Source organism: Longitalea arenae (assembly GCF_016924755.1).
Taxonomy (GTDB): domain Bacteria; phylum Bacteroidota; class Bacteroidia; order Chitinophagales; family Chitinophagaceae; genus Niastella; species Niastella arenae.
Window position 1 is genome coordinate 1 of the sequence record NZ_JAFFJX010000013.1, and the last position, 57,401, is coordinate 57,401.

62 protein-coding genes, 1 tRNA gene and 1 pseudogene (1 of these 64 running past the window's edge) are annotated in these 57,401 nt (G+C 43.9%); 17 read left to right on the forward strand and 47 right to left on the reverse strand.

What is annotated here, in order from left to right; genetic code table 11:
- Positions 1-1,889 (reverse strand): InlB B-repeat-containing protein (locus JT717_RS21320; RefSeq protein WP_240348335.1); only part of this gene is annotated, 1,889 nt, incomplete at its 3' end.
- Positions 1,890-1,968: 79 nt separating this feature from the next.
- Positions 1,969-4,413, reverse strand: coding sequence for a right-handed parallel beta-helix repeat-containing protein (locus JT717_RS21325; protein WP_205513071.1), 2,445 nt, complete (start codon positions 4,411-4,413; stop codon positions 1,969-1,971).
- A gap of 923 nt (positions 4,414-5,336) precedes the next feature.
- Between JT717_RS21325 and JT717_RS21330 the strand changes: the two genes are divergently transcribed.
- On the forward strand, positions 5,337-5,846 hold the full coding sequence (locus JT717_RS21330; protein WP_205513072.1) for a YMGG-like glycine zipper-containing protein: 510 nt from the start codon (positions 5,337-5,339) through the stop codon (positions 5,844-5,846).
- A gap of 212 nt (positions 5,847-6,058) precedes the next feature.
- Here the strand turns inward: JT717_RS21330 and JT717_RS21335 are convergent, their stop codons facing one another.
- From JT717_RS21335 to JT717_RS21350, 4 genes are all read right to left on the reverse strand, one after another.
- Positions 6,059-6,451, reverse strand: a complete 393-nt coding sequence (locus JT717_RS21335) for a response regulator (RefSeq protein WP_205513073.1) — start codon at positions 6,449-6,451, stop codon at positions 6,059-6,061.
- 401 nt (positions 6,452-6,852) lie between these two features.
- Positions 6,853-8,010, reverse strand: coding sequence for a DNA polymerase IV (gene dinB, locus JT717_RS21340; RefSeq protein ID WP_205513074.1), 1,158 nt, complete (start codon positions 8,008-8,010; stop codon positions 6,853-6,855).
- A 9-nt stretch (positions 8,011-8,019) separates the two neighbouring features.
- Positions 8,020-10,971, reverse strand: a complete 2,952-nt coding sequence (locus JT717_RS21345) for a DNA polymerase III subunit alpha (protein ID WP_205513075.1) — start codon at positions 10,969-10,971, stop codon at positions 8,020-8,022.
- Positions 10,972-11,301: 330 nt separating this feature from the next.
- Entirely contained in the window at positions 11,302-11,727 is a 426-nt protein-coding gene (locus JT717_RS21350; RefSeq protein WP_205513076.1) for an SRPBCC family protein, read from the reverse strand.
- A 210-nt stretch (positions 11,728-11,937) separates the two neighbouring features.
- Between JT717_RS21350 and JT717_RS21355 the strand changes: the two genes are divergently transcribed.
- Positions 11,938-13,752, forward strand: a complete 1,815-nt coding sequence (locus tag JT717_RS21355) for a bifunctional metallophosphatase/5'-nucleotidase (protein WP_205513077.1) — start codon at positions 11,938-11,940, stop codon at positions 13,750-13,752.
- 65 nt (positions 13,753-13,817) lie between these two features.
- Here the strand turns inward: JT717_RS21355 and JT717_RS21360 are convergent, their stop codons facing one another.
- Entirely contained in the window at positions 13,818-14,597 is a 780-nt protein-coding gene (locus JT717_RS21360; RefSeq protein WP_205513078.1) for a PI-PLC domain-containing protein, read from the reverse strand.
- 516 nt (positions 14,598-15,113) lie between these two features.
- On the opposite strand from JT717_RS21360, the gene JT717_RS21365 reads away from it, so the two are divergent.
- Positions 15,114-15,794, forward strand: a complete 681-nt coding sequence (locus JT717_RS21365) for a 3-keto-disaccharide hydrolase (RefSeq protein WP_205513079.1) — start codon at positions 15,114-15,116, stop codon at positions 15,792-15,794.
- Between the two features lie 422 nt (positions 15,795-16,216).
- On the opposite strand, the gene JT717_RS21370 is transcribed toward JT717_RS21365, so the two are convergent.
- The gene (locus JT717_RS21370; protein WP_205513080.1) at positions 16,217-17,389 is read right to left on the reverse strand and encodes a hypothetical protein; all 1,173 of its coding nucleotides are present in this window, start codon (positions 17,387-17,389) and stop codon (positions 16,217-16,219) included.
- A gap of 88 nt (positions 17,390-17,477) precedes the next feature.
- Positions 17,478-18,269 carry an alpha/beta hydrolase gene (locus JT717_RS21375; protein WP_240348336.1) on the reverse strand — a complete coding sequence of 264 codons (792 nt, stop codon included), beginning with the start codon at positions 18,267-18,269 and terminating at the stop codon, positions 17,478-17,480.
- A gap of 243 nt (positions 18,270-18,512) precedes the next feature.
- Here JT717_RS21375 and JT717_RS21380 point away from each other — a divergent pair, with 243 nt between their 5' ends.
- From JT717_RS21380 to JT717_RS21400, 5 genes are all read left to right on the forward strand, one after another.
- A complete protein-coding gene (locus tag JT717_RS21380) occupies positions 18,513-19,499 on the forward strand; it encodes a DUF2157 domain-containing protein (protein ID WP_205513082.1) in 987 nt (328 codons plus the stop codon).
- Complete coding sequence (locus JT717_RS21385; protein WP_205513083.1) at positions 19,486-20,655, forward strand: hypothetical protein; 1,170 nt, start codon at positions 19,486-19,488, stop codon at positions 20,653-20,655. Before JT717_RS21380 ends, JT717_RS21385 begins: the two co-directional genes overlap by 14 nt.
- A 64-nt stretch (positions 20,656-20,719) precedes the next feature.
- A complete protein-coding gene (locus tag JT717_RS21390) occupies positions 20,720-21,292 on the forward strand; it encodes a Crp/Fnr family transcriptional regulator (protein WP_205513084.1) in 573 nt (190 codons plus the stop codon).
- A gap of 141 nt (positions 21,293-21,433) precedes the next feature.
- Complete coding sequence (locus JT717_RS21395) at positions 21,434-21,841, forward strand: VOC family protein (protein ID WP_205513085.1); 408 nt, start codon at positions 21,434-21,436, stop codon at positions 21,839-21,841.
- An 80-nt stretch (positions 21,842-21,921) separates the two neighbouring features.
- Positions 21,922-22,284, forward strand: a complete 363-nt coding sequence (locus JT717_RS21400) for a DUF1801 domain-containing protein (protein ID WP_205513086.1) — start codon at positions 21,922-21,924, stop codon at positions 22,282-22,284.
- Positions 22,285-22,469: 185 nt separating this feature from the next.
- Here JT717_RS21400 and JT717_RS21405 read toward each other — a convergent pair whose 3' ends face one another.
- Both JT717_RS21405 and JT717_RS21410 read right to left on the reverse strand, forming a co-directional pair.
- Positions 22,470-22,805 carry a HepT-like ribonuclease domain-containing protein gene (locus tag JT717_RS21405; protein WP_205513087.1) on the reverse strand — a complete coding sequence of 112 codons (336 nt, stop codon included), beginning with the start codon at positions 22,803-22,805 and terminating at the stop codon, positions 22,470-22,472.
- Entirely contained in the window at positions 22,798-23,091 is a 294-nt protein-coding gene (locus JT717_RS21410) for a nucleotidyltransferase family protein (RefSeq protein ID WP_205513088.1), read from the reverse strand. Before JT717_RS21410 ends, JT717_RS21405 begins: the two co-directional genes overlap by 8 nt.
- Positions 23,092-23,559: 468 nt before the next feature.
- Here JT717_RS21410 and JT717_RS21415 point away from each other — a divergent pair, with 468 nt between their 5' ends.
- The 4 genes from JT717_RS21415 to JT717_RS21430 all read left to right on the forward strand — a co-directional run bounded on the left by JT717_RS21415 (position 23,560) and on the right by JT717_RS21430 (position 25,041).
- The gene (locus JT717_RS21415) at positions 23,560-23,823 is read left to right on the forward strand and encodes a TOTE conflict system archaeo-eukaryotic primase domain-containing protein (protein ID WP_205513089.1); all 264 of its coding nucleotides are present in this window, start codon (positions 23,560-23,562) and stop codon (positions 23,821-23,823) included.
- A gap of 204 nt (positions 23,824-24,027) precedes the next feature.
- Entirely contained in the window at positions 24,028-24,297 is a 270-nt protein-coding gene (gene tnpA / locus JT717_RS28975; RefSeq protein WP_439650915.1) for an IS66 family insertion sequence element accessory protein TnpA, read from the forward strand.
- Between the two features lie 3 nt (positions 24,298-24,300).
- Positions 24,301-24,660 (forward strand): IS66 family insertion sequence element accessory protein TnpB, encoded by a 360-nt coding sequence (gene tnpB, locus JT717_RS21425; protein WP_369411727.1) that lies wholly within the window; start codon positions 24,301-24,303, stop codon positions 24,658-24,660.
- 168 nt (positions 24,661-24,828) lie between these two features.
- The gene (locus JT717_RS21430; RefSeq protein WP_205513092.1) at positions 24,829-25,041 is read left to right on the forward strand and encodes a hypothetical protein; all 213 of its coding nucleotides are present in this window, start codon (positions 24,829-24,831) and stop codon (positions 25,039-25,041) included.
- An 18-nt stretch (positions 25,042-25,059) separates the two neighbouring features.
- Here the strand turns inward: JT717_RS21430 and JT717_RS21435 are convergent, their stop codons facing one another.
- The 4 genes and pseudogenes from JT717_RS21435 to JT717_RS21450 form a co-directional block, all read right to left on the reverse strand.
- Positions 25,060-25,872 (reverse strand): hypothetical protein, encoded by an 813-nt coding sequence (locus tag JT717_RS21435; protein WP_205513093.1) that lies wholly within the window; start codon positions 25,870-25,872, stop codon positions 25,060-25,062.
- Positions 25,873-26,185: 313 nt separating this feature from the next.
- A pseudogene (locus JT717_RS21440) lies at positions 26,186-26,940 on the reverse strand (hypothetical protein).
- Between the two features lie 87 nt (positions 26,941-27,027).
- Complete coding sequence (locus JT717_RS21445; protein WP_205513095.1) at positions 27,028-27,300, reverse strand: hypothetical protein; 273 nt, start codon at positions 27,298-27,300, stop codon at positions 27,028-27,030.
- A gap of 339 nt (positions 27,301-27,639) precedes the next feature.
- Positions 27,640-27,714 (reverse strand) — tRNA-Val (locus JT717_RS21450).
- 131 nt (positions 27,715-27,845) lie between these two features.
- Between JT717_RS21450 and JT717_RS21455 the strand changes: the two genes are divergently transcribed.
- A complete protein-coding gene (locus JT717_RS21455) occupies positions 27,846-28,703 on the forward strand; it encodes a dienelactone hydrolase family protein (protein ID WP_205513096.1) in 858 nt (285 codons plus the stop codon).
- Positions 28,704-28,840: 137 nt separating this feature from the next.
- On the opposite strand, the gene JT717_RS21460 is transcribed toward JT717_RS21455, so the two are convergent.
- Positions 28,841-30,073, reverse strand: a complete 1,233-nt coding sequence (locus JT717_RS21460) for a proline dehydrogenase family protein (protein WP_205513097.1) — start codon at positions 30,071-30,073, stop codon at positions 28,841-28,843.
- Positions 30,074-30,280: 207 nt separating this feature from the next.
- On the opposite strand from JT717_RS21460, the gene JT717_RS21465 reads away from it, so the two are divergent.
- Together JT717_RS21465 and JT717_RS21470 are read left to right on the forward strand one after the other, a co-directional pair.
- Entirely contained in the window at positions 30,281-31,381 is a 1,101-nt protein-coding gene (locus JT717_RS21465; protein WP_205513098.1) for a mandelate racemase/muconate lactonizing enzyme family protein, read from the forward strand.
- A 61-nt stretch (positions 31,382-31,442) separates the two neighbouring features.
- Positions 31,443-31,961 carry an acyl-CoA thioesterase gene (locus tag JT717_RS21470; protein WP_205513099.1) on the forward strand — a complete coding sequence of 173 codons (519 nt, stop codon included), beginning with the start codon at positions 31,443-31,445 and terminating at the stop codon, positions 31,959-31,961.
- 231 nt (positions 31,962-32,192) lie between these two features.
- Here the strand turns inward: JT717_RS21470 and JT717_RS21475 are convergent, their stop codons facing one another.
- Positions 32,193-32,954, reverse strand: coding sequence for a lysophospholipid acyltransferase family protein (locus JT717_RS21475; protein ID WP_205513100.1), 762 nt, complete (start codon positions 32,952-32,954; stop codon positions 32,193-32,195).
- 73 nt (positions 32,955-33,027) lie between these two features.
- Between JT717_RS21475 and hxpB the strand changes: the two genes are divergently transcribed.
- Entirely contained in the window at positions 33,028-33,684 is a 657-nt protein-coding gene (gene hxpB / locus JT717_RS21480) for a hexitol phosphatase HxpB (protein ID WP_205513101.1), read from the forward strand.
- Positions 33,685-34,612: 928 nt separating this feature from the next.
- Here hxpB and rpsA read toward each other — a convergent pair.
- On the reverse strand, positions 34,613-36,532 hold the full coding sequence (gene rpsA, locus JT717_RS21485) for a 30S ribosomal protein S1 (RefSeq protein ID WP_205513102.1): 1,920 nt from the start codon (positions 36,530-36,532) through the stop codon (positions 34,613-34,615).
- A gap of 402 nt (positions 36,533-36,934) precedes the next feature.
- On the opposite strand from rpsA, the gene JT717_RS21490 reads away from it, so the two are divergent.
- Positions 36,935-37,396, forward strand: a complete 462-nt coding sequence (locus tag JT717_RS21490; RefSeq protein ID WP_205513103.1) for a DinB family protein — start codon at positions 36,935-36,937, stop codon at positions 37,394-37,396.
- A gap of 119 nt (positions 37,397-37,515) precedes the next feature.
- Here the strand turns inward: JT717_RS21490 and JT717_RS21495 are convergent, their stop codons facing one another.
- The 29 genes from JT717_RS21495 to JT717_RS21635 all read right to left on the reverse strand — a co-directional run.
- On the reverse strand, positions 37,516-38,808 hold the full coding sequence (locus JT717_RS21495) for a BaiN/RdsA family NAD(P)/FAD-dependent oxidoreductase (protein WP_205513104.1): 1,293 nt from the start codon (positions 38,806-38,808) through the stop codon (positions 37,516-37,518).
- A 9-nt stretch (positions 38,809-38,817) separates the two neighbouring features.
- On the reverse strand, positions 38,818-39,627 hold the full coding sequence (map, locus tag JT717_RS21500) for a type I methionyl aminopeptidase (protein ID WP_205513105.1): 810 nt from the start codon (positions 39,625-39,627) through the stop codon (positions 38,818-38,820).
- A gap of 75 nt (positions 39,628-39,702) precedes the next feature.
- On the reverse strand, positions 39,703-41,034 hold the full coding sequence (gene secY, locus JT717_RS21505) for a preprotein translocase subunit SecY (RefSeq protein ID WP_205513106.1): 1,332 nt from the start codon (positions 41,032-41,034) through the stop codon (positions 39,703-39,705).
- A 77-nt stretch (positions 41,035-41,111) separates the two neighbouring features.
- Positions 41,112-41,561, reverse strand: a complete 450-nt coding sequence (gene rplO, locus JT717_RS21510) for a 50S ribosomal protein L15 (RefSeq protein ID WP_205513107.1) — start codon at positions 41,559-41,561, stop codon at positions 41,112-41,114.
- 168 nt (positions 41,562-41,729) lie between these two features.
- Entirely contained in the window at positions 41,730-41,915 is a 186-nt protein-coding gene (gene rpmD / locus JT717_RS21515) for a 50S ribosomal protein L30 (protein ID WP_205513108.1), read from the reverse strand.
- A gap of 102 nt (positions 41,916-42,017) precedes the next feature.
- Positions 42,018-42,536, reverse strand: a complete 519-nt coding sequence (rpsE, locus tag JT717_RS21520) for a 30S ribosomal protein S5 (RefSeq protein WP_136576585.1) — start codon at positions 42,534-42,536, stop codon at positions 42,018-42,020.
- Positions 42,537-42,579: 43 nt separating this feature from the next.
- Positions 42,580-42,933 carry a 50S ribosomal protein L18 gene (gene rplR / locus JT717_RS21525; RefSeq protein WP_240348338.1) on the reverse strand — a complete coding sequence of 118 codons (354 nt, stop codon included), beginning with the start codon at positions 42,931-42,933 and terminating at the stop codon, positions 42,580-42,582.
- 123 nt (positions 42,934-43,056) lie between these two features.
- Positions 43,057-43,611 (reverse strand): 50S ribosomal protein L6, encoded by a 555-nt coding sequence (gene rplF / locus JT717_RS21530; protein ID WP_205513109.1) that lies wholly within the window; start codon positions 43,609-43,611, stop codon positions 43,057-43,059.
- Positions 43,612-43,740: 129 nt separating this feature from the next.
- Complete coding sequence (gene rpsH / locus JT717_RS21535) at positions 43,741-44,139, reverse strand: 30S ribosomal protein S8 (RefSeq protein WP_205513110.1); 399 nt, start codon at positions 44,137-44,139, stop codon at positions 43,741-43,743.
- Between the two features lie 107 nt (positions 44,140-44,246).
- Positions 44,247-44,516, reverse strand: a complete 270-nt coding sequence (rpsN, locus tag JT717_RS21540) for a 30S ribosomal protein S14 (protein ID WP_205513111.1) — start codon at positions 44,514-44,516, stop codon at positions 44,247-44,249.
- 109 nt (positions 44,517-44,625) lie between these two features.
- A complete protein-coding gene (rplE, locus tag JT717_RS21545) occupies positions 44,626-45,195 on the reverse strand; it encodes a 50S ribosomal protein L5 (RefSeq protein ID WP_205513112.1) in 570 nt (189 codons plus the stop codon).
- Between the two features lie 68 nt (positions 45,196-45,263).
- A complete protein-coding gene (rplX, locus tag JT717_RS21550) occupies positions 45,264-45,602 on the reverse strand; it encodes a 50S ribosomal protein L24 (protein WP_136576580.1) in 339 nt (112 codons plus the stop codon).
- Positions 45,603-45,709: 107 nt separating this feature from the next.
- Complete coding sequence (rplN, locus tag JT717_RS21555; protein ID WP_014220841.1) at positions 45,710-46,078, reverse strand: 50S ribosomal protein L14; 369 nt, start codon at positions 46,076-46,078, stop codon at positions 45,710-45,712.
- Between the two features lie 120 nt (positions 46,079-46,198).
- Entirely contained in the window at positions 46,199-46,456 is a 258-nt protein-coding gene (gene rpsQ, locus JT717_RS21560) for a 30S ribosomal protein S17 (RefSeq protein WP_081146062.1), read from the reverse strand.
- Between the two features lie 83 nt (positions 46,457-46,539).
- Positions 46,540-46,749, reverse strand: coding sequence for a 50S ribosomal protein L29 (rpmC, locus tag JT717_RS21565; RefSeq protein WP_205513113.1), 210 nt, complete (start codon positions 46,747-46,749; stop codon positions 46,540-46,542).
- A 62-nt stretch (positions 46,750-46,811) separates the two neighbouring features.
- Positions 46,812-47,231 (reverse strand): 50S ribosomal protein L16, encoded by a 420-nt coding sequence (gene rplP / locus JT717_RS21570; protein ID WP_205513114.1) that lies wholly within the window; start codon positions 47,229-47,231, stop codon positions 46,812-46,814.
- Between the two features lie 49 nt (positions 47,232-47,280).
- Positions 47,281-48,096 carry a 30S ribosomal protein S3 gene (rpsC, locus tag JT717_RS21575; protein ID WP_205513115.1) on the reverse strand — a complete coding sequence of 272 codons (816 nt, stop codon included), beginning with the start codon at positions 48,094-48,096 and terminating at the stop codon, positions 47,281-47,283.
- Positions 48,097-48,121: 25 nt separating this feature from the next.
- Complete coding sequence (gene rplV / locus JT717_RS21580) at positions 48,122-48,463, reverse strand: 50S ribosomal protein L22 (RefSeq protein ID WP_081146066.1); 342 nt, start codon at positions 48,461-48,463, stop codon at positions 48,122-48,124.
- Positions 48,464-48,520: 57 nt separating this feature from the next.
- Entirely contained in the window at positions 48,521-48,793 is a 273-nt protein-coding gene (gene rpsS, locus JT717_RS21585; RefSeq protein WP_205513116.1) for a 30S ribosomal protein S19, read from the reverse strand.
- Between the two features lie 56 nt (positions 48,794-48,849).
- Positions 48,850-49,689: a 50S ribosomal protein L2 gene (gene rplB, locus JT717_RS21590; protein ID WP_205513117.1), complete on the reverse strand. Its 840-nt coding sequence runs from the start codon at positions 49,687-49,689 to the stop codon at positions 48,850-48,852.
- A gap of 78 nt (positions 49,690-49,767) precedes the next feature.
- Complete coding sequence (rplW, locus tag JT717_RS21595; RefSeq protein ID WP_205513118.1) at positions 49,768-50,067, reverse strand: 50S ribosomal protein L23; 300 nt, start codon at positions 50,065-50,067, stop codon at positions 49,768-49,770.
- A gap of 56 nt (positions 50,068-50,123) precedes the next feature.
- Positions 50,124-50,756: a 50S ribosomal protein L4 gene (gene rplD, locus JT717_RS21600; RefSeq protein WP_205513119.1), complete on the reverse strand. Its 633-nt coding sequence runs from the start codon at positions 50,754-50,756 to the stop codon at positions 50,124-50,126.
- A 60-nt stretch (positions 50,757-50,816) separates the two neighbouring features.
- A complete protein-coding gene (rplC, locus tag JT717_RS21605; RefSeq protein ID WP_205513120.1) occupies positions 50,817-51,434 on the reverse strand; it encodes a 50S ribosomal protein L3 in 618 nt (205 codons plus the stop codon).
- A 413-nt stretch (positions 51,435-51,847) separates the two neighbouring features.
- Positions 51,848-52,153 carry a 30S ribosomal protein S10 gene (gene rpsJ, locus JT717_RS21610; protein WP_014220852.1) on the reverse strand — a complete coding sequence of 102 codons (306 nt, stop codon included), beginning with the start codon at positions 52,151-52,153 and terminating at the stop codon, positions 51,848-51,850.
- Positions 52,154-52,400: 247 nt separating this feature from the next.
- Positions 52,401-53,210 carry a hypothetical protein gene (locus JT717_RS21615; RefSeq protein WP_205513121.1) on the reverse strand — a complete coding sequence of 270 codons (810 nt, stop codon included), beginning with the start codon at positions 53,208-53,210 and terminating at the stop codon, positions 52,401-52,403.
- Positions 53,211-53,323: 113 nt separating this feature from the next.
- On the reverse strand, positions 53,324-54,721 hold the full coding sequence (locus tag JT717_RS21620; protein WP_205513122.1) for a sulfatase-like hydrolase/transferase: 1,398 nt from the start codon (positions 54,719-54,721) through the stop codon (positions 53,324-53,326).
- Positions 54,722-54,733: 12 nt separating this feature from the next.
- Positions 54,734-55,174, reverse strand: a complete 441-nt coding sequence (locus JT717_RS21625; RefSeq protein WP_205513123.1) for a phosphatidylglycerophosphatase A family protein — start codon at positions 55,172-55,174, stop codon at positions 54,734-54,736.
- Positions 55,147-55,734, reverse strand: a complete 588-nt coding sequence (locus tag JT717_RS21630) for a CDP-alcohol phosphatidyltransferase family protein (RefSeq protein WP_205513124.1) — start codon at positions 55,732-55,734, stop codon at positions 55,147-55,149. The genes JT717_RS21625 and JT717_RS21630 overlap by 28 nt, the downstream gene beginning before the upstream one ends.
- 19 nt (positions 55,735-55,753) lie before the next feature.
- Positions 55,754-57,401, reverse strand: the 3' portion of a protein-coding gene (locus tag JT717_RS21635; protein WP_240348340.1) for a S9 family peptidase. It continues 554 nt past the right edge of the window; only the last 1,648 of its 2,202 coding nucleotides appear in the window; its start codon lies off the right edge, out of view; its stop codon occupies positions 55,754-55,756.

Sequence of the window (57,401 nt, forward strand, 5' to 3'; positions counted from 1 at the left end):
CTGCAGGATGCTTCCGTTGGATTATTACCGCTGATCTCTATCCAGTCGATCATTGCAAATTCAGAAGACACGGTGGTTTCCAGCCGGATCTTGTTGGCGCCGGCCACCAATGTCACGGGTACCCACGCAGTGGTGGTCCAGGTGCTCCAGCTGGCCGTTTTCGGGAAGGCAACGCTGGCATGCGCCTGCACACCATTTACCAGTACCCTGGCCGTGGTAGCGCTTTGTGTACCGGCATTCGAATAGCGCCAGCGGATATTATAGGTGCCTGCTGAAGCCGCATGTACCGCCCAGGTGATGCCTTGTCCGCTCGAATTGCTTAAGTTCACATAATATCCGCCATCAGCACCGCTATAGGAATTCTGCCTGGAACCATTGGCGCTGCAATACCCAATGCCGGTGCCTGATTTATCATCGATGCGCAAGGTGGTTCCACCAGTACTGGTCGTAAAGCTCGCCGTAACACTGGTATTGGCATTCATGGTAACGGTAGTACTTGCATTGGTGCCACTGGCCCCGCCGCTCCAGCCGGTGAAGCTATAACCGGAGGCAGGTATAGCTGTTAACGTGACCACTGTACCGGCTGCATAGGAAGCAGCATCCGGACTGCGGGTGATGGTACCGCCGGCCGATGGACTAACCGTAGTGGTTAAGGTATAAGTAGTACCTGTGCTGTTGGTAAAGTTGGCAGTGACCGTTGTATTGGCATTCATGGTAACCGTTGTAGTTGCATTAGTGCCACTGGCGCCACCACTCCAGCCAGTGAAAGTATAACCAGCAGCAGGTGTGGCTGTTAAGGTGACCACTGTACCGGCTGCATAAGAGCTGGCATTCGGACTGCGGGAAATGGATCCGCCGGCAGAAGGATTGGCTGTAGTGGTCAGTGTAAACTGTGACGGCGTACCGCAACCGCATTGTGTGGGCGATGGCAATGTGGCCCCTGCACCGCAGCTGGCATTACTTACCAATGCCTTCACATTGGCAGCAGGCGCCATACTCAATGAATAAGGTGGCGAAAACGAAGTACCGCTGCCGGCCGTATTACCGGTTGTATTGTTGAATACATTGTTACGGGCCGTTACAGCGGTAAAATCATTTTCATACAGATCGATGGGTTGATTTACCCCATCAAAATAATTACCTTCTACCAGGATATCGGCTTCCACACCGGCGCGTACACAATAATCGGCCTGTGGGCTGTCGAATAAATTGTTTACCACATGCACCTGGCCAAAACGAACCCGGGGCATACGCTCCACATTACCGGTCGTAAACCAGTTATACATCATCGTCACTTTCAACCGGCCGCGGTCAGAGGTCTTGCTGTCTGAATTACCAATAAGGCTGCAAAACTGGTGATTGCTCGAAGCAGAAGTGTAATGGAATTTTGTCCAGGTAATGGAAACATAGCTGGCGCCATTGGTGATATCGAGATTGCCATCCTGGCCATCATATACATCACAGTGGTCGATCCACACGTTGGTCGTGGAAGCACCATCGATATTGATACAATCGATGCCATTTACATCTTCGGCGCCAGGGCCCTGCACGATCATATTTCTGATAATGACATTGCTGCCCCGGATATCGAAGCCGCCAAATAATTTGGCGCCGGGCAAACCGATGATGGTGGTATTGGAAGAAACGCGTACACGGGTGCCTTCTCCTGACCCCATTGTTCCGCTCACATAAATGACCCTCGGGCCGGAACCATTCGCTGCCGTAGTTAAACTGCTGAGGTTATTTACGGTAACAGGGGTGGCATTACCGCCACCGGTGGTACCGCCGTTCTGGGTGCACCAGCCCACAGGTGCACATAGATCCTGTGCATATGACAACGAAAAAAACGTCATCATTACACATAGCAGTGTAAAGATCTTGCTTTTCATACATCGTTTTTTGGTTATTTATAAATTGGTTGAATAAAGAAAGGGCTATCCACCGGAGCGGATAGCCCAATCATATCATTTAGCGCGTCAGGATATTTTGCAGCAATTGCTGTTTGCCATCATAGTTGATGGAAATAAAATAAACCCCTTTTTGTAATCCTCTATAGTCAACGGGTATAGCATGGGTACCGGCTTGGAACAAACGATTCGCCAGTGTAGACATGAGCCGGCCATCTGAACCGTAGAGATGTACGGTCACTTTCTGCTGGCTGGTTATTGAAAAGCGCAGGGTAGATGATCCTGTTGATGGATTGGGTACTACCACCGGCGCAATAGCAGGCAGCTCATTACCTGTTATCAGGGGCTCGGCAGCCACCCTGGCGCCCGTAGCAGCGCTGCAGGATGCTTCCGTTGGATTATTACCGCTGATCTCTATCCAGTCGATCATTGCAAATTCAGAAGACACGGTGGTTTCCAGCCGGATCTTGTTGGCGCCGGCCACCAATGTCACGGGTACCCACGCAGTGGTGGTCCAGGTGCTCCAGCTGGCCGTTTTCGGGAAGGCAACGCTGGCATGCGCCTGCACACCATTTACCAGTACCCTGGCCGTGGTAGCGCTTTGTGTACCGGCATTCGAATAGCGCCAGCGGATATTATAGGTGCCTGCTGAAGCCGCATGTACCGCCCAGGTGATGCCTTGTCCGCTCGAATTGCTTAAGTTCACATAATATCCGCCATCAGCACCGCTATAGGAATTCTGCCTGGAACCATTGGCGCTGCAATACCCAATGCCGGTGCCTGATTTATCATCGATGCGCAAGGTGGTTCCACCAGTACTGGTCGTAAAGCTCGCCGTAACACTGGTATTGGCATTCATGGTAACGGTAGTACTTGCATTGGTGCCACTGGCCCCGCCGCTCCAGCCGGTGAAGCTATAACCGGAGGCAGGTATAGCTGTTAACGTGACCACTGTACCGGCTGCATAGGAAGCAGCATCCGGACTGCGGGTGATGGTACCGCCGGCCGATGGACTAACCGTAGTGGTTAAAGTATAAGTAGTACCTGTGCTGTTGGTAAAGTTGGCAGTGACCGTTGTATTGGCATTCATGGTAACCGTTGTAGTTGCATTAGTGCCACTGGCGCCGCCGCTCCAGCCAGTGAAGGTATAACCTGAAGCGGGTGTGGCTGTTAAAGTAACCACCGTACCGGCTGCATAAGAACTGGCATCCGGACTGCGGGAAACACTGCCACCACCGGAAGGTGATACATTGGTAGTAAGAGAATAATTTGTAGACGTACTGCCGGATTCAATGGCGCCCAGATCCGGGGCGCTGCCATTATATGAAATACCGGTTGAAGTGACGCCGGCATTGATCAGGTCGCTGCCGGCGGCGAGGTTTAAAAATCCATTGGAAGTCGGACTGGCATTCGGGCCGGGTGTAAGGGAAACAAAATCGGCGGCTGTTACGGTAAATGAACCGGAAGCACCCTGGAAGGCATTGGGAGCTGTCGCCGTGCCGACGATCCGGTCGTTGGAACCGCTCAGGTACGACAAATTATTCTTAAACACACTGGTGCCGCCATCGAAATTGAAATTGCGTTCTGCATTGTCATACGACGTATTATTGGTCATTTCAATGGTGCCCAGGTTCCGGTTATACGTAAAACCATGTTTGCCGTTATTAAAGGCGATACACCTTCTTACAATGTGGTTTACGGAAACATCTTCGCCACCCAGCTTAAACCCGTTCTTATCACCATTGCCCGAAGTGGAGCCATCGGTGAGTACACCATTTGAGTGAGCGATGCAGTTCTCGAGGGTAACCGGTCCGATAGGACCTGTATCAGATTTTGTGTAAAGATCCCAGCCATCATCGATATTATGGTGGGCAACGCAGTTCCTGAATACATTCCCGTTTCCACTGGTAAGTTTCGCTGCAAAGCCATCCGCATCCTCACTGTCGGGGTCCTTGTTATCATAGGCTTCACAGTTCAACACCAGGTTGTTACTGGGCCATTGACTGATGGAGTTATAAGAGGTATTATACCGGCTTAATTGCAAACCGGAATCAGCATTACGTCTGAAGATGCAGCTTTCGATCGTGTTATTATCACCTGAAAGCAACAAGCCATTGTCTCCGGCGCTTTCAATGATCAAACCTTTGAAATGCCAGTAACTTCCATCCAGTACGATCCCCCTGTTTGAAGTAGCTACTGCCATGCCGGCAAAACTGATAATGGGCACTTCACTGCCATAAGCAAAGAGCTTTTTGGTAGCAGAAGCAGTACCACTGTTTGATTCTGCAATTACAACTGTAGCCGTTAAATTATAAGTACCACCCCTCATATAAATGGTACCACCGGCAGTAACAGTGGCCAGCGCGTTGGCCAGGGTAGTAGGCGCTGAAATGGAAGTTCCCGGATTGGAAGCGCTTCCACCGGGCGAAACGTACAAGACCTGCTGGGCATAAGCACCCAAACAAAAAGCAAATAAGGCAAGCAATGAGAAGAACATTTTTTTCATAAAACAAGCTTTAGATAAATAATAAAAGATGCGGAACGCGGAAACAGGAACGCTCAACGCACAACGTGCAACGCAAAACGCGGAACTAACAAGCGCCAAGACTTGTTCAGATCATTTGATCCGAATAATTGATCTTATACGTTTACACCGGTGCTTTTCCCTTTAAACCATAGCCTTAAGAGTTAGGCGTTAAACGTTCGGCGTTACGCATTAAGCGTCAGGCATAGCAGCCCCGCATAGTTCCTGTCAAAAACTACGTAAAGAATGGCTACACTATCTCTAGTGAAAATAACAGCAGCTATATAGCGGATGACATGCCCATTTGGGGAAGTGGTTCTGATAAAATAATAAGCAGGCAATCGCTATTAGCAATAACGGCATCAGGTAAACGGGCCGGATATACTTTCTGGGTAATGGTGGAAAACCGGGGAATGGGTATGAAAATAACTATAGGAAAGTTAAAAAAAGAAAGGAGTTATAGCAAGTGCATGGAAAGGTTTTTTTTACGCAAACGTTCCCGGAAACGTGATCCTTACAATTAACTATCGTACTACTACAACCGCAGCTATAAATCGTAACGGATATGAACATGTCATTATAATTAACAAGCAGCATGCTGCTTTGCACCTTCGCTCCAGGTGCTGGCCCTGTAAAGCCTGCTGTTAGGGATTGCCGTTTGTGGCCCTGCATGACAAAGGTTTAAAACGCCAGCCGGCTTTTTGCATTATTTAACAAGCTGTAAACGATGCGCCTTTATAATTTTTTTATGTTAATGCGAAGTATTGTCTATCGAATTGACTATGAACTATTACAGCTATCGTAATGAAATGCTTTAACAATTGCCGTTTTTAATGGCACAGTTTTTCGCTTACTTCTCTTGTGCAGAAATGATTTATTAATTGAAAAACCTAAAACGCAGATTTATGAAACAGATTTTATACACAACCACAGCAGTAGTGATGAGTGCAGCTTTATTGATGACCTCCTGTAAAGACAATAACAGGTTGGCATCGGAAAGTATCCCGGTTGCGCCGGCCTCAGTTTCAGCAAAGGAATATGCTGAGTTTACCGCATGGAAACAACAACAGCAGCAACAGCAACTGGAACAGGAAAACACGGCTAAATACCGTACGGGTACGACAACTGCCAAACGCCCCGTTGTTGTACATAAACATTATACGACAAACCGGGTAACCCCTGCTCCGAGAACTGCTCCTGTTACGCAGCCGGTTCAAACCAGGAAGAAAGGTTGGAGTAAAGCAGCTAAAGGAACCGCTATTGGCGCCGGTGCCGGTGCAGCCGCAGGTGCTATCCTGGTTAAAAAGAACAGAGCCCTGGGTGCGGTTATAGGTGGTGTAGTGGGTGGCGGTGTTGGTTACGGTATTGGCCGTTCGATGGACAGAAAGGATGGCAGGGTCGCCGCTAACCAGTAACCGCGAAATGGACTGACACTCGACGCAGGATGTAGCAACTATAAGCATGGAATCAACCAGGTCTTAAACCGGCCAGCTTGAGACCGTGTACCTCAGCGATATTAAATTGATTGAATCGACATAAAATAAACAAGCCCTGGCGATACCGCCGGGGCCGTTTTTTATTTGGTTTAATGGACGTGCGTGTTTTGTAATAGCCTGTATATCAAGTTTCAGGCCACCTGTAGCTGGTTGATCAGCGATAACACCATATTATTCAGTTCTGCAAAAGGAGCGTCTTTCGCCACAAAGCCGTCTGCTCCCAGCTCTATTCCTTTATTGATATATATACCGCTATCTTCCATGGAAAAGAAAATGATCTTCATGCCCGGCCAGTCCCGCTTCAAATGAACTGTAGTTTCAAGGCCATCCATTACCGGCATATTAATATCCAGTACACATATATCGGGCATTGCGTTGATCTGTAACTTATCAAGGAACTCCTGGCCATTCTGCGCTTCCATAACCACATTGTATCCCAATGAGTTAAGTCTAAATTTTACACTTTCACGGATCAGGGGGTTGTCGTCAACAACGGCGATGGTGATTGCATGGTTTTTTTTCATAGTTACTTCTTTCTTTTTCCGGTTTTTCACACTACACTAATCGTTAATAAGGGGTTTTGATAAAAGATATCCGCCCGGGCAGGGCACATACCTTTTATTACTAATACACCGGAGTGAACAGTTCGACAAAAGAATTTTCCAGAAAGGTCAAAAATGAATAGTTTTTCGTTTTTTTCTAAGTATTTGCACTTAGCCTTCAGGCAGATAAGCGGCATTTCGGGGCGCTGCCGCCCGTGAACCATCCAAAAAATACTTGTGTTTTGGAAATTTCGAGCCAAATGCTGCCAGGCCGAATACCCTGGTCCATCCCCCTTCCTTATCAGTCCCCGCATCTTGCTTTCTACCTTGAAGCCGATCGCCGCCTCTTCCACCCGGGCAATAAGAAAAAGTTGACCCTGTATTTATGTCCCTACCCCAACCGCCCTGATGATCGTTTTCTCCCCAAAGCGCTTTTTAACACTGTCAATCGCCTGGTACAGCCTGATCATTTCCTGGGTATCGTCGAACAGGCTGATCTGGTAATTGCCGGGAATGAGGTGAGTAAACCGGATGCCCAATAACCGTACGAGCAGGCGGCGTTCGTACAACTTATTAAATAATGCAGTCGCCGTCTTTAATAAAATATGGTCGGCGTTTGTATAGGGAATGGTCATCTGTTTGGTAAAGGTCTCGAAATTTGAATAGCGCAGTTTTACAGTCACGCAACCGGTCAGCTTGTTTTGCTGCCGCAATTGAAAGGCGATCTCTTCTGTCATCCGTACCAGCTGATTATGCAGAAATTGGGTATCAATGGTATCCGTCTGAAAAGTGCTTTCCGTTGAAATTGATTTCTGTTCATGATAGGGAATAACTGGTGCTTCATCGATCCCGTTCGCCTTCCGCCATAAATCGGTACCCGCTTTGCCCATGAGGTTTTCCAGCATCTCAAGCGGTATTTCACTCAGCAGCTTCACTGTTTCCACCCCCATTTTTAAGAGCTTGTAACCGGTTTCCCTGCCAATACCTGGAATTTTTATAATGCTGAGCGGCGCCAGAAAATTCTTTTCGTTGCCAAAAGGGATCTCCAGCTGCCCGTTCGGCTTCACTTCGTTGGTAGCCACTTTGCTCACCAATTTATTCGAGGCAAGGCCCCAGGAAATAGGCAGGCCACTTTCCTTATTGATCTTTCGCTTCAACTGGTCGGTGAACTGCAGGCAACCAAAGAACCTGTCCATTCCCGTCAAGTCGATATAAAACTCATCGATGCTTGCTTTTTCAAATACCGGTACTGAATCTTTTATTATCTCAGTAACGAGCCGCGAATATTTACTATATGCTTCAAAATCGCTCTTTATAATAATTGCTTCAGGACAGAGGCGGCGGGCAAGTTTCATGGGCATAGCGCTGTGAATACCAAACCTGCGGGCTTCGTAGCTACAGGCAGCCACCACACCGCGGTCGCTGCCACCACCTACCAGTAATGGCTTACCGCAGAGCCTTGGATTTCGCAGAGTTTCTACCGATACAAAAAAAGCATCCAGGTCGAAATGGGCAATATGTCGGTCTTTTGATAACAACATGGTGGCCTCCTATTTGATCGTATCGTAACTGCGTTTTTTAAATCCTGCCTTCACCATTTTACGCGCCTCAATACTGTACACCCCAAAGTCTTCGACCACCCTGCCGGTGATCGTATAAAAGCCACCGCTCTGCATCGGATAGGTTCTGGCTGCATCAGGAAAATGAACCGTATCTACCCAGTCGAGGTCCTTATCTATAAAAGTGCCGAAGAACATGATGTCATTATTTTTGGTTTGTACGTGTTTGCTGGCGATAAAATAAACCAGCACGGTAATTACTTTATGCAAATGATTGCCTATTTCCCTGGCGGGAATGTATTTGTCAGGGTCATCATCTACCATATCAAATGGATTTGCCAAAGTAAAGCCGAGGATCTCTTTCTGATCATACAGATCATCAATGGCATTGTCGGTTAATACAGGCATGTTGAACGCTACCGGCTTTTCTTTGAACAGGGATTCCCGCACCGGAATATGCGTTTTATTTTTCTTTTGCAGAAAATGAGCTTCCCATAACAATTGCTTTTTGGTTTTGCCGGTAAACCGGAACGCGCCGATGCTCACCAGCAGGTTAAGCTGTTCAAGCCCCATATCCGTCCGCTCGATAAAGTCCTGCAAATGCAGGAAAACGCCCCCTGCCTTGCGTTCCTCCACGATCAGCTGCATCGAGCGCTCCTGCAGCGATCTTATATGGATGAAACCGGCATACACTTCATCGCCTTTAATGGCTGTATAAATTTCGCTGTTGTTTACACAGGGTGCATGAACGACGGCGCCGGTCTTCATCAGTTCAATAAAATATAATTCGGTGGAATAGAAGCCGCCAAAGTTGTTGATCACCGCTACCATAAATTCCCTGGGGTGGAAGGTTTTTAAATAGAGGCTCATATAACTTTCCACCGCAAAACTGGCCGAGTGAGCTTTATTAAAACTGTAACCGGCAAAACTTTCCATTTGCCGCCATACTTCCTGCGCCAGGGCATCCGTGTAACCGAGGCTGCGGCAATTGGCAAGGTATTTTTCTTTGATGTGCCAGAATTTACTGTTCGACCGGTATTTACCGCTCATAGCCCTGCGCAGGATGTCGGCCTCGCCTAACGATAAACCGGCAAAATAATGCGCGATCTTAATTACATCTTCCTGGAACACCATTACCCCAAAAGTTTCACGCAGGTGTTCTTCGAAAAGCGGATGCAGGTATACGACCTTTTCGCGGTTATGGAAGCGCGTGATATACTCCCGCATCATGCCCGATTTCGTAACCCCCGGCCGTATGATGGAGCTTGCCGCTACCAGCGTAACGTAATCATCGCACTGGAGCTTTTTCAGCAGTTGCCGCATAGCCGGTGATTCTATATAAAAACAACCGATGGTGTTCGCTTCGCGGATCTGCTTTTTAATAGCCTCATTATGCCGGAAATGGTGGAAATCATGAATATTCACATCAATGCCTTTATTGGCTTTGATCAGCCGCGGGCTTTCTTTAATATGCCCTAAACCGCGTTGACTGAGAATGTCGAATTTGTTGATACCGATATTCTCTGCAACGAACATATCCATTTGCGTGGTGGCAAATCCCTTGGGTGGCATAAACAGGGCGGCATACTCGTAAACAGGTTTCTCTGTTACCAGCATACCACAGGGATGTATTGATATATTGTTGGGAAAATTTTTAATGAGGCGGCCATATTGCAATATGGTCCTGTGGATCTTATCGGCGGGTTCTGCAGCCCGCTGCAAAGTCTTGATCTCTTCAGGCGGTAAACCGAATACTTTGCCCAGTTCCATAATGATAGCGTCATGCTGAAAAGTGGTATAAGCGCCCAGTAAAGCCACGTGCTTCCTGCCATATCGCTTGAAAATATAATCCATGATATCGTCGCGGTCTGTCCAGCTGAAATCAATATCAAAATCAGGTGGCGAGCTGCGCTCCGGATTGAGGAAACGTTCAAAATACAGGTTCAATTCAATAGGGTCCACATCGGTGATGCGCAAACAATAGGCTACAATGGAATTGGCTCCACTTCCCCGCCCTACATAATAAAATCCGCGCGACTGTGCATACCTGATCACATCCCAGTTAATAAGAAAATAAGCATTGAAGCCCAGGTCGTTGATGATCTTTAATTCTTTTTGCAGGCGCGCATCTGCTACTTTATTTTTCCGGCCATAGCGGGCTATCAGCCCTTCGGTAGCCAGCTTCTGCAGCAAGATGCGGTCATCTTCAGCGCTTGCGCTGAAGCATTTTTTATTTTTATCAACCCTGAAATCCATTTCGATCGTACAATTATCGAGCAACCGGTAGGTATTGGTAACGATCGCCGGGAATTGTCTGAACTGTTCAAGCAAGCTGGCCGGTGAAACGAATGTTTCATCGGGCGAAGCCTGCGCTTCAACAGGCAACCTGGACAGTAGCATGTTTTTGTCGATGGCCCGTAACAAGCGGTGCACATTGAAGTATCGCTTGTTTTGAAAAGTGACCGGTTGCCGTACAAGCAGTTTGTGCTCCCATTTTTTCCAGTCGGCCCCAAACAACTTATTTAACTCGGTAGCAAGCAGCCCGATATATTCATGAGGCAACAGATCACCGGCAGCTTTTCTATCAAAGGGATAAATAACATACACATCAGCATTGTGCTGAAAATAATCGCTTGCATGGTCTGGAAAGTTCTTTTTATGTAGTAAATGAATAGACAAAAACTCATTGATGCTGGCAAAACCACGGTTGTTCTTCGCTAATAGAATATAAAGCAGGGCATCTTCATTTCTTATTTCAACGCCCAATACCGGTTTGATGCCTTTTTGCCGGCAGACATGCACAAAGTCCCAGCAGTCACAGGTACAGTTAATATTGGTTAAAGCCAATGCCTGAACACCCTGCTCAACAGCGGTATTTACCAGCTCTTCGGTAGAAAAAGTTCCATATCGTATGCTGAAATAGGTTCTGCAATTCAAATACATTGGCCGTGCTTTATACAAAGCTACCACGATTACTAATTATTTTAGTATTACCAGCACTAAGTATATTAGCATGTTACTCGCGCATTAGGCGATCCATTGCGATATTAACACAGTAATAAAATCTTTATAAATGAGGCGGGTATTATATCGTTACGAATGAAGAAGGGAGGTATATGCAATAATGGATCGTAATTTATTTTGTTACAGACCCGCCAAAAATAGTACAGTTTGTATTTTTCATCTTTCCACACGCATTCAACGTATGAACTTATTCTCAGTCCATAAAAAAACCCCGTTGTAAAACGGGGCTGCACTGTAAAATACAATCACTTAATTAGCTTCTGTGTACTTTTTGAAATTGTCAAGAATAGCCTGCCAGCCGCCTCTTTGCATTTCAATGGGGTGCGTGTTTTCAGCATCAAACGTTTCTACCACTTTTGTTTCATTACCATTGCTGGTAAAATTAACAACCACTTTGCGGCCATCACCCATTGTATATTCAATCAGCTCGTTTGTTTTTACCTGGTCATAAACACCACCGAAATCAAAACCGAAGCTGCCATCTTTAGCTTCCATTCTGGTAGAAAATGTTCCGCCAACCTTCAGATCATTTTCAGCCTTGGGCGCATGCCAGTCGTCAGAAGCTGCGCACCAATTTTTAATATGCTCAGGTTGACTCCAGAAATTCCATACTTTTTCAACAGGAGCTTTAACAACCGTTTCAACAGTAATTTTTGTTACGCCAGTAGTTTCCATTTTTTTGTTTTTTATTTTTTTAAAGATGTTGTTCAATTGACAAGGCAAACTTACAGCCAATTTCAATAACCCATACTGTGCGATCGGGACTAATCAGGGGGTAATTTGTGACTTATCGTGTTCCGCCAACACGCATTATGATTTTTATCAATAAAGCAAGTAATTTAGCTGAAGGGAACGAGCCAAATTTAAACAAATATAACGATTGCTATGTCTTCGAATCACTCACACGCATGCCCCTGCGCAGTTTGCCACGGCCAGGCAATAAGCCATGCGGAAAAAGAGCTGCATGTTCAATTATCTGAGAACAGCCGGCGCGATTTCATTAAAAAAGCCGGCCGGCTGGGATTAAGCCTGGGAATAGGGGGCGGACTGGTAACTACCCCCCTTGCAGCGGCAGCCTTGCAGGATGAAGATGCGGCCTGTAAGGCAAACAGTATGCAGCAAAATAAAGCTGTACAAAACGGGAAAGCCAACCGGTTTACCATTCTTCATACAGCCGATATTCATGGACAACTCATGACGCATGATGAGTTCTTTATTGAAAATGGACAGCCTGTCTTTAAAAAACGGGGCGGACTGGCCAACCTGAAAACAATGATCAACTCTTTAAGAAGTCAAAATGCCGGCAATACACTGGTGATAGATGGGGGCGACTGTTTCCAGGGCAGTGGCATTGCCGCATTGAGTGAGGGCGAAGCCATTGTTCCTTTGATGAACAATATTGGGTATGATATTATGCTGCCTGGTAACTGGGAAGTCGTATATGGCAAGGAAATGATGATGAAAGACATGTTCGGCTATAATGCATTAAAGGTATGCGCCAACATGTACCACGATACGGCAGATGATATGAAAGGCGATCTGATCTTCCCGCCTTATTACGTGAAACATATTGCCGGCATAAAGGTGGGATTTATTGGTTATAATGATCCCCTGACGCCTAAACGGCAATCTCCCGCCTATTGCGACGGAATAAAATTTACGCCGCCGGAGCAGAATGTAGCCAAGTATATTAAAATATTAAAAGAGTATGAGAAATGCCAGCTGGTATTTCTGTTAACCCATATGGGCCTGGCGCAACAATTCGGCCTGTCGAATATGGAACAGGTAAAAGGAGCAGATTATATCCTGGGCGCCGATACCCATGAGCGTCTTAGAAAGCCCATACAGGGCGCTTATGCAAAGGTGACCGAACCAGGCGCATTTGGTTCCTTTATAGCCAAACTGGATATTGTCGTTGAAAACGGAATCATTAAAGACCAAAGCTATCAACTACTGGATGTCGATCCGGATAAATACAAAGAAGATGAAGAAATGAAGCGCCTTATTATTAAAGCAGGCGAACCTTATAAAAAAGAGCTGAACCGGGTTATTGGTCAAACAAAGAATCCATTGGTGAGATATTATGTGATCGAGTCGCCGATGGACAATTTCATCACCGATGCCATCATGTGGAAATTCAAACCGGATATTGCGCTTAGTAATGGATTCCGGTTTTGTCCGCCCCTGATCCCCGACAAAGCCACCGGCCTGGCCGATATTACGGTGGATTATTTATGGTGCATGCTGCCCGTGGATAGTGAAGCCAAAAAGGGATCTATATCAGGCAAACAACTATGGGCGTGGATGGAAACGGAGCTGGAAAATGCGTTTGCCAAAGACCCTGCCAGGCGATTGGGAGGCTGGGTAGTGCGATTCAAAGGCATGGAAGTAAACTTTACCCTGGAAAAGGAAGCGAACAGAAGAGTGAACTATATCAAGGTAGGCGGCAAACCGATCGATCCTGACTGGGAATACAGCTTTATTGCCTGCGAGCGGGAAGGCGATCCGGATACTACTATTTGCCGCATGCAGGGCGTGAAAGAACCGCAGCTGCTTGGCCATACCATGCATAAAGTGATTGAAGAGTACCTTGCTGCACACTCACCTATTGCTCCAGTCATTGAAGGCCGGTGCAGTGCAACGGATGCTCCCTTCAATTTGCTCACCCAGGTAAGCGGGCTCGGGTATGAGTTCAGATAAAAAAAGTGAGCCTCCCGGCAGCAGCTGCCGGGAGGCTCACTTTTAATGATCTTTTAAGCGGTATATTAACTGGTCTTTTGCTGTTGTTTCTTCAGGAATGAGGCCAGGGCCTTGATGCTATCAGAATCAATATAATCAACACCCAGCTCAATTACTTTCGACCAGGCATCATCAAAATCAGGTACGTTCCATAAGCGAACCTCTTTACCTAATTCATGGGCGCGGTCAATTAACTTCTTTAACCTTTCAACCACTTTAGGCGGAATAGGACCGTTGCCTTTCCAGTTAGAATAGGCGATAAAGTTATCGCTCAGCATAGCGATGCGGCCCATCGCTTCTTTGCTATAGCGGTTGCTTAATAAACCATCGAATACCACGAATGAAGGATAAGAGATATAGGTATTCGGATCGGGTTTATTACCACTGATCAATACTTTGAAATTACGCGTACGGGTAAGTTCAGGGTATTTCTGTAATACATCTATTATTTTATTCAATGTGGGAATCGCATCCGACTTAATGTCGAGCATCAATATGAGGGTGCGGGATGTATCAGCATAAGGATACCCCTTATTGGTTTGAATATATCCCTGTATTGGTTTGAGGTAAATTTCTTCCAGCAATCTGCGTTGCGGAATATCCCGTTGGGTATGCGCCACCAGTAATTCATCATTAGCTAACATCACATCCACTTCAATACTGCCGAAGCCCAGGCTGTATGCAGAATACAAAGGCGCCGACTGTTGATAATCATTGTGCGAATGTGCGTTGGTCGTAGAATACGTTTTAGGTTGTGCAAAGGCTGCAGTGTAAGAAAATGCAATAAAAAATAAAATCTTTCGCATAATAATTGGATTGGACTTTTTTTGCAGGTTTTACAATTAATGATCATCTGGCAATTGGATACTTCCTGCAATCGGAGTAAGTGACTAGCGTGTGCAAAATACAAATTAAATGTCACTTCAACACATATTAACAAAACAATACCCATTTACAGAAAAAACCAACAATGTATGCTTCGCAATTTTTCTGTTAAGGAGATCTGTCCGGCAAGGGCCGGGAATACCAGAAACCTAAACGAAAACATTTAAAATATATTGCAGAAAAAGCCCATAACGAGGCTTAAAAACCATTGTAAAAAATTGAAAAACAATGTTTAAACAAGGCCGTGTAAACTAAACGTTCGCAGGGGGCACCTGGTAACCTTTACCGCAAAACGCTCTTCAGGCGACCGGCGTCATCCATGCATCGGCGTGATCTTTACCCATGTATACTTTTCCGGTAACATCATTTAGCTGTTTGTTTAACGATTATTTAAAACAAAACAGTAAATTTATGCGCAACACTTTATTGCCTTACACATGAAAAAAAGCATTTTATTAACGATTGCCGTAGCTCTTGCATTTTCTAAAAATGTTCGTTCCCAAAATATCCCGATCTCCCTTTTCAACGGCCGCGACCTGAGCGGCTGGCATACAGATGTTCCTGAAATGGACAATAACCCGGCGGCCAAAAATCCTTTTATCGTTCGCGATGGCATGCTGGTAAGTCTCGGTAAACCCAATGGGCACCTCATTACCGATTCTGTCTTTCAAAATTACCGGTTACAGGTAGAATATCGTTTTCCCGGCAAACCCGGCAACTGTGGCGTTCTGGTGCATGCCTCCACGCCCCGGGCGCTTTATAAAATGTTCCCAAAATCTATCGAAGCGCAATTAATGCATGAAAATGCCGGCGATTTCTGGTGTATCCAGGAAGATATAACCGTACCGGATATGGAAAAACGCCGCGGTCCAAAAAATGAATGGGGCGTTTCAGAAGGGAAACAACGCCGTATCATCAACCTGACAGACAATTCCGAAAAACCGCTCGGCCAGTGGAACACGGTGATCATAGAATGCAAAGGCAATACCATAAAAATATGGGTGAACAATGACCTGGTGAACGAGGGTTATAACTGTACTGCTTCAAAAGGTCAAATCGCCCTGCAGGCAGAAGGCTCAGAAGTAGAATTCAGAAAGCTCGAGCTCACGCGGCTATAAAAAATAACTTACTTAAGCTGGATATGAATGTGATCATCGTGGCGTACAGCATGGCAACCATGGAAACGGACCTTGGGATCCGTTAATCCGAGGCGCGATTGTAAGTGCGGTTCAATAAATATTTTGCCAATTTTATTATGCTGACAAAATAGCTCTACCAGGTGTTTTGTTTTAGCTGCATAAAACTCGAAATCCTGCCTGCTCCCTTGAGGTATAATGCTTTTCAACAGGCTGTATTGCCAATACCCATTTCTTGAGCAGAACCGGGCCATATCCTTTTCACCCCCAACCGGCTCCTCACAAATACCATAACCGATAGGTGCGTCAACAGTGTAAGGAGCAGAAAAGTTAATAACCGGCCGGTATTGACAATTATCTTGCGCATTGATCAGTAATTGCTATTGACCTTTAAAAATCCCGCTTTAATCACATTCAATCCCAAACAGATCCAACGCACTCTCACCAAAACTTGCCTGGATGTTCTTTCCTTCGATCAATAAGATATTTCTGTCAGGAAATTTACACTTTGCCTGCCTGGGATTGGTTCCCCATAAAAAATCATCATGATAAATGAAATAGAAATTATCTGCATTACCCATGATCTTTGTTTTTATACTATCTGAGTAATCGGAAGGAAATGACGCCAGATAACTGTCTATATTTTTTTCCAATTTGCTATAGTCCCTGCCATAGTTCAATTCTATCAATTGGGGTGAACAAAAGACCGGATGGCCAATGGATTTAAGATTGCTATTCTCAAAACAGAAGGCTAGAATATTCGTTTTGCATTCGCTCAGGCCAAAGGCTACGTTCCTGATCCGCGCTTTTGTATAACCGTTGGTTCCATACACATAAAACTCACCATTAAAACATTGCCTCGCTTCTTTTTCAAAGCGTTCACTTTTCATTAAGCGGTAATATCCCGTTGTATCGTAGTACTTCCAGTCCCTGGCAACCCTTGACTTTTTATAGAAATCGTTCCGGTCGGTATTATAAATACTGTCGGCCGGATAAAAAATATTAAAGATCGTATCCAGATAAGTCCTTTTTTCCGGGTCCCGGAAAGGAACCACTAAAGCGGTTGTTTTGGAAGAAAGCTGGTATACCGGGTAGAAAAACTTTTTCAGATCTTCAGCGGTCCACCACCTGTTTAATTTATTGGCAGCGGCGTCATATTCATACAGCTGTTTTTTTAGCGTATCCAAATAGATCCACTGGTCTACAATAAAACGTGTATCTGCCCCTTCTTCCCTCGAGATCTCATGACCTATCCGGTACACATCATAGACCGCAGAATCAGTTTTGAGCGTATTATCATACACCAGTTCTACTGAATTATTGCTTTTATGGATCTGCTTTATTTTTTCATTCCCGGAAAAAGTCATGTACATCTTTAGTAAAGAATCTGACCAGCTTATTGAAGCATTCAACAATTCGCTGCCTGGTTTTTCTACGGGAACTTCTTCTGTAATAATGTCTGAAAGAGAATCGACAACGGCAGTTTCTACATTTTCTAAGGGAGCGGTATTTTCGTTGATACCCTGGCAGCCATAGATCATAGCCATAGGCACCAAAATGGATAATAACCTTTTCATAGTGTATAGGATTTCAAGCCCTTTTCAGGGGTTCAGACGCCAAAGATAGCCAAGAATCTGAGTTTAAGGAATAAAATAACGGGTTTGGTTAGTTGGTTAGTATCTTCTGAAGCTCCATTCTATAAACGGGGTTATCGGTTATGCCATTATGCCCCTGCCCTTCCAAGGTTATCAAAGTATCCTGTGGTTTAAATACGGTTTTCAGCTTCACGGAGGACTCATAATAGATCACCTCGTCCTGGTTGCCATGAAAAACCACCACCGGCATTTTACACGCTTTTAAATAGCAGTTCGTTTCAAATTTGTATTTCAATATAAAGGTTGGAATGATCGGATAGGTCCGCCGCATCATATCGGTCAGGCTATAGTAAGGCGCCTGCAGCATCAATAACCTGGGATTGTTGGCCGACGCTACTTTAGTGGCGGGCCCGGTACCAATGGAATAACCCAGCACAATGATTTTGTCTTCGGCATACCTGGCCTTTAGCGAGTCGTATGCTGTTTGAATATCGTCAAAAAGCTGCTCCTGTCCGCTGATCACGCCTTCACTTTTGCCGTAGCCCCGGTAATCGAGCAGGAAAACATCATAGTTTATATCGGTATAGGTACGGGCCACTTCGCCCCAGGAATCGATGGCCCCTGCATTCCCATGCAGATAAAAGATAACCCCTCTGGAACGCTCGGCTTTAAACAACACACCGTGTAACAGGCTTTTATCTTTGGCAATGATGTTAACTTCTTCAAAAGGCTGGTCGAACTGAAAGCGGTGATCCTTCGCCAGCTTTGTAGGGAAAAAGATCAGGTATTCCTGGAACACATATAATAATGCGCAAAGAACAAAATAAAGCGACCCTGTTATGATCAAGATCTTAATAAGCATCTTTTTCATGTTAAGCTCACAATGTACGCATAGTTTACAGTACCGATTCCATTTGTTTAAACAATACCAAACACCTAAAAATGACTGGATAGAAAGAAATTATATTTAGTAGATAAGTTGATGATACCCGGCAAACATCACATATAAAAAAATCGTAAATAACGGCTATGCTTTATGTGTAGCTAAATGAGTCAATATACTATTAATAAATATTATATTTACGCTATAACAAATCTCTAAACCGTGAACATACCTCTGTTCGAACAATTTCACAAAGAGGGGCTAATATCAGCATCTTCTCTTCAAAAAGTAAAGCAAAGGGCCAATTCCGGTATTTTTTCCGTACACTGGGAGCTTAAAACGATCTTATATCTCGGCATTCTATTACTTACAGGTGGGTTAGGTATACTGATCTATAAAAATATTGACTCTATCGGTCACCAGATAATACTGACAGCTATTGGAATGTTATGTGCAGTATGCTTTTTTTATTGTGAACGTAAAAAGCTTCCTTTTGCTACCACCAAAGTGCCTGCACCTAATTCTTTTTTTGATTATATACTCTTATTGGGATGCCTGACCCTTATCACTTTTATAACCTATCTGCAGGTGCAGTACACCACTTTTGGAAATGCTTACGGCCTGGCAACGTTCATTCCGATGGTTATATTATTTTTTTGCGCATATTATTTTGATCATCTGGGTGTTTTAAGTATGGCGATAGTCAATCTTGCCGCATGGATGGGCATTGCTATAACACCGCTCAATATACTTAAAGCGAACAATTTTGCTGATGCAGAGATCATTTTTTCCGGATTATTATTAGGAATGGCACTAAATGCAATAGCATGGGTCAGCAAAAACAGAAATATAAAAGCACATTTCTGTTTTACATATACCAACTTTGGGATGAACATTCTGTTCATCGCCTGCCTCGCAGGTTTGTTTTACTTCGAGCACCATTATCTGCTTTGGTTAGTACCGCTGGCCTGCATTGTATATCTTTTCTATAAAAAATCGCTCGCAACAGCTTCCTTTTATTTTATGTTAATGCTAACGCTTTACGGATATGTCGGCATCAGCTACGTTATAGTTAGGCTTACCATGGATACCAGTCTTAACATGGGTGCAGTTTACTTTGTAATAATGTACTTTATTTTATCCGCTGTAGGTATGATTGCATTTTTAAGCAGGATGAACAAAAAACTGAAACAGCATGATAGCATATAACCATCAATCACTTGACCACTTATTATTTAAAAAAGAAGCAAAGTTTGCTTTACACCATAAACTTATTTCAAAAGAAGAAGCGGATGCTATTGAAAAAGCATATCCAGACAACTTCTACATGCCTAATTTATTTATCCGGGTAGGATTGTTCCTGCTAACGGCAGTGATCATTCTTATGTGTTTTGGTCTATTATGCCTGATAACCATGACAGGATCAGATAAAAATCTGGGCATATTGGCCTTTATTTTTACCATGTTCATATATGGGGCACTGGAGTATTTAATTTACGAGAAACAGCATTACGCTTCCGGCATAGACGATGCCCTGCTTTGGCTCTGCCTTGGGTTTGCCGTAGCTACCGCAAACCTCCTGTTTTCTTTCATACCGCTGTTGGGCCAATCCCTATTGATCTTTATCCTTGCATTTTATTTTCTTCTGCGCTTCGGTAATGTAATTATGGGTGCACTTGCTTATGTCTCCTTTCTTGCAATAGTGTTTTATGGTTGGATCGCCCTTGGTGATATGGCAATAACCACAATGCCTTTTTTACTTATGGCCATCTCCATTGCCGTTTATTGGTATATGAGCAAATACAGGAACCATAACCGGTTAAGGCATTATAAAAGCTGTTGTACGTTTATAGAGATCCTTGCATTGGTCACCCTGTATGCAGCGGGAAATTATTTTGTAGTGCGAGAAGTAAGCAATAGCATGTTTCATCTCAATTTAAAAGAAGGGGGATCCTTTCCTGGCGGATGGTTTTTCTGGATAACAACTGTTTTGATCCCCGCAGTATATCTCTTTAAAGGTATACAGAAAAAAGATGTTATTCTATTGCGAACAGGATTGGTATTGGTCGCGGGTATTGTATACACCATCCGCTATTACTATCACGTTGCTCCGCTTGAAATCACTTTTACTATAAGCGGCATCATCATGATCCTAATAGCATACATCATTACCAAATACCTGACGCCTGTCAAATATGGATATACACATGCTGAACCTAATGACCCAGAGTCAGCCGGATTGCTTCAACTGGAGTCATTGGTAGTTGCACAAACCTTCCATCAAACACCGGCAAATGAGCCGGAAAAACGATTCGACTTCGGTGGTGGAAGCGGTGGTGGCGCCGGGGCAACCGACAATTTCTAATATTAACACTATCCGCTTTATTCATCAATTGAGGCTTACTTTAGAACTCTGATAAATGGCAGCTATGGAAGATTTTTTCAAAAAGATCGCTGAATATACCGCCCTTAGCAAAGAAGCGGAATCGGCCTGGGTAAAGATCCTGCGCAGCCGCCGGTTTGCCAAAGGCGATTTCCAGATCCGCCAGGGAGAAATCGCCCGGACGGTAGCCTTTGTTTCTAAAGGATTATTTAGCCAGTATTCTCTTGCAGATGATGGCAGCACATTTATAAAACGGTTCTTTTCAGAAGGCTATTTTGCCGCTTCCACTACGTCTCTGTTAAGCAAATCGCCCAGTATAACCAGCATTGAGGCTATCGAAAACACGATTGCCTGGGAATATGATTTTTGGGAATTTAAAAATCTCACGGAACGATACAAAGACATTGCGGCCTTTTATATTACCTATATGGAACGTCATTGGATCCTCGAAAAAGAGCCCGAGGAAATTGGCTTCCGCCAGAATACGGCCAAAGACAGGTACGATGATTTTGTCAAAAAATATCCGCACCTCATCAACCGCGTAAAAAAACACCAGATCGCTTCTTACCTGGGAATTACTCCCACACAAATGAGCCGCATCTTCTTTGCCAATAAATAAGGCATCAACTAAAACTGTAATTACCTGCCGAATTACTCAACATTTGTTGAGTGAATCTTTCCCGTTCTGCCTGCTTCTCAACATTTGTAAAGGGAAACACTTTACATCCGGCCTAGTTTTGTTGTACAAAAACATCAAACTATGGCAACAAAAATCTTTGTCAATCTTCCGGTAAAGGACCTTGCAAAATCGATCAACTTTTTTTCGAATCTGGGATTTAGTTTTAATCCACAGTTTACGGATGACAAAGCAGCCTGTATGATCATCAGCGATCAGATCTTTGCCATGCTGCTCACAGATTCGTATTTCACCACATTCACTGCGAAAAAAGTATGTGATACTAAAACATCCACTGAAGTGCTCATTGCACTCGATGCAGCTTCAAAAGAAGAGGTGCAGCAATACATTCATAAAGCCAGGGACGGCGGTGCCCGGATTTACGCAGAGCCACAGGACCATGGCTGGATGTATCAGCACAGCTTTGAAGACCTGGATGGACATCAATGGGAAATCCTGTATATGAATGAAGCTCAGCTTCCGAACAATTAATTGAGTGTGATACTTATAAAAGTACGGTCAGCAATTCTCCACATCTTTAATCTTTTATTTTAACAATCAAAACAAAGATCATGAACAACACAAATAATAAGATCGACGAATTTGTAAGCAAACTTAAACATCCGCTGAAAGCAGAAATGGAAGCTGTCATAAAAATTATCCGTGAAGCCAGTCCAAAAATTGAAGAAGATGTAAAATGGGGCGGTCCCAGTTTCGACTACAAAGAGCCTATGGCAACATTCAATCCGCGTGTAACCGATTATGTGGCTGTGATCTTTCACAAGGGCGAATTGTTAAATGACAAAACAGGTTTGCTGGAACCTGGTCCGAAAGGCAAAGCCTATGCAAAATTCTATTCTAAGGAAGATGTGAAAAAGCACAAAGCGAATTTGCAAAAGGTAGTAAAGGATTGGATAAAATTAATGAATGGGTAGAATAAACTGCCTGGTGATAAATATCTTATCGATCCCTGGTAATAGAATGTTTGTGGAGTCCGCCGACAAATTGTCGAACCAATTAAAGGAACTGCCTAATCGTATGAAGTTTGTAAATCAATTGATAGATAAATTTAAGTGCATATAATAGCAAACAATTATTTCCGCACTAAGACTTTGAATCGTTAGAATGATAAGCTTTTTAACTTATCGAGAAGCTCAGGTAGAAAGGTTTCTTTGATTTTCCATACTATAGAGTAGTCAATTCCAAAATAATCATGAACAATGCGATTCCTAAAGCCTCGGATCCGATGCCAGTCTATATCCGAATGGTTATCTTTAAAATCTTCGGGAAGCCGATTCACAGCTTCTCCAATTATTTCAAAGTTTCTTACAACTGCATCAACCGTTTTGCTATCGGCTATGAATTCCTCAAATGATAAGGAAGCTGTATAAATAAGTATCTTGTTACCGCTGTCTATTATATCCTCAACGAGAAGGCTGGGTTGTCTTTTAGACATAGATAATTTCAGGTTCTATTTGTGCGAAATATTTACTTTTAATTCCCTTTTTTGACACCAGATCAACCTTTTTATCAAGTGCTTTTTCAATGTAGTCGGCAAGATCAATGAATTCTATACCTATTGGTTTCGAAAAATCAACAATAATATCAATGTCGCTGGAAGCAGGAGAATAGTCGTCCCTAACAATCGAACCAAATAAACCTATGGAACTGACGTAATACTTGTCAGCGAGAAATGGTTTCAACTGCTGTAACACGTCTTTTATATGCTTCACATGCGACATAATACAAATATAAAGAAAAGTTGACAAAGCCCGTGATCCCTAAAGTTGTTATAAATCGCTATCTCGATAAATCGATTTGACATAATCTATTCTGCTTGTCAAATAAACGCAGGTTTATTTGTAAGCCAGCTTTGCAATCGATTTTAAGAAATGGTTCTTCTTTTCATTGTGGGCTGACCTACTTTCGAATTCTTTTTTAACAGTAGGATCCGAGCCAAAGCTTTGCAGAGATTTCTGATTGCTGTGTAATGATCTTCTTGCCTCTCAAGAACATCTCCTGTAATGATATTTTGAAGTTTTTGCCGGATTTCATCTGAGATCAATTAGGCAATAATAAGAAAAATACCTAACATACAATACAGCCGATATTGCATTAATAATCAACAAGTTGCACTTTCCAACGATTGCCACTTAAAGGGAAATTGATAGTTTACATTAAATTAGCCAAATGCTTTTACCAACATAGTAATGATGACCCCATTATCGAAAGAATCATTGAATGTTTACATATCACTTTTCAAAGGCAGGCAAGATGTTTTTGCCATTCGCTGGGAAAGAGATGACCGAAGTGGTTATATGCCTGCTTATGATTTGAATTGGGATGAATATGCCATGCATAAAGCAAATGGCGGTATGCTTAAGGACTTCTCCAATAAGTCTTATTCACGATTAACTGAACAAAGATTATTGAATCACCTGTCAGGCGAAGAAGTGATTGGTCTTTATCCGTAAAATAAGCTTTCGTTCTCTTGATACTGCCAGGCTATTACATGCTGTTCAACTTAAGAAATTTACTTCAACCCCAAAGGTATTTGAAGTGTATCCCTCCGGGAATTTTAAAAAGCACAAACAGCCAAGCATCTAAATTTACGGTTACCAAAACTGAAATTTGATGCTGAAGCCAAAGTATCCAATCCCAAACGAACCGCCCGGGAAATGTTTTCCCTGATACAAGAGCAACAAACCGGGGAATTGCCTGTAAAAACATTCTGCAAGCTGAAAAAAGTATCGGAAGCTTGTTATTACTATTGGCGAAAAAAATACATGAATCATGCAAAGGCAGTTGGCAGGCCGCAGGCAGAAAGTTTTAGCCTGTTGCAACTGGAGGCCGATGAACATAACGGCGCCCAAATATTCGCGGAATATAATGGGCTGAAGCTATACAAGGAGGTGCCTGTAAGTTATTTAAAAGAATTATTGCGTTAGAGGGTGCTACAGATTAACCATGCGAGCCGGTACCTGCTGTATCATAAATGGACCGACATGCGCAAAAGCTTTGATGGGTTGTGCGGGCTTGTAACGAACGAGTTGAACATGGCAATTAAACTGGACGATATTTTTATTTTCTTCAACAAACGCCAGACGCATGTGAAACTTCTTCAATGGGAAGGTGATGGATTTAGCCTGTATTATAAACGACTGGAATCAGGAACTTTTGAAATGCCAGGATGTATGCAGGTAGGAACGCATAGTGTTATCAGTAACCGGCAACTTATGCTCATCTTGCAGGGCATCTCTCTGAAAAAAGCGCACTACCGAAAGCGATATATTGCAGCCGGAAGCGTCTGAGAATTGAATGATCCGCATTGGGGAGTTTACAAGAGTTAAGTACGCTATTGTGAAGGCCTTGATTTTTTAAAATCAGTTTTTTACCCCGGGTTATCCACGTTTGCACTGTATAACTTTTGTGGCACTCTTTAATGGGCAATACCTTCTGGCTGTTCTATCTTTGGATTAATGGCAGCCGGTGGCGAACATATCAACTACAAAGAGCTGTACGAAGCATTATTACAAATGAATCAGCAACTGCTGCAAAACAATCAGCAGCTGCAAACCTCCAACGAAACATTACAAGCTCAATTACTCACGCTTCAATACCAGATACAACAGCTTACCAAACTTGTTAAAGGCTTCAACAATGATGTAGTAAGGCTAAAGCATAAATGTTAACAATTGCCCGAGTTGCCACTATTCTTTTACGAGGTCAGCTAGTTGGATCCAGCCTGCGGTTTCTTGACCCCTGGAGTTTACAAAAACTGTGTATAAAAAAGAACCGCTTTGTGTTATTTGCTTAATTCGCTGCCCTAGTATCAAATACGCTTGTCTTTTGTTTTGCCCATTAGGACTTGAATAAAAAAACGCTTTTTCGGAAACAACCCTAAAATAAACTTCGGTTGATGAGAGTTCTGAATATACAGGAGTAATGTCTTTTTCATTTATCCATCCGCGGGTAGTCTTACCTGTAGAATTAGTATAAATGGTATAGCAGAAACCATTGCTATTCGCAACAACCTTGAATTTTTCTCCCAAAACTAAATAAGCATTTTTAATCGATGAAACAGTATCATACTCGTAGAAGTAAGCTCTTGCATTAACGACCTGGTAGTATTTGACATCCGGAGACACCGTTTTGGTAGAAATTACATTGGCACTATTTGAACTAAAGGTTTTGGTAGGCACACTATTGCTTTGAGCATATGAGTGATTCGGCGTATAAGTAGGCGTATAAATAGGTATAGATTTCGTTGCATGGTTAGATGTAATGGCAGAAATTTCATAGTCGATTGACGATGAATAGGTACTTCCATATCCATAATAGGAATAAGTGGTGGAGGGATATGAGTAATAGCTATTGGGGTATGTTGTTGGGCTTGTTGAGGAAGAAGAACGATTATAATAGTTCGACAAATAAGTATCGGGGTCACCGCCTGCTACTTTTCCAGTATAGGGATTAGTATTCCCTGGATAACTCCAATTATTATAAGGATTCCCATCGGGCATCGACCTATAATGAGGGCTTACATACGTACCGTTACTTCGGTAATATCCTCTTACGTGTACCTGTGCGCTGGTAGTTAAACCAACAATGCACAGTAGTAAAATTATTAGCAATCGCATAGAATAACAAAATAAACCGGGTTGACCGATTAAGCAAGTTATTTGTAGTAATTCTCTAAAATAAAAAAGCCTTCCCGACTTTCCGGAATGGCTTAAACAATTTAGCAGCTTAATGTATTGTTCAGCGTATATCCAATCAATTGAAAGCTCAATCCAAATAATTTGCCAGGGTGTCACCTTGCCACGTGCACTTAAATTATGGGAAGTGAACCGTATTGTTTTTTACAAATTCATAAAGACGTTCTAATAATAATGGTCTTTGCCTTTTAAAGACTTCTTCACATTTTTGATATTCTTCGTGTACGCGTAATTCGTTAATTACGTTTATATAATTCTGAAAATCCTTAGCTGTTTCATTTTTGAGAAAGTAAGGGTCTTTATGTTGTTTGCATGTTGCAGCGTATTAATTAAATCAGTAAGTGCTAACTGGTTATTAATATGTTCAGTGACCAAATCCAAATTAAATGACAATGTATAGTCATACCCTTCCCATTCTTCATAGTTAAGCCACTCCATAATTATCATAAAACTATAAACTTCGGAGGGTAGTTCCTTTAGACAATCAAACGATAGCCAGAATTCCCTTTTTAAAATAAAATGCTCTTCAACTTCCGACATTATTTCGAATAATGCGTCTTCTTTTTTGCTTTTGTTTTTTCTTAAAATTAGCTCTGTAACCGTATAACGCGTATCTTCAATACTTTTAAGTACATCCTTGACACTTTTAATTGCTACGGTTATATCAAAACTGCTTTTTATTAAATGGCTTAAAGCTACTTCTGATGTTACACCTGTTTTGTTAATTACAACTGTAACCATTTCGGTTTTAAATTGCTTTTCTGCTTTTTCCAGGTCCCCATTTACTTTCTCAATCAATATTAAGCCGTCACGAAGCCCAATTGGAATTCGTTGCCGTAGAATCATTAGTTTATCTTTATATATTTCGTTCATTCTGGCCAGTTGAAAAATGACACACAATTGGCATAATGCTATTTTACCCAATCCATTTCTAGACGCATCAGGATTTGTCCTGAAATTTCACTCATCATCTTCCAACCATTTTGGAATCCCATATTTTGTAACCATCTCTATATAATATTCTGAATTCTTGAACTTTTGCTTTTCTTCTTTAATAAGATTCAAAGCTTCTTCTTTTTTCTCCCAATTTTGGAAGCATTGTAAATGGAAGCCGCAGTAAAATAAAGGATGGATTGTGTTAGATATTGCAGGCAAGCCTTTCACATGTTCGCCAGGCATAAGAAAATGACCACAAATGGCACAAGTTGATTGACTTAAAAATATTAATGCCATAGGAAATGGTGATTAAGCTCAAAAGTCGGGGTTATTAAGCTCAATAATACTCAAATTTGAGTAAGAAATACAGTTAAATATATCCGAATCGGAATTATCAAAGATATTAGGGGTGTGGTTCCAGGAAATTCAAAATATTAAACAAGAAGGAGAAATTAGCCTGGCGTATAACCAGATAGTGTTATGTATACTAATACACCTGCAGGGATTGATATACAAGTATCCTACCGGATTCGAACCTGAAAACAATTCATTCTAAAGACATAAAACATTTTAATAACAGCAATCTGATTTCTTAAAACACAAAAACCCGCTGCCAGAGCGGGTTTTATAATTTTGTGGACTGCACTGGACTCGAACCAGTGACCCCTACTCTGTCAAAGTAATGCTCTAAACCAACTGAGCTAGCAGTCCGCTAAGAAGGCCGAAGGTAAAAAAGTCGGCCCCCTTTCCCAAATTTATATACGCAAAAATTTCATCCGGGGTGAGCGCCGAGATTGAAATCGCTATCTTTAGGAAAGCACTTCACCATTCAAGCCAATAATATGAAGCAGGAAATAATCAATCTCTTTGATGAATACACCCATGCCCCGCTGTCCCGCGATGAATTCCTTCGCCGGCTCACCAAAATAACGGGTAGCCTGGCAGCGGCGCTCGCTGTATTACCGATGCTGGAAGTAAATTATGCGCATGCGCAAACCCTGCCTGTGCAGGACGACCGCATCACCACCGAACGGATCACCTATCCCGGAGATGATTGCACTATGAAAGGCTATGTGGCCAAACCCAGGGGCAATGGAAAATATGGAACTGTGGTGGTCATCCATGAGAATCGTGGTTTAAACCCGCATATAGAAGATGTTACCCGCCGGGTGGCATTGGCCGGTTTCCTGGCCCTGGCGCCTGATGGTTTATCGCCCCAGGGCGGCACCCCTGCCAATGAAGATGAAGCCCGTAATATGATCGGCAAACTGGATATGGCCAAGACCGTAAATAATTTTGTGAAGGCATTTGATTACCTGAAATCCAGGGAGGAGAGCAATTTCAAAGCGGCTTGTGTTGGCTTTTGCTGGGGTGGCGCTATGGCGAACCAGTTAGCTGTTCATGTGCCCGACCTGAAGGCGGCTGTTGCATTTTATGGCCGTCAGCCCGATGTGGCAGATGTTCCTAAAATAAAAGCTACGGTGCAATTGCATTATGCCTCACTGGATGAACGCATAAATGCCGGGATTCCGGCCTACGAAGAAGCCCTTAAAAAAGCAGGCACCAAATATGAATTGTATATGTACGAAGGCGTGAATCACGCATTCCATAACGATACAGCACCCACGCGTTACAATGCAGCCGCTGCTAAACTCGCCTGGGAGAGAACATTGAAATTGTTTAATGATAAACTTAAATAAAATCCCGATTTTTGGGATTTCGGGATTTCGGGATTTCGGGATTTTGAGATTTTGGGATTTTGAGATTTTGAGATTTTGAGATCCATTACTAAGCTGAATCTTGAACAAATCCCGAAATCAAATCCTGAAATCAGAAATCAGAAATCAGAAATTGCTTTTCTTCTTTCGATCTCTCTTTTAATTAGTCCCAGCTCCCGCCCTGTTTGTCCAGACACCGATGAATTCTCCTGTGCCCTGCGCATCAGGTAAGGGATCACGTCTTTAATGGGACCGAAGGGCAAATACTTACTAACCTTGAACGAACTTTTTGCCAGGTTAAAAGTGATATTATCGCTCATGCCATACAGTTGTGAGAAATGTACATGGGGATGATTATGCGGTATTCCCTTTTTATCAAGCAGTTCGGTAGTGTATAAATTGCTGTATTCGTTGTGTGAAGCCACTATCAGGGCAATGTGATCGAGATAGTCGACACAAAATTCAAGGGCCGCATTATAATCGCGGTCTGTAGTTTGTTTATTGGGTTGAATGGGCGATGCATAATTCATGGCAGCAGCCCTTTTGCGCTCCTTTTCCATATAAGCGCCCCGAACCAGTTTCGCTCCCAGCGTAAAACCCTTTTGCCGGGCAACGGCAAAACTGTCTTTCAGGAACTGCAGCCGGTCGTGGCGGTATAACTGGATGGTATTGTAGATCACCGGCTTTTGCCGGTTAAACCGTTCCATCATTTGCATCGTGAGCGCATCTACCGGATCCTGGATCCAGCTTTCTTCGGCATCTATTAAAACACCGATACCTTTGGCTGCCGCTACTTCACAGATCCGGGTAATACGTTGTTCAACCCGTTGCCATTCTGCCTGTTCTGCAGCTGTTAAGATCTCTGTATGTACTTTTCCTTCAAATCCGCTTTTAAGGGTGGCCGCTGCATCCAGTTTTTCCAGCAATGAGAACCGCGCCAACCCGGTAATCTTCACACTCATGAAAGGAATATTCGGCTGGGTGGCCGCATAATTAATCACCTTAATGAATTCATCACAGCCATGATCGAAATTCTCTTCGCCTTCCATACCTTCTACCCCATAATCGAGGATCACCTGCACATTGAATTGCTTCAATTTTGCGGCAACCGGCGCTGTTTCTTCCAGCGTTTCTCCTCCTACAAATTGTTCAAAAATGGTGTTGCGGATAATATTTTTAATGGGAAGCCCTACTTTAATAGCCCAGGGTGTTAATCTTGTACCCAGTTTTACAAGGACCTGGTAACCCATGCTCGAAAATAGGAAGTGGGCCTTTTTTAACTCTTTATCTGATTTATAAGCAAATGCATTCTCCGTATTCTCAAAAGATACGGCTACGGCGGTTTTCGACATAGAACTAACAAATGTTAGGCGCGAAGATAAGCAGTTTAGTCACTATGTGCTAGCTTTTCGGTGGTAAGATTTTGCTATTTGGGGGTAGGCGGCTGTACTAAACTGAGCGATCAAATTATCACATTATCAAATTATCACATCATCAAATTGACCTTGCCGTTTCCTGCTGGCTTTCGGCTGCGCTTAACCTAGTATATTGTGATCAATATGAACATTCTGCATACCGACATTTATAAGTTCAGCATTCCCATGCACCCCTTCACCATTGCCACCGGCACCATGTTCTATGCCCAGAATATTTTTATCAGGGTATATACCGACGCTGGCCTGTATGGCGTGGGCGAATGCTCGGCATTTCCCATGATCGTGGGTGAAACCCAGTCCACCTGTTTTGAGATGGCCAAAGATTTTGCCGGCCTCTGGAAAAACAAAAGTGCGGCGGATATCGAAGACCGCCTGCAGGACCTGCACAATTACACGGCATTCAATGCAACCATCAAAAGCGCCTTCGATATGGCCTTGTACGATCTGGCCGCTAAAGCAGCCGGTATGCCCCTCTATCGCTACCTGGGAGGTGACAAAAAGAAAGTATTGGAAACCGATCTCACCATTGGTATAGATACCCCTGAGAACATGGCTGCCAAAGCCCTTGACTTTGTGAAGCGGGGCGTTCGCATCATCAAGATCAAGCTGGGTAAGAATGCCGCCGAGGATGTGGAACGGGTGCGTCAGATCCGGGAAGCGGTGGGCGCTTCCATTGGTTTACGCATCGATGCCAATCAGGGCTGGAGTTATGAAGATGCCGTGTTTGCATTGACCGGCCTGGCAGCCTATGATATTGAGTTTTGTGAGCAGCCGATGCGGTACTGGGATGATGACAGGCTGCCCGAACTGGTTAAACAATCGCCGATAAAGATCATGGCCGATGAAAGCGTATTTAACCACCATGATGCCAAACGGATCATCGCTGCCGGCGCCTGCGATTATGTGAACATCAAATTTTCCAAATCGGGCGGTATCCGGGAAGCCCGCAGGATACATGAGGTATGTAAACAACATAATATTCCCAATATGATGGGCGGAATGCTGGAGAGCCGCCTTGCCCTGACGGCCTTTGCGCATTTTGCGCTGGCGCACGACAACGTCGTTTTTTACGATATGGATACCTGCATGCTGGGCCATAAAACCGATCCCGTGACCGGTGGCGTAGTATACAATGGCTTTATACTGGAAGTACCTGAAACGCCTGGAATTGGCGCCGATGCAGATGAAGCATTTCTGCAAACGCTTGAAAAAGTAACCGTTTAAACGGCAAGCAAACATTTCAACCATCTAACAATCGTTTGTATATCTTTGCGCAAAAAATAGCATGGACCAGTTTTCCAAAACAGCCAAAGAATCGTCGGTCACCATGACCGAATTGGTGTTGCCCAATGACACCAATATGTTTGGCAATTTAATGGGTGGACGATTAATGTACTGGATGGATATTGCGGCTGCCCTGGCCGCTATGAAACACTGCGGCACGCCTGTAGTAACGGCATCCGTTGATAATATTTCGTTCGAAAATCCTATTAAACTGGGTAATGCGGTTCATATTCATGCCAGGGTTTCCCGGGCCTTCACTACTTCTATGGAGATTCATATGAGTGTTTGGGGCGAAGATGCCCTGCACCAGTATAAATATAAAAGCAACGAAGCTTATTTTACGTTCGTTTCCCTTGATCCCAATGGAAAGCCGCGGAAAGTTCCCACGCTTTTACCGGAAACCGAAGAAGAAGTAAAACTTTTTGAAGGCGCCTTACGCAGAAGACAGGTACGTTTGATCCTGGGAGGAAAAATGCAGCCGGATGATGCGAAGGAGCTGAAAGCGTTATTTATGAAATAACAAACTTAGATATGATCCCGCCAAGAGCGGGATTTTTTTATAAGCAAAAGGCAGACGGCAGATGCGGACAATTGGCAATCGGCTATCAGCTAGTGACCCTCTATTAACGGTATCAACCTGTCAACCTTCTTGTATTCAATTATCACATTATCGAATTATCACATTATCGAATTATCACATTATCACATCAGCAAATCAGCACATCAGCACATCAGCTAATCAGCACATTAGCTAATTGCTCTTCCTGTGATGCGCCCCCTTTAGCATAAACGACTTGCTTTGTTCAATAGCATCCATCACCTGTTGTAAGATCACTTCCGTTGGCGCTTCATAATCTATCTGCAGCGGTTCTTTAAATGTTACCGATAGCAGGGTGCCTTTCTTCTTAAACTTCAGGCCTTTTTTATTGAAAGCCCGCCAGAATCCGTTGATCACAACGGGGATCACAATTGGCCGGGTGAGTTTTATAATATGTGCTGTTCCTTTCCGCCCCGGCGCAAAGGGTGTTGTAGTGCCCTGCGGAAAAGTGATGACCCAGTTGTTATCAAGCGCCCGGGTGATTTTGCGTGTATCAGAAGGATCAAGTCCTTTTCGTACTTCAGTACCGGCCGAACGCCAGGTTCTTTTAACAGTGAGCGCGCCACCCAGTGTAAATAAGCGGCTGATCCAGCTGCCGCGCATGGTTTCTTCCGCAGCTACATAATACACGTTGGTAAAAGGATTCAGTAAGTAGTATGGGATACCCAGCTTGTTCTTCTTGCCCCATTTCACGGCACAGAAAATATGCAGAAAAGTAATGACGTCGGCAAAATAGGTTTGATGATTACTGACGAACAACACATTTTTCCTCGGCAGTTTTGCAATATGTTCAGTACCCCTGATCCGCAGTTTATTAACAATGACCAGCCCCGGCCAGGTTATTATGCCTATAATGGGGTATAATATTTTTCGAACCAGTTTAAAATGTTTTAACCGTTCACTAAACGAACTCATGCTCCATTGTTTTGACAACCAATTAGTGCCGAAATTAACCAAAAACCAGAAACTATAAACTAAATTTGCGGCCATGAAATTTTCCGCGGTAATTTTTGATATGGATGGACTGCTGATAGATTCTGAACCTTTATGGCAGCAGGCAGGCGCAGAAATGTTACAACAATACGGTGTAACCCTCACTGACGAAGAATATATCCTTACAACGGGTTTGCGTACGCCCGAGTGGGTCGATTACTGGTTCACTCATTTTACTATCGATAAACAGGAAGCTAAAGAAGCCGCCAAACGGGTTGAACAGGCTGCATTGGATAAGATCAAACAACATGGCGTTGCCATGCCGGGTGTGGAATACATCATGGAGTTTTTCAAAGCCAATAATTTCCTGATCGGACTGGCATCTTCCTCGCCTATGCGGCTCATTGAAGCAGTGGTTGAAAAACTGAATATTCAACCCTACCTGAATGCCATCACTTCTGCCGAACATCTTCCCCATGGCAAACCACATCCCCAGGTATTTTTAAATTGTGCTGAATTACTGAATGTACCGCCTACCTCCTGCATTTGTTTTGAAGATTCTTTTAATGGAATGATCGCCGCTAAAGCAGCCCGCATGAAATGTGTAGTCATCCCTGCACCGCATGTACATCACGAAGGCCGCTGGGATGCTGCTGACCGCAAGCTATCCTCATTGTTGAAATTCAATAAAACGGTGCTGGAGACTTTATAAAATACATCTTAAAGCTAATTCAAACGGGACATCCCGATGGCAACCGGAACATCCCGTTGAACGTTACTACCCAAATGAACCTGTATGTACTAAGTTATACTACATGACCGCTTGCTACCGGCATTGCGGTAACAGCCATCGCTGTACGTAATGATTTTATGCTGACAATAGGTTGATCGAATGGTGAATGCCGGCTAGGCACTACAGTGAAGTGCGTAAAAGAACAGGAAAATACAGATGAATACAAAAGAAGTGTATGGCTTCTTCATAATGGCACGAATTAATTGGTTAACTACGCTTTCTTCCGGGTTTCTTAATGAAGGAATCTCGAGATCAATACAATAGGATAGTTATAGGTTGTCCCCTGAATCTTGGTTGGTGTAACTGTATCGCAGATAGGATCAAGATTGTGTATCGGTGATTGCTGGCATAAATATATAACGCTCATTTTTTATATGCAAGCTTGTATACGACTTTTTTAATAACTAATAATCCGGGTCAAGCAACCAATAAGCAATAGACGATAGACAATTGGCAATCAACGCAAACCGGCAATCGATAATCGATAATCGGCAAGCGTCAATCGATAATCGACGATCGTCAATCGTCAATCGACAAGCGACGATCGACAATCGGCAAGCGTCAATCGGCAAGCGACAATCGGCAAGCGACAATAGACATCGAAAGTCGCTCATACTCCATGATCCGTTTTTTTTTTGCATACCTGCTTATTATAAACGTATAACTTAATAACCAAAAACCATAAACTATGAACTGCACACATCAACTGTGAATTATGGAACTAAAAAAAAAGCGCCCCGGTTAACCGGAGCGCTTATATCATTCAGGAATGCTTACTGTTTATTGTTCTTCGCGCTAGGCGTTTACTGTAAGCGCTGTCCACCCCCGGCGGAATCAGCGTTCAAGGTTATTCTTTTGTTTCTGTAGAACCGCCTTGTTGCTCTTCCTGTTTTAATTTTTCTTTGATCTCAGCCAGTGCACCCAGATCGCCTAAAGTAGCTTTCTCTACTTTACCCTGGATGTTTTTCACTGCTTTCTTGGTTTTATCAGCTTCAGCACGGGCTTCTTTCTTCTGAGCTTCTTTCTCTTCATGCTTAGATTGTTCCCAGATACGGGTATGCGATACTACGATGCGTTTTTCATTGCGATCGAATTCGATAACCATAAACTGGATGGTTTCATCAGCACCGATGCTTTTGCCATCTTCACGCATGAGGTGACGGTTAGGGGCAAATCCTTCCAGACCGTAAGGTAACTGAACGATGCCGCCTTTGTCGTCTCTGCGGATAACTGTTCCCTCGTGTAAAGAACCAACAGCGAATGTGCCCTGTAATGCATTCCAGGGATCTTCTTCGAGTTGTTTGTGTCCGAGTTGCAGTTTGCGGTTGTCTTTATCAATACCAAGGATCACTACGTCGATGTTCTCACCAACTTTAGTGTACTCAGAAGGATGGTTGAAGCGTTTCAACCAGCTCAGATCGCTGATGTGGATCATACCACCAATACCAGGAGCCAGTTCAACGAACACACCGTAAGGAGTGATGTTCTTCACCAGGCCGGTATGACGGCTGCCCTCTGGAAATTTGGTTTCGATTGTGCTCCATGGATCTTCGCTCATTTGCTTAATAGACAAGCTCATTTTGCGATTATCTTTATCGAGCGTTACGATCTTAGCTTCGTACTCATCACCCAGTTTGAAGAATTCTTTCGCATTGATCGGTGTGTTAGCCCAGGTGATTTCACTTACGTGTACCAGACCTTCAACACCTGGCATGATCTCCAGGAATGCGCCGTAATCTTCGATATTCACCACTTTACCTTTCACAACAGAACCTTCGTGAATGTTTTCTGGCAGAATATCCCATGGATGTGGTGTCAGTTGTTTCAGACCCAGGCTGATGCGTTTTTTCTCATCATCGAAGTCTAATACAACCACTTTCAGTTTCTGATCCAGCTTCAGCACTTCGCCCGGATGGCTGATACGGCCCCAGCTGATATCAGTGATATACAACAGACCGTCTAAGCCGCCCAGATCCATAAAGGCGCCAAAGTCGGTGATGTTCTTGATGGTTCCTTCCAGTACCTGACCTCTTTCGAGTTTGCTCATGATCTCTGCACGTTGTGCTTCGATATCGCTTTCGATCAGGGCTTTGTGAGAAACTACGGCGTTCTTGATAGCTTCGTTGATCTTCACTACTTTGAACTCCATGGTTTTTCCTACAAACTGATCGTAATCAGTTACAGGCTTAACGTCGATCTGTGAACCCGGTAAGAATGTTTCCATACCGAATACGTCAACGATCAAACCACCTTTGGTTTTTGAAGTAACAGTACCGGTAATAACTTCACCAGTTTTATGAACTTCAACAATTTTTTCCCAGGCGCGGGTAATGCGTGCTTGTTTGCGGCTGAGGTTCAGATGACCTTCCCGGTCTTCTTTTTCTACAACCATTACTTCCACTTCATCACCGGTTTTCAGGTTGGGCAGATCACGGAATTCGTTTAAAGAAACCAGACCATCGCTCTTAAATCCGATGTTGATTACCACATCAGTTTTAGTGAGCGCCACTACCAGACCTTTTACGAGCTCACCGTCGGTAACAGCTTTGAAAGTGCCTTCGTACACAGCATCGTACTTTGCTTTCTCGTCTTTGCTGTAAGAAGCCACATTACGTTTGTCGATACTCCAGTCGAAATCGTCGTGAGCACTATTATCCACAACTTCAGGAGCTGCAGGTGCTTTTGGTGTCGCTGTAGCTTCTTCACCCTGTGCGGCTGCAGAAGACTCCTGTGCATCAGCGTTTAATTGTTTAATAAATTGAAACATGATAAAAAACCCGATGATTTTAATTCGGGCTGCAAAGATAGGCCAAAATGCTGAATAGTAATGGCTTTACGCGTTTTTTTTCGCCTGGTAAACGATTGATTTGCACCGCATTAATCAATGCATTTTCAACCCGCTCCCAAATCATTCCGCGCACCCGCAGTTTATCGTATTGATACAGCAATCGACGGGAAAATAATAATCGGCCTTAATAGTATGATTAACATTGCAAAAACGATTAGCCGTACCAACAGTATATATTGCACGAAAATCTACTTTGGCTTGGGAAAACGTGTATAAATAAGATTGTTTTTAATTAATGAAAATTATTTTTTTGTGCAGTTATTCTGATAGGCGCTTTTTCTTTTTACATTTATCGAAAATTTTTTCAACTGACTATTTGTTATGATTACACCAGTTTTGATCACATTATTTGAGCGGGACCTGAATAAACTGACGGAAGAGATCTCCCAATACCCTGATGACAGCAGCTTGTGGGTAGTGAAAGAAGGGATCAAGAACAGTGGCGGCAATCTGTGTTTGCACCTGACAGGCAGCTTACAACATTTTATTGGCGCTGTGTTGGGCGAATCGGGCTATATACGTAATCGCGAAGCAGAATTCAACTTAAAGAATATCAGCAAACACAAACTGTTGAATGAAATAGAAAATGCTAAAGTAGCCGTTAAGGATGCATTGGAACAAACCAGTAAAAAAGAACTGGAAAAAAATTATCCCCTGCCTATTAATGGTGAAACAATAACAACAGAGTATTTATTGTTGCACATGCTGACCCATTTGAATTATCATATCGGTCAGATCAATTACCACAGAAGGTTGTTGGGATTCCCGCAAACCACTGAGTAATGAAAGTTTCAGGCAACATTCAACTGTCTTAAATACAGTTGGCAGTTGGCAATTTGCAGTGTACAACTGCCAACTGCTAACTGCTAACTTGAAAATGACTGGTAGAGGAGAATTATGAACTATGCCGTTTGAGCGATCGCTTTTGCTGCAATATATCCACTCGTCCAGGCATGCTGAAAGTTGAAACCGCCGGTAATGCCATCGACGTCCAGTATTTCTCCTGCGAAATATAAATGGGGTATGATCTTGCTTTGCATGGTATTGGCATCCACTTCCGACAACTGAATGCCACCTGCTGTTACAAACTCTTCCTTAAATGTCGTTTTTCCCTGCACTTTGAATTCCTGGGCACAACAATTTGTAATTAACCTGTTCTGTTCCTTGGCAGGCAGATCGGCCCAACGTTTATCTTCATCGATGCCTGATTGCTGCAACAAGTATTGCCATAACCGTTGTGGCAGATCAAATGGATTGCGATTGCCAATTTTTTGCGAAGCAAGCTCGAAGCGCAAAGCCTGCAAATGCTCGCGTAAAGTATTTTCATTGAAAAGCGGCAGCCAGTTGATGATAATGGCAAATTGCCAGTTACCCGTAGCCAGCTGCCTCGCCCCCCAGGCCGATAAGCGCAGCACTGCCGGACCGCTCATCCCCCAGTGTGTAACCAACAACGGCCCTTTGGCCATCAAATTAGTACCAGTTATTTTTACCGCAGCTTCCGGAACAGAAACGCCCATCAATTGCGTTATGGGATTACCGGGCATATTGAAAGTGAATAAGGAAGGAACCGGCTCTGCAATCGTATGACCTAACTGTTGCAGCCAGCTGAATTGGGCAGCTTTCGCATAACCCCCACTCGCAACACATACAAAGTCAGCAGTCAGCTGCCGGCCCTCAGAGAGCTCCAAAATAAATTGCCTGTCATTACTTGTTCCACTACCATCGTCGTTCTTACTTCCAACTTCATTCTTCTCATTATGAGTTTGCAATTGCAGGCTCTTTACCTCGCTCATCTTCCTTATTGCTATCCCAAACTTATTCGCTTCCCGCATCAAACAATCGATGATCGATTGCGAAGAATTTGATTGCGGAAACATGCGGCCATCATCCTCCGTTTTCAATGGCACTCCGCGTTCGGTAAACCACTGAATCGTATCGGTAGTAAAAAACTGGTGAAATGCTTTTTTCAGAAAATTAGCGCCGCGTGGATAATGGCGGATCATATCAGCAATGGAAAAACAGGCATGCGTTACATTGCAACGGCCACCCCCGGATATTCTTACCTTGGAAAGTAATTTGCCGGTCTTTTCGAGAATAATAACTTCCAGCGAAGGATGCAGGCGGGCAGCATTCACGGCACAAAAAAATCCGGCTGCCCCGCCTCCTATTACAACTAATCTTTTTTTTCCACTCACTTATATTACTTAAAAAACTTCACTCGAAACCTTTAAATTCGGATTGGCTGCCTCAGCAGCTTCAATGATACTGTAATCACTTAATATGTCAGCTTTCCCTTTACGCACACACACATCATGTTCAAAATGTACAGAGGGTTTATGATCCACCGTGCGCACCGTCCAGCCATCGTCTTCGGTATATACCTCTTTTTTGCCCATATTGATCATGGGTTCAATGGCCAGCACCAGTCCTTCTTTCAGTACCGGCCCCGTACCCCGGCGGCCATAGTTAGGCACCTGCGGATCTTCATGTAACATTTTTCCCAGCCCATGCCCTACCAGTTCCCGCACGACCCCATAGCCATGTTTTTTCTCCGTATGCTCCTGGATGGCAAAAGCGATATCGCCAATACGGTTGCCGGCGATGGCCTTTTCAATGCCTTTGTATAAAGATTCTTTTGTAATGCGTATCAGTTTCATGACATCTGCGCCCGGATCGCCTATTGCGAATGTATACGCATGATCGCCATGAAAACCGTTCTTATAAACACCGATATCTACAGAAATGATATCCCCTTCCTTTAATTCTTCCTTGCCCGGAAAACCATGTACTACCACATCGTTCACAGAGATACAGGAGTTGTAAGGATAACCTTTGTAGTTCAGGAAGGTGGGGGACGCCTGATGATCGCGGATGAACTCACCGATCACCTTGTCGAGCGAAAGGGTAGTGATGCCCGGTTTTAAAAGACCGGCAATATGGGCCAGCGTTTTACTTACCAGCAAAGCGCTTTCCCGCATCAGGGCAATTTCTGCTTCAGTTTTATAATAAATCATCTCAATGAGTAGATATTAAAACAAAACCTGACAACTAACTACAGCTGTCAGGTTCGGTTTGCTGAAAAATATTTTTTACATAGAAGATGCCGGGGTCACCTGCTGGCGTCCCTGAATTCTTCCACTCTTCATTAAGCCATCATATTGACGCATCAGCAACTGGGTTTCTATCTGTTGAAGCGTATCCAGAATTACACCTACCATGATCAGCAGGGAGGTACCTCCAAAGAAAGAAGAGAATGATTGCTGAATGCCCATTCTTTGTGCAAAGCCTGGCAAAATACCAACCAGCGCAAGCAATACCGCACCGGGGAATGTGATCTTATCCATTACAGCACCGATGTAATCGGCTGTAGGCTGACCGGGCTTTACGCCGGGGATAAATCCGTTATTACGTTTCAGGTCGTCTGCAATTTGCTTGGGGTTAAAGATCAGGGCAGTGTACAGGAAGGTAAAACCGATTACCATAACTGCATAGATGATCATATACCAGTAGTTGCTGTGATTACCAAACACGGCTGCAAGGCCTTTTGTTGAGTCGAAATTGCTTAACAAAGTGGGTAAGAACATGATCGCCTGGGCAAAGATGATAGGCATTACACCGGCGCTGTTCACCTTTAAAGGTAAGAACTGACGGGCGCCGCCAAACTGGCGATTGCCTACGATCTGTTTGGCGTATTGTACAGGCACTTTGCGAACACCCTGGATCAGGATGATAAGGCCCATGATGATGGCAACCAGGATAGCAATTTCAATTACGAAGATCAGCAATCCGCCACCGCCTCTGTTGGAGCGGGCTGCCCACTCCTGCCACAGGGATTGGGGCAAACGGGCCAGGATACCAACCATGATGATCACAGAGCTTCCATTACCCAAACCTTTGTCGGTGATCTTTTCACCAATCCACATTACGAACAGGGTGCCTGCAGTAAGGATGACGGTGGTAGACAACCAGAAGAAGGGTTTGTACGATTCAACCATGGCCTGGCCGTTGGTAGTATTCAGGAATGCTACATAGGCGCTGGCCTGTAATATCGTAACCAGTACGGTTAAGTAACGGGTGTATTGATTGATCTTTTTACGACCGCTGTCGCCTTCCTTTTGTAATTTCTGGAATGGCGGATACAGGATGGTCATTAACTGAATAAAGATAGAGGCAGAAATGTACGGCATGATACCAAGGGCCAGGATAGAAGCCTGCGAAAAGGCTCCACCGGCAAAGGCATCGATCAGTCCAAGAATGCCGCCAGAGGATGCACCTGTTGTGATTTTATCGGGGTCTATACCGGGCAATACAATGTGAGTGCCTAAACGGTAAACGGCTATCAGGGTAATGGTAACCAGAATTTTACTCCTCAGCTCCTCAATACTCCAGATATTTTTGAGTGTTTGTATAAACTTTTTCACGGATTTACCAAGATTTTAGATTTCTCTCTAACAAAAAAAAGACGCATGGTTTATGCGTCTATGCAAGTTAGGAAAAATTACTTTACCAATTCTACTGAACCGCCGGCAGCTTCAACAGCCTGCTTCGCTTTTTCACTGATAGCATTCACCTTGAAAGCTACTTTAGCTTTCAGCTCGCCGTTACCTAATATTTTTATTTTATCTGTTTGACCAACCAGGCCCCACTCTCTCAGGGTTTCATGGTTAAACTCAGACAGTTCATATTTTTCTACCAGATGATCGATCTGACCGAGATTAAATACTTTATACTCAACACGGAATGGATTCTTGAAACCACGTTTCGGCAAACGACGCTGAATGGGCATCTGTCCACCTTCGTGGGCATTCTTACGTTGATAACCTGCACGGCTCTGGCCCCCTTTGTTACCTTTTGTAGAAGTGCCACCTTTACCGGAAGCTTCACCACGACCTAAACGTTTTTCTCTGTGCGTTGCGCCTTTCGCAGGCTTCAATTCATGTAATTTCATCTTACTTGATTTTTACTTACGGGGAATCGCCCCTCGCTTTAATTAATTTGATAATGTGCTAATTTGCTAATGTGCTAATAAAAGAACGCGAAATTAATGAATTACCAATTTAAACCGGCAATCAGCTATTATTCAATGCGGTTTTCCATTAGCACATCAGCACATTAGCTAATTAGCTAATTCTTCTACTTTTACCAGGTGGGTTACTTTGCGAACCATACCCAGGATCTGCGGAGTTGCTTCTACCTCTTTGGTAGCGTTCGTTTTATTCAAGCCCAGGGCCTGCAGCGTCAGTTTCTGGCGCTCAGGACGATCAATAGGACTTTTTACTAAAGTGATTTTAATCTTTTTCATTGCCTTCAATCTCCACCAAACGGAGGAGAAATTTAAAGTTTGAAATTATTTGAAATAACGGGTTCCTCTAACTCCTCCGCCAGCCGGCGGATCAGTGGGTGTTTATCCGTTAAATACTTTCTTCAGGTTGAGTTTGCGCTGACGGGCAACAGTAACCGGTTCGCGTAGTAAAGCCAGGGCCTTAAAGGTAGCTTTTACCACGTTATGCGGGTTAGCAGAACCCAGTGATTTTGCCAGAACGTCGGTGATACCGGCGCTTTCCAGCACTGCACGCATGCTACCTCCGGCGATCACACCGGTACCATGAGCAGCAGGCTTAACCAGTACTTTGGCAGCACCTTCTTTAGCCCATTGGTCGTGGGGGATGGTTCCGTGCATGATAGGCACTTTAATCAGGTTCTTTTTGGCGTCTTCGATACCTTTGGTAATTGCTTCCTGAACTTCTTTAGCTTTTCCCAGACCATGACCTACCACACCATTTCCGTTACCTACTACTACCAGGGCAGAAAAACTGAAAGCGCGACCACCTTTGGTTGTTTTAACAACGCGGTTAATAGCCACCACTTTCTCTTTCAGCTCAATATCGCCGGCTTTAACCCTGTTTAAATTAACTTTTGCCATTATTTCTATTTGAAATTATTCGGAATTGTAAATGTGAATTGTCTTAAAATTCAAGGCCTCCTTCACGAGCACCTTCGGCAACACTTTGTACACGGCCATGATACAGGTTACCACCGCGGTCGAAAACGATCCTGGTGATACCCAGCTCTTTTGCTTTGCGGGCAATTGCCTGACCTACCAGTTTGCTTTTTTCAACTTTGGTTCCTTTTTGAGCGCTGATATCCTTATCGCGGCTAGAAGCGGCAGCCAATGTAAAGCCTTTGTCATCATCGATCAGCTGTACATAAATATCGCTGTTGCTGCGAAATACAGCCAGCCTTGGCTTTTCAGCGGTACCAGCTACCTTTTTACGAATGCGGTAGCGGATCTTCTGCCTTTGTTCTAATTTGGTATTCATTGCTTTTATTTTTTGCCCTCCGATACTGCCGGAAAGCGAATGTTAATGTGATAATGTGCTAATCTGCTAATGTGCTAATGTTTTCTTCAATTAGCACATTAGCACATTAGCTAATTAGCTAATTTATTTACCGGCTGCTTTACCAGCTTTACGACGGATATGCTCACCAATGTATTTAACACCTTTTCCTTTGTAAGGCTCAGGTTTACGTAAGCTGCGTAATTTGGCGGCCACCTGTCCCAGTAATTGTTTGTCGATACCTTCCAGGGTGATCTTGGGGTTCTCCCCTTTTTCCTGAGCGGTAGCTACTTTCAATTCTTTGGGAACTTCAAATAAAATATTGTGAGAATAACCCAGTGACAGATCCAGCAGGTTACCCTGGTTGCTTGCTTTATAACCTACCCCAACCAACTCCAGTTTCTTTGTAAAACCTTCAGTAACACCTTTCACCATGTTAGCTACCAGCGCGCGGTACAAACCATGCAATGCACGGTGACGGATCTGGTCGGTAGGACGGGTGAATACTACTTCACCGTTCTCTACGGTTACTTTAATATCCCGGTCAATGGCCTGTTTCAATTCGCCTTTAGGGCCTTTAACAGTGATCACATTGTCACCGCTCACGGTGATGTTCACTCCATTTGTAACAGGTACCGGTTTCTTACCTATACGAGACATAACTAATTCAGTTTTTAGTTTGTTGTTTATTGTTTCCGGCTGGCCCGACCGGTCAGCTCCTATAGGTTAAGAGCTTAATGTATCAGGCAACCCCTTAGCACATCAGCACATTGGCTAATTAGCTAATTATTAATAGATATAGCAAAGAACTTCGCCGCCAACATTCTGGCTTTTGGCCTGCTTGTCGGTCATAACACCTTGTGATGTGCTCACAATGGCAACGCCCAAACCATTTTTCACTCTTTTGAATTCAGCAGGGCTGGCGTACTGACGTAAACCAGGACGGCTGATCCTTTCCAGAGATTTGATAGCAGGCTCTTTACTTTGAGGATCATATTTCAGGGCTATTTTAATAACACCCTGTTTGTTATCATCCTCAAATTTGTATTTCAGAATGTATCCCTGATCGTATAAAATCTCAGTAATACGTTTTTTCAGATTAGAAGCCGGGATCTCTACAATCCGGTGTCCCGCCATCTGCGCATTACGAATTCTCGTCAGGAAGTCTGCTATGGGATCAGTAACCATGTTTATTTTAAATTAAAACAGTTTTATAATTTTATTCAAGAGTAGTACCTGCTTACAGGCTTGCTCTCGTGTCTTGTGAGGCTTTCCGATACGTATCGGGCCTGCCCTTACCAGGAAGCTTTTCTTACGCCTGGAATTTTACCCGCTAATGCCATATCACGGAACGTAACACGGCTCATGCCGAAGTAACGGATATATCCTTTCGGACGACCTGTTAACTGGCAGCGGTTTTTCAGACGAACTTTCGAAGAGTTCTTCGGCATTTCATCTAAAGCTTTCCAATCGCCGGCAGCTTTCAGTGTAGCACGTTTTTCGGCATACTGAGCTACCATACGTTCTCTTTTTCTTTGTCTGGCTTTAACTGACTCTTTAGCCATAATTATTTAAAATTTTGAGATTTTTAGATTTACAGATCCCGGGATTACCAATTCCAACCGTTTACTGCTGCTCCTGATTCCCGCCTCTCCTACACTTTATATTTATATCTTAATCCTTTTTTGCTCCTTTGAACGGCATGCCCAGCTCTTTCAACAGTTCATAAGCCTCTTCATTGGTTTGGGCAGTAGTTACAAAAGTGATATCCATACCTGTGATCTTGTTCACCTTGTCGATGTCGATCTCAGGGAAGATGATCTGCTCGGTAACACCCAGGGTATAGTTACCACGGCCGTCGAATGCTTTATCGTTGATCCCTTTGAAGTCACGTACACGAGGTAATGAAGTAGCGATCAGCCTGTCGAGGAACTCGTACATTTTGGTGCCGCGCAAAGTAACGCGGGCGCCGATCGGCATATTCTTACGCAACTTAAAGTTCGAGATGTCTTTTTTAGACATGGTAGGCGTTGCCTTCTGACCAGAGATCATTGTCAGCTCATCAATAGCCACATCCACGAGCTTCTTGTCAGAAACGGCTCCGTTCACACCGCGGTTGATACAGATCTTTTCCAAACGGGGACACTGCATCACCGTGCTATAGCTGAAACGTTTCATTAAAGCAGGTACAACTTCTTTTTTGTACTTGTCTGCCAGCCTTGGAGTGTATTTTGTTGTAGACATTTTTATTTAGCTTAGCGCGTTATGTTTAATGCTTGCGCAAACAGCATAACGCAATTGATAATCGATAGTTATTTTATAGCTTCACCAGATTTTTTAGAAACACGCACCAGCTTTCCTTCTTCACGGGTACGTTTTACTTTTACCCCGGCACCAGCTTTGGCATCCCACAGCATCACATTGGAGATGTGGATGGCAGCTTCTTTCTTTACAATACCGCCGCGGGTATTACGTGCAGAAGGCTTGGTATGGCGGGTAACAATGTTCACGCCTTCCACCAGCACACGCGACTTCTCCGGAAATACTTCCAGTACCTTGCGGGGTTTCTTAGCGTCTTTGTCGTCACCGGCAATAACTACTACGGTGTCGCCTTTTTTAATATTAAACTTTGGTTTGAATCTGTTGCTCATTTTATTTAAGCTTTTAGCTAAAAGCTGCAAGCTGCAGGCTTAAAGCCGTTTTCAATTATATTTCATGCAAGCGTGAAGCGCGGTGCTTACAGCTTGCAGCTTGTTTTTTATAAAACTTCCGGAGCCAAAGAAATAATCTTCATGTATCCTTTATCACGCAACTCCCTGGCTACGGGTCCGAAAATACGGGTACCGCGTGGCTCATCTGACTGATTCAACAGCACTACGGCATTGTCATCAAACCGGATATAAGATCCGTCCTTGCGGCGTAATTTATTCTTTGTGCGAACAATTACCGCTTTGGTAACAGTGCCTTTTTTAATACCACCGGCCGGAATAGCATCCTTTACGGTCACTACAATTTTATCGCCTATTTTGGCGTAATCCTGGCCGCTGTTTCCCAGTACACGGATACACAGTACTTCCTTGGCGCCACTGTTATCAGCTACATTTAATCTGGACTCTTGCTGAATCATTTTATTAGCTTTTTAGCTCTCAGCCTTTGGCTCCCTTCCGGGAACCAATAGCGAATGATTAATAATTTATTTGAAATCGTCGTTGGTGAACAGGCTTGCATTCCTGCCCCAACAGCTATATTACTTCGCCTTTTCAACTACTTCAACCAGTCTCCAGCGTTTCGTTTTACTCAGGGGACGGGTTTCCATAATGCGAACAGTATCGCCTATGGTGCACTCATTTTTCTCATCATGAGCGTGGAATTTGGTAGTCTTCTTTACGAACTTACCGTAGATGGGGTGCTTTACTTTTCTTTCTACCGAAACAGTGATGGTCTTTTCCATTCTGTTGCTGGTAACAACCCCAATTCTTGTTTTACGCAAATTTCTATCAGACATTATAAAAAATTTGATAAGTTGATAATTAGCAAATGTGATAATTAAAACCAACTAGCATATTAGCACATTGGCTAATTAGCACATTATTTTGCCAATTCCTTTTTTCTTAATTCTGTTTTTAAACGAGCCACATCCCTGCGCAGGTCGCGAATGCTCATCGGATTTTCCAGCGGAGAAATTGCATGCGCAAACTCCAGCTTTTTCAGCCGCAGCTCATCTTCCTGGATCCGGGCTTTCAGATCAGCCTCACTCATATCATTCAGGCTCTTTACAAAATCGATTCTCTTTGCCATATTAATAATTTGAAGATTTGATAAATAGCTCATTAGCACATCAGCTAATTAGCACATTATGCTTATGCGCTATAGTCGCGTCTTACAATGAACTTGGTTTTAATGGGCAGTTTTTGAGCCGCCAGTTCCATGGCTTCTTTTGCTACTGCTTCTGATACCCCATCGCACTCGAACAAAATGCGACCTGGCTCAACTACTGCAGCCCAGAATTCAGGGTTACCTTTACCTTTACCCATCCTCACTTCAAGTGGCTTGCGGGTAATGGGTTTATCAGGAAATATACGGATCCAAACATTACCTTCACGCTTCATGGCGCGGGTCATAGCCTGACGAGCAGCTTCGATCTGACGGTTTGTTAACCAGATAGCTTCCTGAGCTTTCAAACCGAAAGAACCAAAAGAGATGGTAGTACCACGTTTGGCTACCTCGCGGATGCGGCCCTTTTGCGCTTTGCGGTGTTTCGTTCTTTTAGGCTGTAACATTTATAAAACAATTTGATAATTAGAAAAATTGATACTTAACCAGGGGGCATTAATGCTGACCACCTCCGCCGCCTCTGCGATCGCCGCGGTCTCCACCGCCTCTTCTGTCGCCACCGCCTCTTCTTTCGCCGCGATGACCACCATGGCCACCATGACCACCTTCACCTTCTCTTCTGTCTCTTCTGTCGTTCACATCGCTCTTACCGCCAACGAGGTTCGGGTTCAGATCTCTTTTACCCAGTACTTCACCTTTACAGATCCATACTTTGATCCCGATCTTACCGTAAACAGTCAACGCAAATACGTTTGCGTAGTCGATATCCATACGCAGGGTATGCAATGGAGTACGACCTTGTTTGATCTCTTCGGTACGGGCAATTTCAGCACCACCCAAACGACCGCTGATCTTTATTTTGATACCTTCAGCACCCATGCGCAGTGCAGAAGCGATTGCCATTTTAATGGCGCGTTTGTAGTTGATACGGTTTTCGATCTGACGGGCGATGGTATCGCCTACGATCATCGCATCCAACTCGGGACGACGAATTTCGAGGATGTTGATCTGCACATCTTCTTTACCTGTCAGTTTCTTCAGCTCTTCTTTGATGCGATCAACTTCGTTCCCACCTTTACCTATGATAATACCAGGCTTGGAAGTGTGAATGGTAACAATCAGTTTATTCAGCGTACGCTCAATAACTATTTTAGAGATACCACCTTTATTGATACGGGCGTTCAGATAAGTTCTGATCTTGTTATCCTCGATCAACTTGGTAGAAAAATCTTTTTTGTTACCATACCAGTTAGATTCCCAACCGCGGATAATCCCTAACCTGGCACCAATAGGATTCGTTTTCTGACCCATTTATTTTAATTTGAAAATTTGCTAATTATTTAACATCAACGATTATGGTTACGTGGTTACTGCGCTTGCGAAGGCGATAAGCACGGCCTTGCGGGGCGGGTAACATTCTTTTCAAAGTACGTGCGCCGTCAACAAAGATCGTTTTCACAATTAAGCCGGCATCAGCAGCGCTTTGTCCTTCGTTCTTTTGCTCCCAGTTACTAATGGCGCTCTTTAATAATTTATAAAGCGGTGTGGCAGAATGCTGAGGATGAAATTCCAGCAACGCTAATGCCTTTTCCACTTCAACACCACGTATTTCATCAGCCAGCAAACGCATTCTGCGGGGTGATGTGGGATAATTTCTAAGTTTTGCTACAGCTTCCATTTTTATTATTTCTGATTTCTGATCCCGGGTCCTTCAACCTGGAATATTGAAATTTTATTAACCAACTTTTTTACTTGAGTGTCCTTTGAACTGGCGCGTAGGAGCAAACTCACCCAGCTTATGACCAACCATAAATTCGGTTACATATACTGGTATGAACTTGTTGCCATTGTGCACAGCGAACGTATGACCTACAAAATCCGGAGTGATGGTAGAACGACGGCTCCAGGTTTTGATCACACCTTTCTTTACTTTGCCATCGTTAATGCCAAGTACTTTATTCTCCAGTTTGGCGGCTACATAAGGACCTTTTTTTATTGAACGAGCCATAATTTTAATTTGATAATGTGATAATTTGACAATGTGATAATGAAATCATCAGCACATTACTTCGCCAGCTTTTTGCCGTTCTTACGTTGAATGATCAGCTTATCGCTTCCTTTACCTGATTTACGTGTTTTCAGACCTTTGGCGTATTTACCCGTTCTGGAACGTGGGTGACCACCAGAAGCCTTACCTTCACCACCACCCATTGGGTGATCTACAGGGTTCATCGCAACACCACGGTTACGGGGGCGGATACCTCTCCAACGGTTACGACCCGCTTTACCCATCATTTCAAGGTTGTGGTCGCCATTGCTTACTACACCTACTGTAGCATAGCAGTTGATGAGGATCTTTCTCAATTCACCGGAAGGCATTTTCAATACAGCGTATTTCTCTTCCTTGTTGGTGAGCTGGGCAGAAGTACCTGCACTGCGCACCAGTTTACCACCCTGGCCAGGTTGCATTTCGATGTTATGCACGTTAGTACCCAGTGGCATGTTCTTCATTTGAAGCGCATTTCCCACTTCAGGCGCTACGCTGTCGCCGCTCAGGATGGTAGCACCAACCTGTAAGCCCTGGGGCGCCAGGATATATCTTTTCTCACCGTCTACATAGTTGATCAATGCGATAAATGCAGTACGGTTTGGATCATACTCAATAGAAGCTACGGTACCAGGAATATCTTTCTTGTTGCGTTTGAAGTCGATGATACGGAACATCTTCTTGTGTCCGCCACCAATATAACGCATAGATCTTCTACCCTGGGCATTACGGCCGCCGGTTGCTTTTACTTTCTCCAGCAGGCTTCTTTCTGGTGTATCGGTAGTGATTTCAGCATACGCATTTCCAATTCTCCAACGCGTACCTGCTGTTACCGGTTTGTATTTTTTAAGTGCCATGTTTTCTTCTTATACTGTTATAAAATCTTGGTCAATACTTTGCGGCGATTGACTCGCCATTCTTACTCCGCGGGCGGATTAAATGTTAGCGTACAGATCGATGCTCTCCCCTTCTGCTACCTTCACATACGCTTTTTTGTATGCCGGTTTTACACCGGAAATAAAGCCGGATTTAGTGAACCGGTTCTTTGCTTTACCGGGCACTACCACCGTATTTACTTCTGTAACCGTTACACCGTAAAAGCTTTCAATGGCTTTTTTAATTTCCAGTTTGTTGGCTTTGCGGTTTACCCGAAAAGCAAAAGTTCTTTTTGCATCAGAAAGCTTGTTGCTTTTTTCGGTAACGATCGGTTTTATTAATACTTCTGTGAGTTTCATAATACTTTGTTTGAAAATTGGTGAATTCAATCAGCCCATCAGCTAATTAGCACACATTATGCCTCTACTCCTTCTTCACTGAAGAACTTGGCAGCACTTTCAGTCAGCAACAATACATCGGCATTCACAATATCATATGTATTGATATCAGCGAACTGAATGCTGAGTGCATTTGGAATGTTACGAACACTCAACTGCAGGTTCTCATTATACTCAGGTAAAATAACCAGTGCTTTTTTATTGTCGATCTTCAGGCTGCTCATGATCTCAACAAATTGTTTTGTTTTGGGAGCATCCAGGTTGATATCTTCAACAACTACAATGGCATTCTCTTTTGCTTTATAAGACAACGCACTGATCTTGGCGAGGTCTTTTACTTTACGGTTCAGCTTGAAATCGTAATCGCGGGGTTTGGGACCGAAGATGGTACCACCACCTTTGAACAGCGGGTTACGGATATTACCTTTACGGGAACCACCAGTACCCTTCTGACGGTGCAGTTTTTTGCTGGAACCTTTAACTTCCAAACGGGTTTTCACTTTGTGCGTACCCTGACGTTGTGCAGCCAGATATTGCTTTACAGCCAGGTAAACAACGTGATTGTTCGGCTCCGTAGCGAAAATATCATCGGCTAAATCTACAGAACGACCGGTTTTAGCACCCTTTATACTTAAAACATCTACTTGCATCGTACTTTATATTTAAGATTACCTTCCCACAGAGCGGGAAATAAATCTGCAATAACAAAATTATTTTTGAATGTAAACTATCGCGCCATTGTGACCGGGAACAGATCCGTTCACCAGGATGTAATTCTTGTCAGGGAATACTTTCAGGATCTTCAGGCTTTTAACTTTCACGCGATCGTTACCCATACGGCCGGCCATGCGCATACCTTTGAATACGCGTGAGGCGTCTGATGAGTTACCAATTGAACCCGGAGCGCGCTGACGGTCGTGCTGACCGTGGCTTTGCTCGCCCACACCACTAAATCCGTGACGTTTAACAACACCCTGAAAACCTTTACCTTTTGTAGTGCCAACAACGTCAACTTTTTCACCTTCAGTGAAAATGTCAACGGTAATAGCATCACCTAAATTCTTGTCAGTAAAATAATTGCGGAATTCCTTAACAAATTTCTTGGCGGCTGTATTGGCCTTTGCGAAGTGATTTTTTTCTGCAGCGTTTGTGTGCTTGTCGTTCTTATCACCGTAAGCTAACTGAACGGCGTTATAGCCATCTGTTTCGGTAGTTTTTACCTGGGTCACAATACAGGGACCTGCTTCAATGATGGTGCAGGCTGTTTGCTTGCCATCCTGACTGAAGATGCTGGTCATCCCGATCTTTTTACCAATGATTCCTTTCATCGTTGTTCGGTTTGTGCCCTCGTGGTTGAAGAGACATTTGCGTAATGATTGCAGAACAGGGTGTTCTGTTGGACGCTTATCCGCCGGGCGGCGGACAGGCACAACCATGCACAACTTCAATCTCCGTTTGCTGCCGACCTTTTCCGTTGTTCACCCTAATTGTAAGGGTTGCTTTAGAAGTACCGGCAGTAAACTAACCTCGAAGGGCTAGTTCATATTTTAAAATTTTTATAATCTCTTTTGAGCGTGAATCAGTTACAACTTTCTTCAATCTCCCCTTTTCACGGCTTTGTACACCCAGCGCTGTTTTATCTGCCCGTTTAAGGACCAGAGTTTACAGATGGGATGGAAAGAACTTTATGAAAAAACCCTGTCAGGATTTTTAAAACCCTGACAGGGTTCATTACTTGCTATCAAGCTTTGATCTCAACCTCAACACCACTGGGTAAGTCAAGCTTACTCAGAGCATCTACTGTACGGCTGCTAGATGTATAAATATCTAATAACCGCTTGTGCGTGCACAACTGGAACTGCTCACGGCTCTTTTTATTCACGTGGGGTGAACGCAATACGGTAAATATCTTTTTACGTGTAGGTAAAGGAATTGGACCTGTTACCACAGCGCCAGTGCTGCGAACGGTTTTTACGATCTTTTCAGCAGATTTATCTACCAGATTGTGATCGTAAGACTGTAATTTTATTCTGATTCGCTGAGACATATTGCAAAACCCAATTTTTCCAATGGGGATGCAAAGGTAGGGGTTGATAATTACTGTGCAAAAGATTTCTCATAAAATTTTACGTCAGGGGCGAAAAAAATACCAAAAATGGGCGTTTTTGCGGCTTTTACGGTCCTTTTACCCCCTTTTTAAGCCACGCTTTCCCGGCGCTAACTGCAAATTTGCTGCCGCTCTGGCGCTAAGCATACTTTCCGGTCTCTTCCCCTCCCCGCCCTTTTCTCTCGATTCAATTGACCGTATTATTGGCCGCCTGGGCTGCTGCACCTACCAGCACTCCCAATGCCACCGCACCGACGGCCACGCCGGCTCCCGGGTTCGTCTTACTGCTATAGAACTGGTTGCCCCGGCGCTCACCGTTCAACATCATGGTGGCCGGCCCGGTGCCCGTATTCATGATTTCCGACACATAAAAAGAATGTTCTATAGACTGCGGTTTGGCGCCAGGCTCTCCTACCATGATCGTTAAAAAGCTCCTGAACCGTAACGGTGAACTTGTTTCGGTAAATGTGGCCCTTTTAACCGTCACACTCATCCCTTCTACAGGAACGTATTTAAAACGGTGAAAGGCAGTATCCGGCAGTGAGTCGATGGTTTTGGTATTGATCACAAGCGGGCTCTTGGTCAGGAATGTTTTGGGCGGCATAAAATCAACGGATGGCGGCAGCGTGGCATTGGCATGAATATGGCCGCCATTCACTTCATAACCGCTCCTGTTGCCTAAATTATAAGAACCGCCGTGATAACTTCCGCTTATTTTCATTTCATTCGGCGCATACGAGACGGTCTTGTTATTTACGATCATGGCCGACCGCAGCCAGTCGACATATACAGGCACCGCCAACTTATTCTCTATAGTAATATTCACCGGTGCATGGGCGCCATGGAAATTATATACGAGCCGGAAACTGTCGTTCTCATATATAAACTCATTTTTGTCGTTTTTGCCCATTTCATTACTGCTGAGCGTAGCGTACTGATAGGTGAAACAGGAAGCTAAAAAAGGCAAGAAAGCAAGCAGGGGTAAAGATTTAAGCATAATCAGTTTTTTCTAAAATTACCCTAATTAATTGCTGCCATTTGTTAAGGATCATTGAAATGACAAATTTTTAATTGTTGTATCCGTTTCTTCTTTCATATGAAAAAATAAGATCAGCGGTTAGGGATCAATTCTATAAACGGCACCAATTGGTCACTGAATAATTTGCGATCGGCAGCATCCAGAAATGGCGGCGCGTGATCACCTACCAGCAGGATATGCGCTTTCGGTGAACCGGGTCTGCTTAATTTATCGGCCAGGTCCTTAAATAATAAGTAGTGCTGATATGCTATCTGCAATATATTTTCCGTTATTCCCTGCTGTTTCCATTTTTCGGCAAATCTCTGGTATTCCTTATCATGTATTTCAACCAGCGGCAAATGCGTATTCAAGGTAACCCAGTAATAAAACTCCTTTCTTTCACGCTGCTTGTTCATCATATTAAGCAACCACGTATTTATAGCGGTATCGCATACCCCGCGAAAAGCCTCACTACCACACATGGGCATTGACATGCCGGCAAAGTTTTCCGAGAAATACATTTCCTGTACGCCCAATATTGGCCATAATACCTGACGGCGATAAAAACGCCCGGTATTACCATGAATCCCTATAACATGGTATCCCTGCTGTTGTTTCTTTATCAGCAGCGAATTCTCTTTCACCCATGAATCTTTCACCTGGTAATAGTGAAAAACATAACCGGTCAACTCCCTGAATTCCCCTGCCTGCGTTAAATACTTATAGGCAGTAGAACCCGTTTTAATTGCATATTGGCTGTCCCTGGCAAGATCGAATAAAGGTTGCTGCACTTCCTGCTGCAAGTCGTTATCCGTTAAAAGCCCCCAGGATTCAACCAGTATCAGGGCTTCCTTTTTTGCCGGTTCACCAGTCGGTATCTCAAATACCTTCTTTGCGGCGGAGCCCAATACTTCAATATTTCGTTTTGCCGTACTCTTTACAATGGCATGCTGTACAGCCTTCATGAATGGCCAGGCAGGCGCAGATGCAATGCTTTTCTTTGACGAGGAGAACGGCGCGGCCCATGACTTAAAAGGTCCCTCGCTATTGAAAGTGAAACAGACCAATATCAATGGCCACAGAAAGCGTATATGCATTACCCGATATTGTTTATCGTACCGCATTAATAGTGTAAGCAACCCAAAAATGACAGCCAGAAACAGGACCACCAGCGCTGCCCATTTCAGCAGATCAAACAATGGCATGGCCGGCATTTTGGTGAGGGCATGCGCTATTTCGATAAAATCCAAAAAGAACAGCGATGTTGTAGAAAAGAACATATCATAAACAGCGAACAGCATCCAGACCGCTATAAATAACCTGCGGTTGATATAAGGATACAAACAGGCGATAAGCAGATATTCTATCACAAATAGGCCACGGGTCAGACTAAACTTCAGCTCCAGCACCCAAAATAGCAAATTAGGTAGTATAAGTATAACCAATGCGCTACATAACCATCGCCAGATCTTTTGCTTTTGCAAATCCATATTTGAGGGTAATTAAAAAAGCCAGCTGTACAGCAAATAAACACCGACCGTGCACAGTGCCCCGATGATGTCATCCAGCACAATACCTACGCCCTGCTGAATCTGCTCAACTGGTTTAAAGAAAGGTTTGAAAATATCAAACAATCGCCATACAATAAAAAAAATGATATTATAAACGAGCTTATGAGGAATAAAGCATAGTACCATCAATGAACCTATTACTTCATCAAGCGTAAAACACGAAGGGTCATGGCCTATGTATTTTTCAAACCGGTATCCGAGGTAAAACGACAAAGGCAATAATGCCAGTAATAAACCAATCAATACCCCATCGGGCCGTATAAACCAGGCTGCCAGAAAAACAAGTGCGCTGGTAACTGTTCCCGGGCCTTTTATTTTGTACCCTACATAGAAAAAAGAACCGGCTACTTTTTCCCAAGGTTCCAATGCCATCGATGTATCAGGGGTTTTATTAAACCAATGTATGATAATAATATTATAAAAACTTCTAAAAAGGTATGCAACCAGAAGCTCATGCTACCTGAAAGCCTCATCATAAACAATTGCTCAAGGAACAGCACGATTCCATAAACATAGGATCCCGCCGTTTTTAATTTGCTGCTAAACAAGGTAGGCACCTGTGCATGCTTGTCTGCCGCAAAAGAAACAATGCGTAAGATGGTTTGTGCTATTTCCCGGGCAAAATAAAAGATCGTAAACCACGCGCTAATGTTACCTGAGTAACAGAACCAGGCAAAAGCCGCAAGCAGTACGACTTTGTCGGCAAGCGGGTCTAACAGCTGCCCCCAAGCGGTGTGGGCATTAGTTTTTCTAGCCAGCCATCCATCAACCCAATCAGTCATGGCTATGAGTATAAAACAAACCATACGCCCGCCGGTTATTTTCCGGTCATAGAATATCCCTACAAACAGAAAGGCACCCGCTACCATCCGTATAATGGTGACTAAATTTGGCAACCATACCGGCAACCTGTAAATGGAAGTATTTGACATGATAATCGCTCAAAGATAACTATTTCCCACCCGGCGCACAATGGGCCTTGAGGTACGTAGTATATAAAGTGCTCAGGTGTTCAAAGGTTCCCGGTCCTTCTGATATGCTGTGGGTACGGTTGGGATAACTCATGAACTGGAATTGTTTATTATGTTTGATCAGTTCGTTCAATAATAACTCGGCATTCTGGTAGTGCACGTTATCGTCGCCACTGCCATGGATATACAGGAGGTTGCCCTGCAAATTTTTGGCATGGGTGACCGGCGAGCCCTGGATATAATCCTGCGCATTTTCCTGCGGCAGGCCCATATAACGCTCCTGGTAAATATTGTCATAGGTAAAAATACTGCCTACTGCGGCCACTGATATTCCCGTCTTGTAGATCTCCGGGTACTGGAACATCAGGTTAAGGGTAGCTGATCCGCCTCCGCTCCATCCCCATACGGCAATCCGGGAAGTATCTACAAAGGGCCATTTACAAACCTCCCTGGCAGCCATGGCCTGGTCGCGGATGTTCACTTTGCCAATATTGCGGTAGATCACTTTACGCCATTGCCGCCCTTTCGGTACCGGGGTGCCGCGGTTATCGATCGAGATATAGATATAGCCATCGGCAGCCATATCACCCCTGTACAGGAAATTGTCTGTTATGCCGAACTGATCTTTTACATTCTGTCCCCAGGGTTCAGTATATACATAAAAAACGACGGGATACTTTTTACTGCTGTCAAAGTTTTGGGGCTTCACCATCCAGCCATCCATTTCAACTCCGTCTGCTGATCTTATTGTAAAGAATTCAATGCCTGAATTCTTGTTCGCCCTGGTAATGGCTTCATTGATCTTGTTTCCACCATTTAATCCTTTATGATCAGGCAGCGAAACCCACTCATCGGTGTAGGGGGTAAAATAGTTCGAGAATACATGGCGGGCATAGGCAGCGGTTGGCGAAAGCGAATATTCATGCGTGCCTTCCTGCCCGGCCGGCGATACGCGCTCGGCCGTTCCTTTACCATTCAGTTTGGTGCGGTACAAATATTTTTGCGTGGCGTTGGTGGGCGAAGCCATAAAATACACGTAACCGTTCTTCTCATCAATACCCGAGATCTCCATTACATCGTAATTGCCATTGGTAATGCGTTGTTCCTTTTTCCCATCGCGGCTAATGCGGTATAAATGCCGCCAGCCATCTTTTTCAGATGGCCAGATGAATTCTTTGCCCCCATTGATCCAGTCCCAGCCTCCCATGGTATAATCATTATCCCAGGTTGGCAGGATGTCGATCCAGGCAGAATCTTTCTCTGTATAAATAACCTGCGAAGCGCCGGTTTGGGCATTGCACAGCCTGAGGTCGCTCTGGTTCTGGTGGCGATTCATATGCTGCACGATCAGTTCATTGCTGTTGGCAGCCCATTCCATACGAGGTGCATAAGATTGCAAAGCAGGGTCGGTAGGAATATCCATCCACTTCGTTTTGGCCGTCGCTATCTCCACCACGCCGATCTTAAAAGGAGAAGGTGGTTCCCCGGCAATAGGATATTCAACGGGAACGGCGAAAGGATATATTGAATCGGTATTATTCACCATCAGGTAATCCCTGGTTTTACGCGCATCTATCTGCCAGTAAGAAAGGTGCCTGCTGTCGGGGCTCCAGCGGAAACCATCCCGG

Excerpts from the sequence above, each read along its gene's own strand:
- JT717_RS21475 (WP_205513100.1), bottom strand. The coding sequence starts at position 32,954 with ATGAGTTCGTTTAGTGAACGGTTAAAACATTTTAAACTGGTTCGAAAA.
- rpmD (WP_205513108.1), bottom strand. The coding sequence starts at position 41,915 with ATGAAAAAGATTAAAATCACTTTAGTAAAAAGTCCTATTGATCGTCCT.
- map (WP_205513105.1), bottom strand. The coding sequence starts at position 39,627 with ATGATTTATTATAAAACTGAAGCAGAAATTGCCCTGATGCGGGAAAGC.
- JT717_RS21415 (WP_205513089.1), top strand. The coding sequence starts at position 23,560 with ATGATGACCCCATTATCGAAAGAATCATTGAATGTTTACATATCACTT.
- JT717_RS21625 (WP_205513123.1), bottom strand. The coding sequence starts at position 55,174 with ATGGCATTGGAACCTTGGGAAAAAGTAGCCGGTTCTTTTTTCTATGTA.
- JT717_RS21630 (WP_205513124.1), bottom strand. The coding sequence starts at position 55,734 with ATGTCAAATACTTCCATTTACAGGTTGCCGGTATGGTTGCCAAATTTA.
- rpsJ (WP_014220852.1), bottom strand. The coding sequence starts at position 52,153 with ATGTCTCAGCGAATCAGAATAAAATTACAGTCTTACGATCACAATCTG.
- JT717_RS21335 (WP_205513073.1), bottom strand. The coding sequence starts at position 6,451 with ATGAAAAAAAACCATGCAATCACCATCGCCGTTGTTGACGACAACCCC.
- tnpA (WP_439650915.1), top strand. The coding sequence starts at position 24,028 with ATGTTTTCCCTGATACAAGAGCAACAAACCGGGGAATTGCCTGTAAAA.
- rplB (WP_205513117.1), bottom strand. The coding sequence starts at position 49,689 with ATGGCACTTAAAAAATACAAACCGGTAACAGCAGGTACGCGTTGGAGA.
- rplV (WP_081146066.1), bottom strand. The coding sequence starts at position 48,463 with ATGGAAGCTGTAGCAAAACTTAGAAATTATCCCACATCACCCCGCAGA.
- JT717_RS21410 (WP_205513088.1), bottom strand. The coding sequence starts at position 23,091 with ATGTCGCATGTGAAGCATATAAAAGACGTGTTACAGCAGTTGAAACCA.
- JT717_RS21360 (WP_205513078.1), bottom strand. The coding sequence starts at position 14,597 with ATGCGAAAGATTTTATTTTTTATTGCATTTTCTTACACTGCAGCCTTT.
- JT717_RS21345 (WP_205513075.1), bottom strand. The coding sequence starts at position 10,971 with ATGTATTTGAATTGCAGAACCTATTTCAGCATACGATATGGAACTTTT.
- JT717_RS21445 (WP_205513095.1), bottom strand. The coding sequence starts at position 27,300 with ATGGCATTAATATTTTTAAGTCAATCAACTTGTGCCATTTGTGGTCAT.
- rplN (WP_014220841.1), bottom strand. The coding sequence starts at position 46,078 with ATGATTCAGCAAGAGTCCAGATTAAATGTAGCTGATAACAGTGGCGCC.
- JT717_RS21470 (WP_205513099.1), top strand. The coding sequence starts at position 31,443 with ATGGACCAGTTTTCCAAAACAGCCAAAGAATCGTCGGTCACCATGACC.
- rpsS (WP_205513116.1), bottom strand. The coding sequence starts at position 48,793 with ATGGCTCGTTCAATAAAAAAAGGTCCTTATGTAGCCGCCAAACTGGAG.
- rpsC (WP_205513115.1), bottom strand. The coding sequence starts at position 48,096 with ATGGGTCAGAAAACGAATCCTATTGGTGCCAGGTTAGGGATTATCCGC.
- rplO (WP_205513107.1), bottom strand. The coding sequence starts at position 41,561 with ATGAAATTACATGAATTGAAGCCTGCGAAAGGCGCAACGCACAGAGAA.
- rplP (WP_205513114.1), bottom strand. The coding sequence starts at position 47,231 with ATGTTACAGCCTAAAAGAACGAAACACCGCAAAGCGCAAAAGGGCCGC.
- rpsH (WP_205513110.1), bottom strand. The coding sequence starts at position 44,139 with ATGGTTACTGATCCCATAGCAGACTTCCTGACGAGAATTCGTAATGCG.
- JT717_RS21405 (WP_205513087.1), bottom strand. The coding sequence starts at position 22,805 with ATGTCTAAAAGACAACCCAGCCTTCTCGTTGAGGATATAATAGACAGC.
- rpsA (WP_205513102.1), bottom strand. The coding sequence starts at position 36,532 with ATGTTTCAATTTATTAAACAATTAAACGCTGATGCACAGGAGTCTTCT.
- JT717_RS21460 (WP_205513097.1), bottom strand. The coding sequence starts at position 30,073 with ATGTCGAAAACCGCCGTAGCCGTATCTTTTGAGAATACGGAGAATGCA.
- rplC (WP_205513120.1), bottom strand. The coding sequence starts at position 51,434 with ATGAAAGGAATCATTGGTAAAAAGATCGGGATGACCAGCATCTTCAGT.
- rplR (WP_240348338.1), bottom strand. The coding sequence starts at position 42,933 with ATGAATACCAAATTAGAACAAAGGCAGAAGATCCGCTACCGCATTCGT.
- JT717_RS21330 (WP_205513072.1), top strand. The coding sequence starts at position 5,337 with ATGAAACAGATTTTATACACAACCACAGCAGTAGTGATGAGTGCAGCT.
- JT717_RS21355 (WP_205513077.1), top strand. The coding sequence starts at position 11,938 with ATGTCTTCGAATCACTCACACGCATGCCCCTGCGCAGTTTGCCACGGC.
- JT717_RS21455 (WP_205513096.1), top strand. The coding sequence starts at position 27,846 with ATGAAGCAGGAAATAATCAATCTCTTTGATGAATACACCCATGCCCCG.
- dinB (WP_205513074.1), bottom strand. The coding sequence starts at position 8,010 with ATGTTGTTATCAAAAGACCGACATATTGCCCATTTCGACCTGGATGCT.
- rpsN (WP_205513111.1), bottom strand. The coding sequence starts at position 44,516 with ATGGCTAAAGAGTCAGTTAAAGCCAGACAAAGAAAAAGAGAACGTATG.
- JT717_RS21365 (WP_205513079.1), top strand. The coding sequence starts at position 15,114 with ATGAAAAAAAGCATTTTATTAACGATTGCCGTAGCTCTTGCATTTTCT.
- rplD (WP_205513119.1), bottom strand. The coding sequence starts at position 50,756 with ATGCAAGTAGATGTTTTAAGTATAAAGGGTGCTAAAACCGGTCGTTCT.
- JT717_RS21465 (WP_205513098.1), top strand. The coding sequence starts at position 30,281 with ATGAACATTCTGCATACCGACATTTATAAGTTCAGCATTCCCATGCAC.
- JT717_RS21490 (WP_205513103.1), top strand. The coding sequence starts at position 36,935 with ATGATTACACCAGTTTTGATCACATTATTTGAGCGGGACCTGAATAAA.
- rpmC (WP_205513113.1), bottom strand. The coding sequence starts at position 46,749 with ATGGCAAAGAGAATCGATTTTGTAAAGAGCCTGAATGATATGAGTGAG.
- JT717_RS21370 (WP_205513080.1), bottom strand. The coding sequence starts at position 17,389 with ATGAAAAGGTTATTATCCATTTTGGTGCCTATGGCTATGATCTATGGC.
- hxpB (WP_205513101.1), top strand. The coding sequence starts at position 33,028 with ATGAAATTTTCCGCGGTAATTTTTGATATGGATGGACTGCTGATAGAT.
- rplE (WP_205513112.1), bottom strand. The coding sequence starts at position 45,195 with ATGTCTACAACAAAATACACTCCAAGGCTGGCAGACAAGTACAAAAAA.
- rplX (WP_136576580.1), bottom strand. The coding sequence starts at position 45,602 with ATGAGCAACAGATTCAAACCAAAGTTTAATATTAAAAAAGGCGACACC.
- JT717_RS21350 (WP_205513076.1), bottom strand. The coding sequence starts at position 11,727 with ATGGAAACTACTGGCGTAACAAAAATTACTGTTGAAACGGTTGTTAAA.
- JT717_RS21385 (WP_205513083.1), top strand. The coding sequence starts at position 19,486 with ATGATAGCATATAACCATCAATCACTTGACCACTTATTATTTAAAAAA.
- JT717_RS21615 (WP_205513121.1), bottom strand. The coding sequence starts at position 53,210 with ATGCTTAAATCTTTACCCCTGCTTGCTTTCTTGCCTTTTTTAGCTTCC.
- rplF (WP_205513109.1), bottom strand. The coding sequence starts at position 43,611 with ATGTCTCGTATAGGTAAGAAACCGGTACCTGTTACAAATGGAGTGAAC.
- JT717_RS21325 (WP_205513071.1), bottom strand. The coding sequence starts at position 4,413 with ATGAAAAAAATGTTCTTCTCATTGCTTGCCTTATTTGCTTTTTGTTTG.
- JT717_RS21435 (WP_205513093.1), bottom strand. The coding sequence starts at position 25,872 with ATGCCCGATGGGAATCCTTATAATAATTGGAGTTATCCAGGGAATACT.
- rpsQ (WP_081146062.1), bottom strand. The coding sequence starts at position 46,456 with ATGTCTGATAGAAATTTGCGTAAAACAAGAATTGGGGTTGTTACCAGC.
- JT717_RS21395 (WP_205513085.1), top strand. The coding sequence starts at position 21,434 with ATGGCAACAAAAATCTTTGTCAATCTTCCGGTAAAGGACCTTGCAAAA.
- JT717_RS21390 (WP_205513084.1), top strand. The coding sequence starts at position 20,720 with ATGGAAGATTTTTTCAAAAAGATCGCTGAATATACCGCCCTTAGCAAA.
- JT717_RS21430 (WP_205513092.1), top strand. The coding sequence starts at position 24,829 with ATGGCAGCCGGTGGCGAACATATCAACTACAAAGAGCTGTACGAAGCA.
- rpsE (WP_136576585.1), bottom strand. The coding sequence starts at position 42,536 with ATGGCAAAAGTTAATTTAAACAGGGTTAAAGCCGGCGATATTGAGCTG.
- JT717_RS21400 (WP_205513086.1), top strand. The coding sequence starts at position 21,922 with ATGAACAACACAAATAATAAGATCGACGAATTTGTAAGCAAACTTAAA.
- rplW (WP_205513118.1), bottom strand. The coding sequence starts at position 50,067 with ATGAAACTCACAGAAGTATTAATAAAACCGATCGTTACCGAAAAAAGC.
- JT717_RS21375 (WP_240348336.1), bottom strand. The coding sequence starts at position 18,269 with ATGCTTATTAAGATCTTGATCATAACAGGGTCGCTTTATTTTGTTCTT.
- JT717_RS21620 (WP_205513122.1), bottom strand. The coding sequence starts at position 54,721 with ATGGATTTGCAAAAGCAAAAGATCTGGCGATGGTTATGTAGCGCATTG.